This is a genomic window from Streptomyces sp. NPDC030814 (genome assembly GCF_055572155.1).
Genome location: NZ_JBVIDX010000002.1, coordinates 230,686 through 283,012 on the forward strand (window position 1 = coordinate 230,686; position 52,327 = coordinate 283,012).

50 protein-coding genes and 3 pseudogenes (1 of these 53 cut by a window edge) are annotated in these 52,327 nt (G+C 70.2%); 21 read left to right on the forward strand and 32 right to left on the reverse strand.

The annotated features are described in order from the left end of the window. Positions 1–657 carry the 5' portion of an ABC transporter substrate-binding protein gene (locus tag ACZ43N_RS04455; RefSeq protein WP_468094877.1) on the reverse strand. It extends 309 nt beyond the left edge of the window, so 657 of the gene's 966 nt are visible here — the first part of the coding sequence; it begins with the start codon at positions 655–657; its stop codon lies beyond the left edge, outside the window. A gap of 237 nt (positions 658–894) precedes the next feature. On the opposite strand from ACZ43N_RS04455, the gene ACZ43N_RS04460 reads away from it, so the two are divergent. Next, the gene (locus tag ACZ43N_RS04460; RefSeq protein WP_468094879.1) at positions 895–1,830 is read left to right on the forward strand and encodes an IclR family transcriptional regulator domain-containing protein; all 936 of its coding nucleotides are present in this window, start codon (positions 895–897) and stop codon (positions 1,828–1,830) included. On the opposite strand, the gene ACZ43N_RS04465 is transcribed toward ACZ43N_RS04460, so the two are convergent. The 3 genes from ACZ43N_RS04465 to ACZ43N_RS04475 are packed head-to-tail and all read right to left on the reverse strand — an operon-like array spanning position 1,781 to position 3,986. Beyond that, the gene (locus ACZ43N_RS04465) at positions 1,781–2,734 is read right to left on the reverse strand and encodes a PDR/VanB family oxidoreductase (protein WP_468094881.1); all 954 of its coding nucleotides are present in this window, start codon (positions 2,732–2,734) and stop codon (positions 1,781–1,783) included. The genes ACZ43N_RS04460 and ACZ43N_RS04465 overlap by 50 nt on opposite strands. Continuing rightward, the gene (locus ACZ43N_RS04470) at positions 2,731–2,919 is read right to left on the reverse strand and encodes a hypothetical protein (RefSeq protein ID WP_468094882.1); all 189 of its coding nucleotides are present in this window, start codon (positions 2,917–2,919) and stop codon (positions 2,731–2,733) included. Before ACZ43N_RS04470 ends, ACZ43N_RS04465 begins: the two co-directional genes overlap by 4 nt. After that, entirely contained in the window at positions 2,916–3,986 is a 1,071-nt protein-coding gene (locus tag ACZ43N_RS04475) for a Rieske 2Fe-2S domain-containing protein (RefSeq protein WP_468094884.1), read from the reverse strand. The genes ACZ43N_RS04470 and ACZ43N_RS04475 overlap by 4 nt, the downstream gene beginning before the upstream one ends. A gap of 429 nt (positions 3,987–4,415) precedes the next feature. Between ACZ43N_RS04475 and ACZ43N_RS04480 the strand changes: the two genes are divergently transcribed. After that, a complete protein-coding gene (locus ACZ43N_RS04480) occupies positions 4,416–4,733 on the forward strand; it encodes a hypothetical protein (protein ID WP_468094886.1) in 318 nt (105 codons plus the stop codon). A gap of 533 nt (positions 4,734–5,266) precedes the next feature. Here the strand turns inward: ACZ43N_RS04480 and mhpA are convergent. The 7 genes and pseudogenes from mhpA to ACZ43N_RS04515 all read right to left on the reverse strand — a co-directional run bounded on the left by mhpA (position 5,267) and on the right by ACZ43N_RS04515 (position 12,562). Further along, the gene (gene mhpA, locus ACZ43N_RS04485; protein ID WP_468094887.1) at positions 5,267–6,946 is read right to left on the reverse strand and encodes a bifunctional 3-(3-hydroxy-phenyl)propionate/3-hydroxycinnamic acid hydroxylase MhpA; all 1,680 of its coding nucleotides are present in this window, start codon (positions 6,944–6,946) and stop codon (positions 5,267–5,269) included. After that, a complete protein-coding gene (locus tag ACZ43N_RS04490) occupies positions 6,943–8,097 on the reverse strand; it encodes a VOC family protein (RefSeq protein ID WP_468094888.1) in 1,155 nt (384 codons plus the stop codon). Before ACZ43N_RS04490 ends, mhpA begins: the two co-directional genes overlap by 4 nt. A gap of 163 nt (positions 8,098–8,260) precedes the next feature. Continuing rightward, positions 8,261–8,593, reverse strand: coding sequence for an aromatic-ring hydroxylase C-terminal domain-containing protein (locus ACZ43N_RS04495; RefSeq protein ID WP_468095506.1), 333 nt, complete (start codon positions 8,591–8,593; stop codon positions 8,261–8,263). A 67-nt stretch (positions 8,594–8,660) separates the two neighbouring features. Next, a pseudogene (locus tag ACZ43N_RS04500) lies at positions 8,661–8,759 on the reverse strand (FAD-dependent monooxygenase); the annotation flags it as partial. A gap of 469 nt (positions 8,760–9,228) precedes the next feature. Next, positions 9,229–9,579, reverse strand: a complete 351-nt coding sequence (locus ACZ43N_RS04505) for a DoxX family protein (RefSeq protein ID WP_468094889.1) — start codon at positions 9,577–9,579, stop codon at positions 9,229–9,231. After that, a complete protein-coding gene (locus tag ACZ43N_RS04510) occupies positions 9,576–11,513 on the reverse strand; it encodes an acyl-CoA synthetase (protein ID WP_468094891.1) in 1,938 nt (645 codons plus the stop codon). The genes ACZ43N_RS04505 and ACZ43N_RS04510 overlap by 4 nt, the downstream gene beginning before the upstream one ends. 95 nt (positions 11,514–11,608) lie before the next feature. After that, on the reverse strand, positions 11,609–12,562 hold the full coding sequence (locus ACZ43N_RS04515) for a fumarylacetoacetate hydrolase family protein (RefSeq protein ID WP_468094893.1): 954 nt from the start codon (positions 12,560–12,562) through the stop codon (positions 11,609–11,611). 156 nt (positions 12,563–12,718) lie between these two features. Between ACZ43N_RS04515 and ACZ43N_RS04520 the strand changes: the two genes are divergently transcribed. Together ACZ43N_RS04520 and ACZ43N_RS04525 are read left to right on the forward strand one after the other, a co-directional pair. Beyond that, on the forward strand, positions 12,719–13,390 hold the full coding sequence (locus tag ACZ43N_RS04520) for a TetR/AcrR family transcriptional regulator (protein WP_468094895.1): 672 nt from the start codon (positions 12,719–12,721) through the stop codon (positions 13,388–13,390). A gap of 457 nt (positions 13,391–13,847) precedes the next feature. Continuing rightward, entirely contained in the window at positions 13,848–16,277 is a 2,430-nt protein-coding gene (locus ACZ43N_RS04525) for a SpoIIE family protein phosphatase (RefSeq protein ID WP_468094896.1), read from the forward strand. A gap of 374 nt (positions 16,278–16,651) precedes the next feature. On the opposite strand, the gene ACZ43N_RS04530 is transcribed toward ACZ43N_RS04525, so the two are convergent. Continuing rightward, positions 16,652–17,098, reverse strand: a complete 447-nt coding sequence (locus tag ACZ43N_RS04530; protein WP_468094897.1) for an ATP-binding protein — start codon at positions 17,096–17,098, stop codon at positions 16,652–16,654. Between the two features lie 174 nt (positions 17,099–17,272). On the opposite strand from ACZ43N_RS04530, the gene ACZ43N_RS04535 reads away from it, so the two are divergent. After that, positions 17,273–18,448, forward strand: a complete 1,176-nt coding sequence (locus ACZ43N_RS04535; RefSeq protein ID WP_468094898.1) for a LacI family DNA-binding transcriptional regulator — start codon at positions 17,273–17,275, stop codon at positions 18,446–18,448. A 494-nt stretch (positions 18,449–18,942) separates the two neighbouring features. Here the strand turns inward: ACZ43N_RS04535 and ACZ43N_RS04540 are convergent, their stop codons facing one another. Continuing rightward, positions 18,943–21,891: an esterase-like activity of phytase family protein gene (locus tag ACZ43N_RS04540; RefSeq protein WP_468094900.1), complete on the reverse strand. Its 2,949-nt coding sequence runs from the start codon at positions 21,889–21,891 to the stop codon at positions 18,943–18,945. Positions 21,892–22,463: 572 nt separating this feature from the next. Here ACZ43N_RS04540 and ACZ43N_RS04545 point away from each other — a divergent pair. The 14 genes from ACZ43N_RS04545 to ACZ43N_RS04610 all read left to right on the forward strand — a co-directional run bounded on the left by ACZ43N_RS04545 (position 22,464) and on the right by ACZ43N_RS04610 (position 37,578). Continuing rightward, complete coding sequence (locus ACZ43N_RS04545) at positions 22,464–25,217, forward strand: tetratricopeptide repeat protein (RefSeq protein ID WP_468094901.1); 2,754 nt, start codon at positions 22,464–22,466, stop codon at positions 25,215–25,217. A gap of 960 nt (positions 25,218–26,177) precedes the next feature. Next, entirely contained in the window at positions 26,178–26,615 is a 438-nt protein-coding gene (locus tag ACZ43N_RS04550) for a hypothetical protein (protein ID WP_468094903.1), read from the forward strand. A gap of 344 nt (positions 26,616–26,959) precedes the next feature. Next, positions 26,960–27,649 (forward strand): hypothetical protein, encoded by a 690-nt coding sequence (locus ACZ43N_RS04555; protein ID WP_468094905.1) that lies wholly within the window; start codon positions 26,960–26,962, stop codon positions 27,647–27,649. Further along, a complete protein-coding gene (locus tag ACZ43N_RS04560; RefSeq protein WP_468094906.1) occupies positions 27,646–27,783 on the forward strand; it encodes a hypothetical protein in 138 nt (45 codons plus the stop codon). The genes ACZ43N_RS04555 and ACZ43N_RS04560 overlap by 4 nt, the downstream gene beginning before the upstream one ends. Before the next feature lie 70 nt (positions 27,784–27,853). Then, a complete protein-coding gene (locus ACZ43N_RS04565) occupies positions 27,854–28,054 on the forward strand; it encodes a hypothetical protein (RefSeq protein ID WP_126397305.1) in 201 nt (66 codons plus the stop codon). A 17-nt stretch (positions 28,055–28,071) separates the two neighbouring features. Beyond that, on the forward strand, positions 28,072–28,620 hold the full coding sequence (locus ACZ43N_RS04570) for a hypothetical protein (RefSeq protein ID WP_468094907.1): 549 nt from the start codon (positions 28,072–28,074) through the stop codon (positions 28,618–28,620). A gap of 109 nt (positions 28,621–28,729) precedes the next feature. Beyond that, a complete protein-coding gene (locus ACZ43N_RS04575) occupies positions 28,730–30,094 on the forward strand; it encodes an amidohydrolase family protein (RefSeq protein WP_468094908.1) in 1,365 nt (454 codons plus the stop codon). Continuing rightward, complete coding sequence (locus ACZ43N_RS04580; RefSeq protein WP_468094910.1) at positions 30,084–31,136, forward strand: LacI family DNA-binding transcriptional regulator; 1,053 nt, start codon at positions 30,084–30,086, stop codon at positions 31,134–31,136. The genes ACZ43N_RS04575 and ACZ43N_RS04580 overlap by 11 nt, the downstream gene beginning before the upstream one ends. A 78-nt stretch (positions 31,137–31,214) precedes the next feature. Further along, positions 31,215–31,964 carry a glutamine amidotransferase gene (locus ACZ43N_RS04585; protein WP_468094912.1) on the forward strand — a complete coding sequence of 250 codons (750 nt, stop codon included), beginning with the start codon at positions 31,215–31,217 and terminating at the stop codon, positions 31,962–31,964. Further along, positions 31,964–32,695 carry a purine-nucleoside phosphorylase gene (gene deoD, locus ACZ43N_RS04590; RefSeq protein ID WP_468094913.1) on the forward strand — a complete coding sequence of 244 codons (732 nt, stop codon included), beginning with the start codon at positions 31,964–31,966 and terminating at the stop codon, positions 32,693–32,695. The genes ACZ43N_RS04585 and deoD overlap by 1 nt, the downstream gene beginning before the upstream one ends. Before the next feature lie 119 nt (positions 32,696–32,814). Continuing rightward, positions 32,815–33,909 carry a BMP family lipoprotein gene (locus tag ACZ43N_RS04595; RefSeq protein ID WP_468094914.1) on the forward strand — a complete coding sequence of 365 codons (1,095 nt, stop codon included), beginning with the start codon at positions 32,815–32,817 and terminating at the stop codon, positions 33,907–33,909. Positions 33,910–33,935: 26 nt separating this feature from the next. Beyond that, positions 33,936–35,522, forward strand: a complete 1,587-nt coding sequence (locus ACZ43N_RS04600) for an ABC transporter ATP-binding protein (RefSeq protein WP_468094915.1) — start codon at positions 33,936–33,938, stop codon at positions 35,520–35,522. Beyond that, entirely contained in the window at positions 35,519–36,646 is a 1,128-nt protein-coding gene (locus ACZ43N_RS04605) for an ABC transporter permease (RefSeq protein WP_468094916.1), read from the forward strand. Before ACZ43N_RS04600 ends, ACZ43N_RS04605 begins: the two co-directional genes overlap by 4 nt. Beyond that, the gene (locus ACZ43N_RS04610; protein WP_468094918.1) at positions 36,643–37,578 is read left to right on the forward strand and encodes an ABC transporter permease; all 936 of its coding nucleotides are present in this window, start codon (positions 36,643–36,645) and stop codon (positions 37,576–37,578) included. The genes ACZ43N_RS04605 and ACZ43N_RS04610 overlap by 4 nt, the downstream gene beginning before the upstream one ends. A gap of 384 nt (positions 37,579–37,962) precedes the next feature. Here the strand turns inward: ACZ43N_RS04610 and ACZ43N_RS04615 are convergent, their stop codons facing one another. From ACZ43N_RS04615 to ACZ43N_RS04665, 11 genes and pseudogenes are all read right to left on the reverse strand, one after another. Further along, positions 37,963–38,550 (reverse strand): 3'-5' exonuclease, encoded by a 588-nt coding sequence (locus ACZ43N_RS04615; protein WP_468094920.1) that lies wholly within the window; start codon positions 38,548–38,550, stop codon positions 37,963–37,965. A gap of 82 nt (positions 38,551–38,632) precedes the next feature. Beyond that, positions 38,633–38,878, reverse strand: coding sequence for a hypothetical protein (locus ACZ43N_RS04620; protein WP_468095544.1), 246 nt, complete (start codon positions 38,876–38,878; stop codon positions 38,633–38,635). A 56-nt stretch (positions 38,879–38,934) separates the two neighbouring features. Next, positions 38,935–39,081: pseudogene (locus ACZ43N_RS04625) on the reverse strand (hypothetical protein); the annotation flags it as partial. Positions 39,082–39,186: 105 nt separating this feature from the next. After that, positions 39,187–39,351: a hypothetical protein gene (locus tag ACZ43N_RS04630; protein ID WP_468095545.1), complete on the reverse strand. Its 165-nt coding sequence runs from the start codon at positions 39,349–39,351 to the stop codon at positions 39,187–39,189. A 196-nt stretch (positions 39,352–39,547) separates the two neighbouring features. Beyond that, positions 39,548–39,703 (reverse strand): annotated as a pseudogene (locus ACZ43N_RS04635) (IS701 family transposase); the annotation flags it as partial. Positions 39,704–39,863: 160 nt separating this feature from the next. Beyond that, positions 39,864–40,253: a VOC family protein gene (locus tag ACZ43N_RS04640; RefSeq protein WP_468094921.1), complete on the reverse strand. Its 390-nt coding sequence runs from the start codon at positions 40,251–40,253 to the stop codon at positions 39,864–39,866. 152 nt (positions 40,254–40,405) lie between these two features. Continuing rightward, complete coding sequence (locus ACZ43N_RS04645; protein WP_468094922.1) at positions 40,406–40,606, reverse strand: transposase; 201 nt, start codon at positions 40,604–40,606, stop codon at positions 40,406–40,408. Next, positions 40,603–40,791, reverse strand: coding sequence for a hypothetical protein (locus ACZ43N_RS04650; protein ID WP_468094924.1), 189 nt, complete (start codon positions 40,789–40,791; stop codon positions 40,603–40,605). The genes ACZ43N_RS04645 and ACZ43N_RS04650 overlap by 4 nt, the downstream gene beginning before the upstream one ends. A gap of 98 nt (positions 40,792–40,889) precedes the next feature. Further along, positions 40,890–41,903, reverse strand: a complete 1,014-nt coding sequence (locus ACZ43N_RS04655; RefSeq protein ID WP_468094925.1) for a DMT family transporter — start codon at positions 41,901–41,903, stop codon at positions 40,890–40,892. Between the two features lie 307 nt (positions 41,904–42,210). Then, the gene (locus tag ACZ43N_RS04660) at positions 42,211–43,071 is read right to left on the reverse strand and encodes a cytochrome c biogenesis CcdA family protein (RefSeq protein WP_468094927.1); all 861 of its coding nucleotides are present in this window, start codon (positions 43,069–43,071) and stop codon (positions 42,211–42,213) included. An 18-nt stretch (positions 43,072–43,089) separates the two neighbouring features. Then, on the reverse strand, positions 43,090–43,662 hold the full coding sequence (locus ACZ43N_RS04665) for a redoxin domain-containing protein (RefSeq protein WP_468094929.1): 573 nt from the start codon (positions 43,660–43,662) through the stop codon (positions 43,090–43,092). A gap of 268 nt (positions 43,663–43,930) precedes the next feature. Here ACZ43N_RS04665 and ACZ43N_RS04670 point away from each other — a divergent pair, with 268 nt between their 5' ends. Then, complete coding sequence (locus ACZ43N_RS04670; RefSeq protein ID WP_468094930.1) at positions 43,931–44,554, forward strand: DUF1326 domain-containing protein; 624 nt, start codon at positions 43,931–43,933, stop codon at positions 44,552–44,554. 74 nt (positions 44,555–44,628) lie between these two features. Beyond that, positions 44,629–44,814: a hypothetical protein gene (locus ACZ43N_RS04675; protein ID WP_468094931.1), complete on the forward strand. Its 186-nt coding sequence runs from the start codon at positions 44,629–44,631 to the stop codon at positions 44,812–44,814. A gap of 14 nt (positions 44,815–44,828) precedes the next feature. Here the strand turns inward: ACZ43N_RS04675 and ACZ43N_RS04680 are convergent, their stop codons facing one another. The 8 genes from ACZ43N_RS04680 to ACZ43N_RS04715 form a co-directional block, all read right to left on the reverse strand. Next, complete coding sequence (locus tag ACZ43N_RS04680) at positions 44,829–45,665, reverse strand: DUF2182 domain-containing protein (protein WP_468094932.1); 837 nt, start codon at positions 45,663–45,665, stop codon at positions 44,829–44,831. 227 nt (positions 45,666–45,892) lie between these two features. Beyond that, the gene (locus ACZ43N_RS04685) at positions 45,893–46,510 is read right to left on the reverse strand and encodes a dihydrofolate reductase family protein (RefSeq protein ID WP_468094934.1); all 618 of its coding nucleotides are present in this window, start codon (positions 46,508–46,510) and stop codon (positions 45,893–45,895) included. 57 nt (positions 46,511–46,567) lie between these two features. Further along, complete coding sequence (locus ACZ43N_RS04690; protein WP_468094935.1) at positions 46,568–47,506, reverse strand: sigma-70 family RNA polymerase sigma factor; 939 nt, start codon at positions 47,504–47,506, stop codon at positions 46,568–46,570. Between the two features lie 921 nt (positions 47,507–48,427). Further along, the gene (locus tag ACZ43N_RS04695) at positions 48,428–49,363 is read right to left on the reverse strand and encodes an ABC transporter permease (protein ID WP_468094937.1); all 936 of its coding nucleotides are present in this window, start codon (positions 49,361–49,363) and stop codon (positions 48,428–48,430) included. After that, on the reverse strand, positions 49,350–50,171 hold the full coding sequence (locus ACZ43N_RS04700) for an ABC transporter ATP-binding protein (protein WP_468094939.1): 822 nt from the start codon (positions 50,169–50,171) through the stop codon (positions 49,350–49,352). Before ACZ43N_RS04700 ends, ACZ43N_RS04695 begins: the two co-directional genes overlap by 14 nt. Positions 50,172–50,201: 30 nt before the next feature. Beyond that, a complete protein-coding gene (locus tag ACZ43N_RS04705) occupies positions 50,202–51,308 on the reverse strand; it encodes an ABC transporter substrate-binding protein (protein WP_468094941.1) in 1,107 nt (368 codons plus the stop codon). Between the two features lie 195 nt (positions 51,309–51,503). After that, positions 51,504–51,611, reverse strand: coding sequence for a putative leader peptide (locus ACZ43N_RS04710; RefSeq protein WP_468094942.1), 108 nt, complete (start codon positions 51,609–51,611; stop codon positions 51,504–51,506). A 134-nt stretch (positions 51,612–51,745) separates the two neighbouring features. After that, the gene (locus tag ACZ43N_RS04715; protein WP_468094944.1) at positions 51,746–52,204 is read right to left on the reverse strand and encodes an RrF2 family transcriptional regulator; all 459 of its coding nucleotides are present in this window, start codon (positions 52,202–52,204) and stop codon (positions 51,746–51,748) included. Positions 52,205–52,327: the final 123 nt, after the last annotated feature.

Genomic DNA, 52,327 nt, shown 5'->3' on the forward strand with positions numbered 1-52,327 from the left:
GACGAAGTTCGAGGCGAGCACCGTTCCGCCCTGCGACTTGATGGTGGCGAGGGCCGGCTCCACGACACAGGCCGCGGCCACCTGGCCGCCGGCGAGCGCCGCCGGCATCTGGTCGAAGGGCATCTCGACGTACTCCACCTTCGACGGGTCGCCGCCGTCCTTGCGGACCGACTCGTTGACCGAGGTGTCGCAGATGTTGCCGAAAGTGTTGACCGCGACCTTCCTGCCCGCCAGGTCCTTCGCGGACTTCAGCGGGCTGCCCTTCTTCACGGCGATCCCCGCGAAGTCGGCGCCCTGCTCTCCGGTGGACGCCACTCCGTTCGCCACGGCCGTGACCGGCATGTTCTTGGACCGGGCGACCAGCAGCGAGGTCATGTTGCTGAATCCGATGTCGACCTGTCCGGCGACCACGCTCGGCACGATCGCCGCGCCGCCCTGGGCGAGGGTGGGTTCCAGCTTGAGCCCGCGTGCGCTGTAGAAGCCCTTCTTCTGGCCCAGATACATCGGGGCCACATCGATGATGGGGATGACACCGATCTTGACCGTGGTGGTGCCGCCGGGCCCCGAGTCCCCGTCCCCGGACGAGTCGGACGAACCGCAGGCCGTCGCGGAGACACACAAGGTTCCGGCCGCGAGACCGATGAGCAGACGACGCATGACTCCCCCTGACGGGACCGCTCTTCGACGGACTGTGCGCACACCGCACAGAAGTGCTCAGCGGGAAGGTAGAACGTGGCTGTTCGTGGGTCAATGCCCTTGCCGCGCACGCCCGTTGACAGTTGCAGAAGTGTGCTCCTAGCGTGCGCAGAACGCACCGACGTGCGTGCCGAGCGCATTTTCCGTGCGTCGGAGCGGGGGTCCCGTGCGTGTTCGCACGTCCTCGTGGAGGCGACGATGCCAGATCCGGCCGAGCCCGGCGGAGTCCGCGCACCACATTTCGTCCGGTCCCTCGAACGAGGGCTCGCGGTCATCCGCGCCTTCGACGCCGAGCACCCCGCGCTGACCCTGAGCGAGGTCGCCCGCACCTGCGAGCTGACGCGGGCGGCGGCACGCCGCTTCCTGCTCACCCTCGCCGACCTCGGATACGTCCACACCGACGGACGGCTGTTCCGGCTGACCCCGCGCGTCCTCGAACTCGGCTACGCCTACCTGTCGGGCCTCACTCTGGCCGACCTCGCCGAACCGCATCTGAAGCGGCTGGCCGCGCAGATCGGGGAGCCGTCCTCGCTGTGCGTCCTCGACGGCGACCACATCGTGTACGTGGCCCGGGTCCCCACGAGCCGCATCATGACCGCGTCGATCACCGTGGGCACCCGATTCCCGGCCCATGTCACCTCGGCCGGCCGGGTGATGCTCGCGCATCTGCAGCAGGAGGAGGCGGACGCCCGGCTCGCCCGTGCCGACCTCAGGCCCCTCACCCGGCGCACCCTCGTCTCCGTCGACCGGCTGCGGGCCGAGCTGCGCCGGGTACGGCGCCAGGGATACGCCATCGTCGACCAGGAACTGGAGGAGGGGCTCAGGTCGGTCGCCGCCCCGGTCCGGGACCGGGACGGCGAGGTGGTGGCGGCGGTGAACATCCCCGCCCACGCGAGCCGCAACTCCGTCGAGTCGGTACGCCGTGACCTGCTTCCGCAGCTGCTGGCCACGGTCGCCCGGATCGAGGCCGACCTGGGCGTGGCCGGTACGACCGCGGGCCGCGCCGGAGCCACGGCCCCGGGCGGCCGTCCGGCCCCGGCCGGTCGCGCGGCCGGTCGCGGTGGCGCGGCCCGCGGAGGCGGTACTACAGGTCGAGCACGAGCCGCGGTCCCCGGCACCGGGACACACAGATGAGCATGGTCTCCCCGGCCTCGCGCTCCTCGTCGCTCAGCACCGAGTCACGGTGGTCGGGGGTGCCGTCCAGGACATCCGTCTCGCACGTCCCGCAGGTGCCCTCCGTGCACGAGTAGAGCACCTCGACCCCGGCGGCCCGCACGGTGTCGAGCACGGAGACCCCGACCGGCACGGTCACCGTCTTCCCCGACCGCTCCAGCACGACCTCGAACTCGCTGTCCGGGCCGGTCTCCTGCTCCTTCGGCTGGAACCGCTCCACCCGCAGCGCCCGCCCCGGACAGCGCTCCTCGACCGCGTCGAGCAGCGGGCCGGGACCGCAGCAGTAGACGAGGGTGTCCTCGGGCAGTTCGTCGAGCACCGAGCCCAGGTCGAGAAGTCCCGTCTCGTCCTGCGGAGCGACGGTCACCTTGTCCCCGTACGCGGCCAACTCGGCCTGGAACGCCATCGATACACGACTGCGCCCGCCGTACAGCAGCGACCACTCGGCGCCCGCCGCCTCGGCCGCGGCCAGCATCGGCAGGATCGGCGTGATGCCGATGCCGCCGGCCACGAACCGGTAGCGGGGAGCGGCCTCCAGGGCGAAGTTGTTGCGCGGCCCGCGCACCCGCACCTTGTCGCCCTGGCTCAACTCCGTGTGCACGAAGGCCGATCCGCCACGCCCGTCGGGCTCTCGGAGGACCCCGATCCGCCAGGTGGACCGGTCCGCCGGATCACCGCACAGTGAGTACTGGCGCTCCAGCTCAGGTCCGAGCAGCACATCGATGTGCGCTCCCGGCTCCCAGGCGGGGAGTTCCTCGCCCAGGGGGTGGCGCAGGGTGAGGGCGAGGACGCCATCGGCGGCGAACTCGCGTGCTTCCACGATGAGTTCGGCCTCGTAGGGCGACGAGGACGATGACGAGGTCATGAGCTGTTTCCTTGCGGCTCGTGTCCTTGGGGGTGGGCGAGCATCCACTCCCACATCTCGATCGGGTCCTGTGAGGTGTGCTCGCGTCCGCAGTGACAGGTGCCGTGCAGGAGGTCGGTGCCCGGCAGCCAGTCGATGCGGTAGATCTCACCCGTCCGGAAAGCGGCGGTGGGGGATGTGCTCACTGGACCTTCTCCACGGGCTTCGCGCCCTCCTCGACCAGCCGGGCGAGGATACGGCGGGCGGCCAGACCGCCGGTGTCGATGTTGATGCTCAGCTCCTGGTAGCCGGTGCGCTCGGTGCCGAGCGTCTTCTGCAGCAGGTTGAGCGCGTCGACGTCCTGCATCACGACGGTGTGGTTGTTGTTCCGCAGGAACTCGGTGACCTCCTCGTCCTCGGTCGCCCAGTCCCGCGAGACCATCCAGAAGTCGTACACCTTGCCGTCCGTCGACGGGGTGATCGCGTACGTGACCTCGGTGTGGAAGCCGCCCGGGTCGCTGCCGTCCGCCTCGGGGACCACACCGACCGGGGCGACCCGGCTGTGCAGCAGGTACAGGCAGGGGGCGAAGTACTCGATGTCCTGCCAGCGGGTGATGCGGCCGGTGATCCCGGTGGACTTGGCGTAGAAGGGCGGGCACTCGGCGTCGTCCATGTGCCGGCTCACCCGGACGATGCCGGCGCCCTCGTCGACCTCGGTGGTGATCGGCGTCTCCGCCACCTCCGGGGTGCCGATGTAGCCGCCGTGCAGATACGTCTCGTGGGACAGGTCGAGCAGGTTGTCGACGAGGAGCCCGTAGTCCGCGTCGATCGGCTCCATGCCGCGCACGGTCACCCAGCCGGGGGAGTCCAGGTGCTTGGCCCGGGGGATCGTCTGCGGGTCGGCGAGCGCCGGGTCACCTATCCACACCCAGATCAGCGAGTCCTGCTCGACCACCGGGTACGAGGCGATCCGCGCGGTCCGTGGCACGCGCTTCTGCCCCGGCACGTACACACAGGTGCCCGTGGTGTCATACGTGAAGCCGTGGTAACCGCACACGATCCGGTCGCCGTCGAGCCGGGTGGGGGCCTCGGACAGCGGGTACCGCCGGTGCACGCACCGGTCGTGCAGCGCGACGGGCGTGCCCTCCTCCTCCGTCCGGTAGAAGACGAGCGACTCACCGAGGATCGTCCGGCCGAGCAACTCCCGCCCGACTTCATGGGCATAGGCGGCCACGTACCACTGGTTCCTGGCGAAGGCGGTCATGTGAGGCATGGGGGTTCCCGTCCCTGTCGGCGGGGCGTCGTCGCCCCGCGTGCCGTGGTTGGAATCAGGGTCCTGACGGGTGTGGTTGCCGCGCAAGGCGGCTTCTGTCAGGCGGAAGTGTCTCTGCGAAAGAGCTGGTCAGGGCTTTGCCGTGCGTCTGGCTTATCGCCGGTAGGGGCTGCGGAGTGACGCCCCTGAGTGGATCACTTTCGAGGTGGCCGCTGATGGGTTTGGCGAGCACGTCCGATCGTGGCGCTGCCGTGATTGTTCGGCAGTAGTGTTCTTGTTGGTAAATCTGCCAATTTCTTGCCGGTTCTTGAGTGATACACCGGCAGAGCTTGCTTTCGGTACGACCTTCCCGTCCCCAACCGGCCGCGCGCGTTCGAGGAGCGATGGTGGTCCGTGATCCACACCCCCATTTGCGGACCAGACGGTAGCGTGGAGTGGATCATCCAACAGGTAGCGGACGTCACGGCCTTCGTCCACTCCTCCCGGGCACGCCCGCTCGGCGAGGAGCCGACCGAGCGGGCGCAGGGCATGGTCGCCGAGCCGTATGCGCGGGCCGGAGAGCTGCACCGTCTGAATCAGGAACTGCGCCGGGCCCACGCCCGCGAACAGCGGGTCGCCGTCACCCTGTCGCCTGTCGCATGGCTGCTCCGTGGCGCAGGCAGCAGCCGTGAGCTGTCGAGAAGACCCCACGGAGTCACAAGCGGTGACGACGGAGCGCCGTCGACAGGCGCATCGATGATGACGTGAGGCGGCCTGCGGTCAGTGCTGGGGATGCGGCTGAGAGCGGAACAGAGGCCGCCGCTCGGGGGTTGCGCCGGGAGCGCGGCGGCCGGCTTCGACTCGCAGCCTGACGGCGTGTGACCGATGGTGGCCAGGCCCATGGTGAGCAGGATCTGCCACCCCATGTTCGCCAAGGCGTCGAGGACTTCGGTGGCGGAGCTGTTTTGTGGCTCGGTGCCACGCGGGCGGGCGCCTGGAGATTCGGAGGGGGATGTCAGGGTGCCTGCTCCTCCCAGGAATAGTGTGGTCGGATCAGTTCACCTCCATCGTCACCCTGCCCCGGTCCTGTGTCGCGTGTCGGAGGCGCGGGGGCGTCATGAAAATTCCCTCACGTGTCGTTGAAGTTCAAACGAGTATCGGACCGGCGCTGGCCAGGTCGGACAAAGCACGAGGACCAGACGGTGAGAGCCTTCTGTTCGATGCCGGTCTGGACGGCGACATAGGCACCCTGGTATCCGTCGGGGACGGGGAGTTCCTCCGCGATGCGGGCTCAGCCACCGTCACGGTGGCTGCGTGGCCACGGTTGGGGTGACTTCGGCCGTACTGCCGCTGCTGCACAACACGGGTGACCAGGCCGCTGCCGCGGCTGCGAGGTCGTCCCCACACGGGGGGCCGGGGCGCCGGGGTCGGGCCGCGGTGGCGAGGACGACCCGGTCTGGGCGGAGCAGGACGGCGCCCGCGGTGCCCATCCAGCGGACCAGGGCGCTTGTGCCCGGATCGGCTTCGGCGCAATGGTCGGTGCCGCCCGTGCCGGGCTGTCGTCGGCCGGGGGCGTGGAGGTGGATGACGTGGGCGTCCAGCGCTCGTACCAACGCGTGCAGGGCCGGGCTGAGCGGCGCCGTGGCCAGGACCGCGAAGCCCTCGCCGAGCAGGTCGTCCAGCGGGCGCGGGGCGCCGTCGGCGTCGGGGAGCAGCGGTTGGGGGCACAGCGTCCCGGGTCGAGGGTGGCCCCGGCGGCGGGAGCCGGCCAGAGGGCCCGGTCTCAGCGGCGGGCTGACGGCGGACAGGACGAGATCCGAGGCGCCCGGCAGGCGGGAGAGGGCCGGCAGGACGGCGTTGCGGGCCAGTGCGGTGCCCGTTCCTCCGCCGGTCATGACAGCGCCGACGGCCACGGCGGTGCGGATCAACTGCCGTGCGTGCCGGTGGCGTTCGGCCTGGTAGGTGTCGAGCAGAGCCTCGCTCGCGCGGCCGGTGAGGACGCGGGCGAGCTTCCAGGCGAGGTTGTGGGCGTCACGCATCCCCGCGCCCATCCCCTGCCCGATGAAGGGCGGGGTGAGGTGGGCGGCGTCACCGAGCAGGAAGATGTGGCCGGTGCGCCAGCGGTCGGCGACCTGGGCGCGGAAGGTGTAGGTGGCGGTGCGCAGGACGTGCAGTTCCGTCTCGGGGATGCCGGGCGTCCAGGGGGCGATCAGGGCGAGCAGACGCGCGCGGTCTGTGAGTTCCTCCGGCTGCTCGCCGGTGCGCAGGCGGAACTCCCAGCGGTAGCGGTCCTCGCCGATGCGCATGTAGGTGGCCGCCCGTTGCGGGTCGCAGATCTGGTGGACGCCGTCCCAGGCGGACAGCGGCAGGCGGCAGCGGACGTCGACGACCAGCCACTGCTGGGCGGCGGCGAGGTCCTGCATCCGGGAGCCGATGGAGGCGCGGATGAGGCTGTTGGCGCCGTCGCAGCCCAGGACCGCGTCGGCCAGGATCGTGCGGGTGATGCCGGTGTCCTCGTCCCGGAAAGTCACCGGCACCGGAGCAGCGCCGTGCGGGGGCGAGCTCACGGCGGTGACCTCCATGCCTCCGCGCAGCGTGACCAGCGGGTGATTCCGGAGGTTGTCCCGCATCAGTTGTTCGAGTTCGGGCTGGTCGAACATGTTGGCTTCGGGAAAGCCGTAGCGGCCGGACGGGTTGTCGCGGCGGAACTCGGCCAGCACCCGGTGGGTGCCGTCCAGCAGCCGCATGCCGCGGGCGGGACGGGAGATCGTGCCGAACGTCTCGTGGATGCCGATGGCCTGGAGGATGCGGTGCACCTCGTCGTCCAGGTGGACGGCGCGCGGCAGCGGATACGGGGCGCGGTGGCGCTCCAGGACCAGGGCGGGCACGCCGTGGCGGGCGAGGAGGGTGGCGGCGGTCAACCCGGTGGGTCCGCCGCCGATGACCACGACGGGTACATGTTCCGTGGCGGCGGCGCTCACTTGCTCAGGGCTTTCATCAGGCCCAGCAGGCGGGCGCGGTCGATTTCGTTGTCCTCGCGCAGTGCGGAGACAGCTTGGAGGAGCGCCCCGGGCGAGGGGGTGGTGCCGAGGAAGTCGCGGGTGGCTGGCGGGCCCCACTGGGCGAGGCCGGAGGCGGACATGGCGGCCCAGCCGGGTTCGAGAGTGTTGTCGAAGACGTCGCCGTCGGTGAAGTGCTCCAGCATGAAGCGGTCGGGGTCGCGCCAGTAGTCGAAGATCTGGCTGCCCTGGATGTGCCGGCCGATGCCCCAGGAGTGGTGGTAGCCGCGCTCGCGCAGGTACGCGCCGCCCGTGGCGAGTGCGTCGAGGTCGGCGACCTGGTAGGCGGAGTGGACATAGCCCGTGTCGGGGCCGAGGTGCATGGCCAGGGTGTGGTGGTCAGCGGGTTCACTTCCGCGGTCGCAGCGGATGAAGGCCATGGTGGGGCCGCGGTCGCGTTGGCCGTCCAGGTAGAGGAAGTCGCTGACGATCAGGCCGAGGTGTTGCAGGTACCAGTCCAGGGCGCGTCGGAAGACCCGGGTGGAGAGCACCACGTGGCCCAGGCGCTGTACCTGGGAGGGCGTGCGGGGCGGGCGCTGGGTGGCGTTGATGCGTGCGGCCGCGGTGGTGGTGCCCGTGTTGAGGACGAGGGGTTGTTGCAGCGGTCGCGCGGGCTGCTCGGTGACGCCGTGTACGACGCGGACCGGGATGCCGGAGGGGTCCAGCAGGTCCACGGCGCGGCCGCCGCCGTACTCGGTGAGGGGCCGGACCGTGTGGCCGGTGGCGCGGGCGAGGCGGGCGAGGTCGGCGGCGTCGGCGGCCTGGAAGGCGGGGCCGATGAACCGGGAGGCGGGGCCGCGGCGGATCACCAGGCAGTGCGGTCCGGCCAGGGCGCCGCGTAGATAGAGGGTGTCGTCGGTTCGGGCGGCGGTGGTGAACCCGAAGTCGTGGGCGAAGGTCTCGGCGCGATCCAGGTCGGGCTTGGTGAACTCCAGCCAGGCCAGGTCGACCACCTTGATGACGGGCTGGGCGGCGCGGCCGGGGTGCTCCCCGCGCAGGGCGCCCTGCTCGCTGTGCAGACCTTGATGGGCGTCGGCGGTGGGGACGACGGGGGTGGGTGTCGGGTCGTTCACGGCGGATTCCTTCCTGTGGCCTCCAGGCCCTGTGGCGGGGTGGGGTGGGTGCCGCGGTGCCCCGGAGGCGAGGCGGGGGTGAGGGTCAGGGTGAGTGTTGGGGTCCGGCGCGCCGACCGCGGCGGTGATCGGCAGGCCGGGTGGCACGGCAGGTGAGCGGTTCCTACCGGGCGAGGAGGCAGTCCAGTGCGGTGGTGAGTGCGGCGACCGGGTCGGTGGCCGCGCCGTGGGCGCGCCAGCCGATGAAGCGGTCCGGGCGCACGAGGACGGCGCCTTGCGCTGTGTGGCCGCGGGCGGCGGTCCAGGTGGAGCGCAGGTCGCGGTAGTCGCCGTCGAGGTGGCCGATCCGGATGGCGTCCAGCGGCAGCCCGCTCTCGGCGGCGATCTTCTCGGCGGCCTCGCACCAAGCCTGGCCGTCCTCTCCGGCGATCAGCAGCAGGCGGCCGGGTCGGACCAGGCGGGCCAGGGCCACGCGATGGCCGTCGGGGTCCTCCAGCCAGCTGCTCGGCCGGGGTGGAGGCGGCGTAGATGGTCTCGGCCACGCCTGCGTCGCGCATGACCTCCATGGCGCGCTGGTTCAGGACGTGGGCCTTGGGCAGGACGGAGGTGCTCGGCCAGGCGGTGACCAGCAGGGACTCGATGCCCATGCGGCTGAGGAGCATGGAGGCGGTGCCCCGCACCGCCTCCGCCGACGACGAGGACGGGGACGTCGATGTCGTTCATGGGTACTCCATGGGGTGTCACGGCTCGGGGCCATGGGGTGTCACGGCTCGGGCCATGGGGTGGGGACGGCTCAGGAGCGGCGGGGAAGAGCGCCAAGGGCGTTTCCCCGGTCGATTGATCCGAGGCGGGGCGCCGGTCCCGTTCGCGGTTGAGCGAGCGGCGGCGAGTGCGGATGCGAAACGCTGGTCGGTTGCGAGAGGCGCCCGGTCGCTGCGGGCGGACGTCGGCAGCCCGGACAGCGCGGCAGGGATTGCCGGAAACAGTGGTGTCGATTCAGAGGCCGCACAGGGCCTCGACGGGCCAAGGCGGTGCTACGCCAGCCATCGCGGGGAGCCTCAGGGCGGCAGATGCCGACGGACGCCGACGCGGCTCATCGTGATGCTCCTCGGGTCCCAGGCGGCGGCGCTGCTAGCCGCCGGCCAGCACGACGAGATGGGCTCCGGCCAAGGCACCCACGACGACGGCCGGCAGGCAGCGGGCCGCCGGATCGCCGCTGCGCAGGTGGACGACGACGGCTCCGGCCATCAGCAGGACCAGGCCGACCGATGCTGCGGCACCGAGTGCGGTGATCCGCAGGCCGACCAGCAGACCGGCCGCTGCCGCCACCTCCAGGGCACCCAGCAGGCGGTAGTGGGTGGTGGTCATGCCGACGTGGGCCGCGGCCTGGCGCATCGCGGGGACTGCCGCGAGCTTGGCCGACCCGAGCAGGAGGAAGATCCCGGCCAGGAGGACGGCGAAGACGATGGCGGTGGTGCTCATGGGGCTTCTCTCTCGGGTGACTTGCTGGGGGCGTACTGCCAGTGCAGGGCGTACCGGTCGAGGGCCGCGGTGACCTTGCGCCGTACCGCCTCGTCGGCAGGGGCGGGCACCGTGACGCGGACGCCCCCGTCGTGCGGTCGGCACAGGATGCGTTCCGGGTCGCAGTCCGCGCCCTGGGCGGCCAGTTCGGCGTGGACCGCGCGGCGGGTGGCGTCCAGGCGAAGGCCGAGCTTGTAGGGCTTGCCGACAGCGGTGAGCGGGATGGCGTCGATCACGAGTACCTCCCGCGGGGCGGCGGCGCGTTCGGGGACCCGTTCGGTGGCCCAGGTGAGCAGCTCGGTGGGATCGGCCCGGGCGCCGGGGGCGAGGGTGACGTAGGCGACGGGCACCTCGCCGGCGTGCGGGTCGGGGCGGCCGACCGCCGCGGCGGCGGTGACCTCGGGGTGTGCGAGGAGGGCGTCCTCGATCGCGGCGGGGTCGATGTTGTGGCCGCCGCGGATGATCAGGTCTTTGGCGCGGCCGGCGAGGTGGACGAAGCCGTCGGCGTCGATGCGGGCCAGGTCGCCCGTGTCCAGCCAGCCGTCGCGGATCTTCCCGGCGCTCTCCAGGCGCGGCCCGTCGGTGGTGTGCTCGGCGACGTACCCGGCGAAGAGGACCGGGCCGCTGACGGCGAGCACCCCGGTGGCGCCGGGCGGCAGGTCGTGCCACTCGCCGGTGTCCGGGTCGATCCGCACCGCCTTGACCTGCTGGTAGGGCAGGCGCCGCCCGACGCTGCCGGGCCGGGTGTGACCGGGCAGGCCGAGGGCGGAGGCGCAGGTCGCCTCGGTCAGCCCGTAGCCCTCGCACAGCGGGATGCCGGTGTGCTCCTCGAAGGACTCCCGTACGGCGGGCGGCAGCGGGGAGGCGCCGACGGCGGCGAACCGCATGCTGGAGATGTCCGCGTCGACGGGGACCTGGGCGAGGACGGAGTACACGGTGGGCACGCCGGACATGGCGGCGATGCGGTAGTGCTCCACCAGCTTCCAGAACACGCCGTACAGCTCAGGATCGCGGTAGCCAAGCGGCCCGGCCCACACCACTCCCCGACCGCGCAGCAGCGGGCCGAGCAGGGTGACGATCAGGGCGTTGACGTGGAACAACGGCAGCGCCGCGAACATCACCGAGTCCTCGTCGAGAGGGATGCTCGCGGCCACCGTCCAGGCGTCGACGACCTCGTTGGCGTGCGTGTGCGCGGCGAGCTTGGGGGTGCCGGTGGTGCCGCCGGTGTGGAAGTAGGCGGCCAGGTCGTCGGCGGCTGGGGGCTCGATGTCCACCAGCCGGTCGGCGGGATGGGACGCGGCGAGCTCCGTGAGGTAGCCGACGCGTACGCCCTCGATGGGGTCCAGGGCGGGGGCGGGGCCGTCGGCCAGGGTGGGGGCCAGGGCCAGCAGTGCGTCCAGCCGCAAGGTGGCGGCGACCTGCCGGGCCGTGGCCCACACCTGCGGATCCAGCTGCGGGCCGGCGGCGATGAGCACCCGCGCGCCGCCGCGCCGCAGCAACTGCTCGACGTGCTCGGACGCCAGGCCCGGGTTCACCGGGGCGGCAATACCCGCAGCCTGCGCGGCCAGCAGGGCGCCGGGCAGCTCCGCGGTGTTCGGCGAGAGCAAACCCACGGCCGCGCGGCGGGTGACGCCGAGCGAGCGCAGCAGGTTGGCCGTGCGGTGCACCTGGTCGCGCAGCTGCGCGAAGGTCGCGGCGACGGGGCGCAGGAAGCGCGCGGCATCGGGCAGCACCGTCAGGGCCGGGCGGTCCGGCCACAGGCGGGCGGCGCGCATCAGGGTGTCGTAGGTGGTGGCGGGCAGGCCGCGCTCATGCAGCGGGACAGCCTCGATCGCGGACAGGTCCGCGATGCTGTCCGGGGCGGGCCACAGCAGGTCGGTGGGTGTGAGTGTCACCGGTGCGCCTTTGCAGGGTGAGGGGCGGGGGTCAGGCGGCCGGCCCGGTACGGGGAACCGGGCCGGCCGGTCCCGGGCGGGGGTCCCGGGAGCCTTCAGCGAGCGCGTACGACCGTGCGCTGCTCGCCGAGATCGAGTACGCCGTCGTCGGTCGCGATACGGGCTGTGACGACGTCGCCGTCCTCGAGGTAGTCGGGGTTCGCCTGCTGGCGGGCGAAGAACTTCTGCCAGCGCTTGTGCGGGGGCAGCAGGGCGGCGAGCGTGGTCAGGAGCCTGCCCGGGGACTTCAGGGCGGTGCCGCCGGGCGTTCCGGTGAGCAGGACGTCACCGGGCTGCAGGTTCTGGAAGCGGGCCAGGAGGCTGAGGGCACGCGCGGGTCGGACGATCATGTCCGTGGCGGTGCGGTCCTGCCGGGTGGCCCCGTTGACCTGCAGCGTGAGCCGCAGGTCCGGCAGGCGGGCCAGATCGTCGGCATCGACCAGGAGCAGTCGGGGGCCCAGCGGGGTGAAGGTGGGGTACGACTTGGACTCGTAGAACTGCGTCTTGGGCAGCTGCAGGTCCCGCGCGCTGACGTCGTCCGCGACGACCAGCGCGGCGACGAACTCCGCCAGGGTGGAGTCGGTGACCTCGGTGCCGACCGGCAGATCGGCGCCCATCACCAACCCGAGCTCCACCTCGTAGTCCAGGAAGCGCACGTGCGGTGGACGCACGACGTCCTGGTAGGGCCCGCTGACGGATCCGGACGCCTTGCGGAAGAACGCCGGCGGAACGGTGTCCGGGTCGAATCCGGAATCCACCGCGTGGGACCGGTAGTTGACCATCTGCGCCACGACCCGGCAGGGGGTGGTGACGGGCGACAGCAGCTCGGCCTCTCCGACGAAAGGCCCGGCGTCGGGGTCGGCTGCGGCGCGGGCGGCCGCCTGCTGCACGGCGGAACGGTCGGCGAGCAGGCCGGCGGTGGTGTCCGCGTCGGTGTCGACGCGGTGCAGCCGTCCTGTGCCGCTCTCCACCCACCAGCCGTCTGTGGTACGGACGACCTGGATACTCATCGGCTCTCCTGAGTCCTGGACAGGCGCCGACCGGACCGCTCCCGCGAGCAGCTCCAGTCAGCAGTGATGAGAGAATCAGTCCAGATGACAATCGTGTCAATGACTATCAGTGGTGATGAAATAATCAGAACTGATTTCAATGGGTAAGGTGGATGGATGAGTATCGACCGACAGGGCAAGGCCAACAGCCGGACGCCCAGCCGCGCACCCAACCGTCTGGACCGGCGCAAGGCGCGTACCCGGGCCGCGCTGATCGCCGCCGCTCAGCAGTTCCTCGCCGAACAGGGGCGGACCGACGTGAGCATCCAGGAGATCACCGAGGCGGCGGACGTCGGATTCGGCTCCTTCTACAACCACTTCACCAGCAAGGACGAGCTGTTCGACGCCGCCGTCGCCCTCACCCTGGAGGAACACGGCATCCTCATGGACTCCCTCGTGGGAGACCTCAAGGACCCCGCGGAGATCTTCGCCGCCAGCGTCCGTCTGACCGGCCGGCTGCAGCGCACCCACACGCAGATCGCCAGGATCCTCGTCCGCACCGGTATGCCCTACCTGACCTCCGACAGCGGCCTGGCCCCGCGGGCGATGCGAGACCTGCAGGCCGCCGCCGACAACGGACGGCTGGACATCGACGACCCGCACACCGCCGTGGCCATGGTCGGCGGCGCCCTGCTCGGAGTGCTCCACCTGCTGGAGACCCGCCCGGACCTCGACGCCGAGCAGGTTTCCGATCAACTGGCCACCCGTCTGCTGCGCATGTTCGGCATGACGCACGCCGAAGCACAGGAGATCGCCGGCCGGCCCCTGCCATCGCTGCCCGCGACCTGACGTGGGCGTCGGGGCCCGGACCGGCGGTGGGCCTGCCATGGGCGGCGAGGGCGGTCGTGTGCAGGCAAGCGCGCCGATGCCGGGAGCCGCTCGCGCCGAAGACGGGCCGACGCGCCGTCCGGGCACAGGTGCGAGCCATTGCAGGTGGCGGCGGAGCTCGGACTGCAGGAAGTCGGGCAGGTGGACGGTGCGTCTGCCCGCCCGGGTCTTGGGGTCGCCGGTGACGCGCTCGCCGTTGGTCGCCCGCAGCGACCCCCGTCTCCGCCAGGCAAACGCGGCCGGAAGGCGGTCGGCGGTCCACAGACCCCGGTCGGGACCATGGTTCAACCGCCCTCAGCTGCGACTTTCCTTCCCTGGCGCGCGATCACGAGCGAAGAACGGTAGAAGTGTTGTAAGGGGCCGACAGAAGTGGTGCCGGGGGCCACATGGAGAGGTGTCCCGAGGGGCAGAACGGGCGATGATCATGCGCGATGCCACCCCGCTAGACAACGGCTCCGGCACTGTTCCGAATCCGGCTGACTCCGCCACGGCCGTCGTCGACGCCCAGGGGATCGTGACGGGCTGGAGTGCGGGGGCCGAGCGCCTGCTCGGCTACCCGCGTCAGGCGGCCATTGGGCGCTCCGTCATCCGTCTGCTCGGCGTGGACGCGGACATGGTGAGAGGTCTTCGCGCGGCCCTCAGTGAGCGGAGCACGACGACCCTGCTCCGGCACCGGGACGGTCGGCACGTGGAGGTGCAGCTGCGCGCGTATCCGTGGTTCGACGGCGAGGGCCACGCTCAGCAGCTCGTCGTAGCGACGCCACCGGAGCAGCCACTGCCCGACCTGGCTACGGCGGAGGGCGCGTTCGCGCAGTGCCATCTGCCAGTGATGGTGTACGACCTCGAGCTGCGAGCCGTACGGGCGAGCGCCGGCGCCGAACGGGAGCTCGGCCTGGGCGAGGAGCAGATGCGCGGCCGACGTGTCACCGACATCCTGCCGCCCCACATCTGCCATGCGGTCGAGGACGGCATGCGCCAGGTGTTCATGACAGGCGAGGCCGAGCAGTTCCATGTGCGTGGCAGAGCCCGGCCGGAAGCCCGAGAGGGGGTCTGGTCCATCACCGTGTCCCCGCTCAGGAGTCCGGCAGGGCAGGTACGGCTCCTGGAGCTGTCCGCCCTCGACGTCACTGAGCAACACCTGGCCCGGGAGCGGCTCGCGTTGCTGAACGACGTCAGCGCACAGGTGGGCAGCACCCTGGATGTGATGCGTACGGCCCAGGAGATGGCCGACGTGGCGGTGGGCCGGCTTGCCGACTTCGTCACCGTCGACCTGCTGGACTCCCTGTTCCGCGGAGTCGAGCCGACGCCTTCCGCGGCAGGCACGGTGGCCCTGCGCCGAGCGGCGCAACAGTCCCTCCTGCCCGGCGTGCCCGAGGCATTGGCCCGGCCCGGAGACGTGGACGAGTACCCCGACTACACACCCCCCGTCCGCTGCCTGGCGACCGGCAGACCCTCGGTGCACCGCACCGTGGACGAAAACTACGAGGACTGGCAGCAGGCCGATCCCCGACGGGCGGAAGTCGTCCGGGCGTTCGGAATCCACTCGGTCATGGTCATTCCCTTGCGCGCCCGCGGCATCACCCTCGGCGTCGCGGTCCTCGCCCGGCACCGGCGCGAGGAGACCTTCACCCACGACGACGTGCTCCTGGCGGAGGAGATCGGTGCGCGGGCCGCCGTGGCCGTCGACAACGCCCGCCGCTACACCCTCGAACGCGAGACGGCGCTGGCCCTGCAGCGCAGCCTCCTTCCCCGCCGGCTCGCCGCCCAGGAAGCGGTCGAGGTGGCTCATCGCTATCTTCCGGCCCGCACGCGGGCGGGACTGGGTGGCGACTGGTTCGATGTGATCCCCCTGTCGGGCGCCAGGGTCGCCCTCGTCGTGGGCGACGTGGTGGGCCACGGGCTGCGGGCATCCGCCACCATGGGTCGCCTGCGGACTGCGGTGCGCACCCTGGCCGATGTCGACGTTCCCGCCGACGAACTCCTCACTCAGCTCGACGACCTGGTCATCCACGTGGCGGCCGAGGAGGAGACCGCTGCGGGCCGCGACCCCGACCTCGACCTCCCTATCGGTCCCGTCGCCACATGCCTGTACGTGGTCTACGATCCGGTCTCGCGCCGTTGTACGGCCGCCACCGCGGGCCACCCGCCGCCCGCCGTCGTCATGCCGGCCGGCAAGGTGGACTTCGCCGACGTTCCTCCCGGCCCTCCACTGGGCGTGGGCGGTCTGCCCTTCGAGACCGTCGAGTGGGAACTGCCTCCGGGCAGCCTCCTCGCGCTGTACACGGACGGCCTCGTCCAGGGCGAGGAGCATGATCTGGGCAGCGGCCTCGCGCTGCTGCGCCGGTGCCTCGAGGAGCCCTCCGGATCGCTGGAGGCCACCTGCGAAGACCTGATCCAGACGCTGCTGCCCGCACAGCCCCAGGACGACGTCGCCCTGCTCGTCGCCCGCACCCGGGCCCTTGACACGAGCCGCGTCGCCACCTGGGACGTGCCGTCCGACCCCACCGCGGTGGCCGGCGCCCGTGCGGATGTGCTGGCCCGGCTGGCCGCATGGCACTTGGACGATGTTGCGTTCACCGCCGAACTGGTGGCCAGCGAACTCGTCACGAACGCGATCCGCTACGGGCAACCGCCCATCCGGTTCCGCCTGATCAACGCGGTCACGCTTATCTGCGAGGTGTCCGACAACAGCAGCACCGCCCCGCACCTGCGACGGGCCCGCACCTTCGACGAGGGCGGCCGGGGCCTGTTGCTCGTCGCCCAGTTCGCGCAACGCTGGGGGACGCGCCATCGTGCCGAGGGCAAGACCATCTGGGCGGAGATCGAGCTTCCCGACCGACGGGCATGACGGCGCCTCCGCCGCCCTGGCGCGGCACTTGGCTGCGAGTCTGGCCCCGCCGACTGGTCGGCAAAGTAGTGGACGCTCGCTCGCCCCCGCGCCACTCGAATGCGGAATTCGCACTGGGCATCAGCGCCTCAAGAGTGGTTACCGCGCGCCGATGATGTGGGACGGACCCGACTGGAGAGGGCCCATGGGTGCCCGAAAACGCCGCGAGGTCATTTTGCGGATCGGGCCTGGTGCAACATGGCGAGGTCGCGCTGCGTGTGCTCTGCGCAGCGATGCAAGGGTCTCGTTCGCCGGCGAGGTGCAGCTGAGGACGGTGGCGCGCACCGATCCGCATCTCCCGCGAAGGAGCAGTTACCAGCCCGTCAGGTCTTCGTTCACACCGCTGCGGGGACGGCGAGGTCGGCCCATACGGTGTGGCCGTCATTCAGCACCTCGTGCCCCCACTCCGCCGCCAGCGCGTCGACCAGGTGGAGCCCTCGACCATGGCACTCCTCGGCATCGGCGAATGGGCTGTGAGGAGCGGGGCCGTCCCACCCTCGCCCGCTGTCGACGACCTCGACCCGAAGGCTCGTCGTGCGGTCCGGAAGGGGCATCAGGCGCAGTGAGTGCCGAACGGGACCGCCCCCGTGCGTGATCGCATTGGTGACGAGCTCGGAGACGATCAAGGCGACATCGCTGATCAGAGTCTTCAGGTTCCAGTTCCGGAGTTGCTCAGCGACGTGTCGCCGGGCCATGGCGGGGGCCGCTGTCGCGGTCGCCAGCAGCCATACGCTCTCGGACGGGGCAGCTTCCGGAGATGCAACACAGGTCAGGGATGTCATGGCGTTCTCGCAAGCATGGTTCGTGCGTTCGTGCGGCTGTGACGCTGGGTGATGACGTGTGTCTGGCGATCCGACCTGGGTCGGTCCGGTTCGCCTTCCGGGGGCATCGCCTTTCGACTTCGATTTCGACGCTAGATTTCCAAAACGTTTTGCACAACACCCAAAGCGTTTTGGATGGAATTCACGAAGATCCGGACGGAAGAGTCCACGCGGGCGCTTTCATTGTGCGGAGCGTCGGCGGATGATTACGCTCACTTGTGTGAGCAAGGGGCCACCGGCTCCGCCGGACAGGGTGGGCGGTGCAGCACCATGACCCCACAGAATGCCGCGCCGAGGCGGGCCGACGGACGCCGGCCCGCGTCCATCCAGGACGTGGCGGCTGCGGCCGGTGTCAGTCCGACGACGGTCTCGCATGTGCTCAGCGGCAACCGGCCGGTCAACGAGCAGACAGCCACCCGGGTCCGGAGTGTGGTCAGCCGCCTCGGGTATGTGCCGGCCTCTTTGGCGCGCGGCCTGCAGGCAGGTTCCACTTCGGTGATCGGCCTCCTGATCCCCGACATCAGCAACACGTTCTTCGCCGAGCTCGCCAAGGGCGTCGAGGACGCCGCGCACCATCTCGGTTACGGCGTCATTCTGTGCAACACGGAGTTCGACAGTGACAGGGAGGACCGCTACCTGGGTCTGATCCGCAGCCGTTTCGTCGACGGCGTGGTCTATGCGGCCGGCTCGCCCCCGTCACGACAGCGGCTGGACGCCCTGGTGGGTCAATTTCCCATTGCCCTTGCAGACGAGGAGGTCGAAGGGCTCGAAGCCACCCTCATCACGACGGCCGATCACGAGGGTGGGGGACGCCTGGTCGGAGAGCATCTGAGGACACTCGGGCATCGTCGTGCGCTGATGCTGACCGGCCCCAGTGACCTCCGGAGCAGCAGCGCGCGCGGCTCCGGGTTCGTGGATGCATTCGAAGGCGAGGTGGTCGAACGAGTCGGCGACTTCAAGGAAGAATCCGGATACCGCCTGATAACAGAAGCTCTCGCGACCGGCCGCCTCGAACAGACAGCTGTCTTCGCCGGTAATGACCTGATGGCCATCGGGGCCCTCGCCGCACTCCGCGAGGCAGGCGTGTCCGTGCCGCAGGACGTGTCGCTGGCGGGTTTCGACGACATCAGGGCAGCCTCGTTGGTCTTCCCACCCCTGACGACTGTCCATCAGCCCGCGTACGACGTGGGACACACCGCGACCGCACAACTTCTCAAGTACGTCGCACGGCACCAGGTACCGCCCTCGTCCAGGCACACTCTGCCGGTCGAACTGAAGGTCAGGGAAAGTACGGCGCCGCCCGCCTCCTGACGCGTCTGCCGGCTCTTTCCGCGATGAGCCGCACCGGGCACGGGCCCCACCGCGAGGCGCGGCAGGGTGGCCGAGCGGTCGGGATCCAGTCGGCCGAGGACGCGCAGTCGCAGGGCGGGTCGCGCGGCCAGTTGGCGAAGTTGGCCGTGTGGGCAGGTCCGGGTGACCGTTCACCGGACGAGTCCACCATCCGCTGCCGCCCTGCCGCCCTGCCGCCCTGCCGCCCTGCCGCCCTGCCGCCCTGCCGCCCTGCCGCCCTGCCGCCCTGCCGCCCTGCCGCCCTGCCGCCCTGCCGTCCCCGGCCATCGACGTCGCGCTCGTTCCCACCGGCCCCCGCGAACTGCTGCTCACGGTGCTCCGAGGCGCGGTCCTTCTACGGCCTCGCCGGGACCTCGGCCACGTCTTGCACCGGCCCGCCTGGCACCGCCATCACCGGCACCAGCCCGCCAGGGCCCACCGCCGATGAAGCCATCCACGGGAACTCCCTCAGGCGGTCAGGGGAGTTCAGTGACGCGGTCGGTCCCCGGAGGGGTGACCGGGCTACTGGCCGTGAGGTACGCGGTCAGGGCCGCGATGTCGTCACCGCCACCGACGGTGTTCTTGCCCTGGGCGAAGGTGGTGAAGCCGTCGCCGCCCGCCGCGAGGAAGGTGTTGGCGGCCACCCGGTACGTGGTGTCCGGGTTCAGGGTCTCGCCGTTGAGCTTGATCGACGCCGGGTCGATACGGTCGCCGACCGGGCCGCTGCGGGAGTAGGAGTAGGTCAGGCCCTTGGAGACACCCAGGACGAGCGTGGGCGCTCGGGTGCCGGAGTCGTTGAACTGCTCTTCAAGGATCTTCTCGATCTGCGCTCCGGTCAGGTCCACGGTCACCAGGGACCCGGCGAAGGGCTGCACGGCGAACGCCTCGGCGTAGGTGATCTCACCGGGTGCCTCGCCGCCCGTCGAGGTGGCGTACACCAGGTCCGCCCTGACCCCGCCCGGGTTCATCAGCCCGATCTGGGCCCCGCCCTTGTCCATCGCCGAGGTCGCCGCGAGCTGGGCGTCGGCGACCAGGTTCGCCAGGTCGGACTCGGCGTCGCGGGTCTCGGAGCGGGTGATGTCGGCGGTGACGCTGCCGACGACCCGGTTGGCCAGGGGCGCGGAGAGGGCCTTCCACTTGGCGATGACCTCGGTCTGGTCGGCGTCCTTGGTGCCGGTGCGGGTGACGAGGTGGTTCATCGCTGCGACCTGGTCGCGTACGACGTCGCCGGTACGGCGGTCGACGGTCAGCCGGGTCTCGGTGACCACCCGGCCGAAGGAGGAGGCCGAGGTGACCATGCGCGGCTTGCCCGCCGGGTCGGGCAGTGAGCAGATGTACGGCTGGTGGGTGTGGCCGGTGACCACGGCGTCGATCGCCGGGTCCAGGTTCTTCGCGATGTCGACGATCGGCCCGGAGATTCCGTCGCACTGGCCGTAGCTGCCGGCCTGGATGCCGCCCTCGTGCAGCAGGACCACGATGGCCTCGACGCCCTGCTCGCGCAGCTTCCCAGCCGCCGCGTTGGCGGTCCGGACCTCGTCGAGGAAGCGCACGGACTTGATCCCCGACTGGCCGGTGGCCTCAGGGGTGCCCTCCAGGGTCATGCCGACGAAGCCGACCTGGACTCCGTCGACCTTCTTGATCCAGGTGGGGGCGAGGAGCGGTTCACCGGTGGTGCGGTCGATGACGTTGGCGGCGAGCCAGGGGAACGCGGCACCGTCGTACGGCTCGTCCTTGATGTAGCAGCCGTCCGCCGGGTGGCAGCCGCCGTACTGCATGCGCAGCAGTTCCTCGGTGCCCTCGTCGAACTCGTGGTTGCCGACACTGGTGACGTCCAGGTGCAGCTTCTCCATGGACTCGACGGTCGGTTCGTCGTGGAACAGTCCGGAGAGGAAGGGGCTGGCGCCGATGACATCGCCGGCGGCGACGGTCAGCGAGGCCTCGGTGCCCTCGCGGAGCTGGTTCAGCCTGGTCGCGAGGTATTCGACGCCACCGACCGTGGTGGACTTCGGGTCCAGCTTGGAGCCGAGGCTGGCGTCCCGCCCGGTGGGCGGTTCCAGGTTGCCGTGGAAGTCGTTGAAGGACAGCAGCTGGACGTCGACCGTCCGAGCGGGCTTCGGCGCGGTGGGGAAGTTGCGGGTGTACGACGTCCAGAGCTTGATGTCCTTGCCGTCCGTGCGGCCGTTGCCGTCGAGGTCACCGGCCGGGCCGGCGCCGGGAAGGGCCGCCAGGTCCTTGCCGTTCACGGCGTTGTCGCCGTTGATGTCCGGGGTGTGGGCGGCGAGCAGCCCGGGGCGGACGGAGAGCAGGTGGAACTTGGTGACGCTGCCGTTGAAGCCGAAGTTGTCGTCGGCGACGAGGACGAGGGAACGGGAGCCGTCGGGCAGGGTCGGGCCCCAGGTGATGCCCTCGACGTTGTCGGCGTCGGTGCCGGTGGTGGTGAAGTCGTACAGCAGCTTCTTCGGCATCGGCTTTTCCGAGCCGGACAGCTTCTCCTTGCCGCCGACGTCGGTGGCACCGATGGTGCTCGTCCAGTAGAGGCGGATGGAGAAGCCGACTCCGGAGGCGAAGGACCGCTCGACGGTGATGTAGTCGGTCTCGTTGATCGCGAGGATCTCGGAGACTCCCCGGTCCGCGGAGTAGGTGCCGACGGGGGCGGGCAGCGGGGCGGTGGGCGCGTCGGAGATCGGGTCGACCTCATAGACGTGCTCGGCTTCGGCGGCTCCGGTTTCGCGGTCCATCACCAGCAGCCGGGACGGGCTCTTGGCCGTCAGCCCTGCCGCGGGGCCGTCCTGGACGAGGGCGTTCTCCGTGACGGTGACGGCCTTGCTGCCGTCCGGGGAGAGGGTCAGGCCTTCCAGGGCCTGGTTGTTGCGGACGCCCGAGATGAGCGTTCCGGAGGCGGACTTCACCGGCGCGTACGCCTTGGGCAGCGGCAGTTCACGTTCGTAGCCGCCAGAGGTGCTCGCCTCGCGGACGAAGGCGGGCTGCCCGGACGAGGAGGCACCCTCGCTCGTCCACAGCAGGCTCTTGCCGCCCGGTGTCCAGCGGATCGCTTCGGGGTCGACCTGCTTGGCCGCGAAGGGGTCACCGGTGGTGTCGTCCAGCACCGTGAGGCCGTCGAGGTCGGGCTCGTCGTGCGCGAACCCGGTACCGGCCAGCGGCAGTCGAAGGGTGTAGAAGCGGGCCTTGCCGTTCTCCGAGCGGTCGTCGCTGAGGGCGACGTACGCGTCGGACTTCCTGTCGTAGTCGATGCCGGACAGCCCCCCGAAGGGCATGCCGAACTCGCTCGTCCCGGCGGGCACGGTCAGGGTGTCCAGCAACCGTATGCCGTGCTGCTCGACGGCATCGGTACCACCGGGCTCCGCGGCGAACCCGCCGGCGACGGCCACTCCGCCGAGGAGCAGGGCTGCGGTGAGACCGGCCACGAGCGTGCGTCTGCCACGCGTTCGAAGTCTGTGTCGCATGGTGGTCCTTCCAGGCTTTCCGAGAGGTGGTCGGGCAGGGCGTGAAGGGCCGACAGACAAGGGTGGGCCCAGCCCTCGGCCGTTGACCGGGGCGGACTGTGTCGGCTGGGGTGTGGGTGGGCCGCTCAGTGGCCCGTTGGAACAGCGTCAGAGCGAGGCGTGGTGTGCGCCGACGGCCGCGGGCGGGCGTACCGGTCCTCGGGCGCTCGTCCTGGGGTCGGGGCGGACGCTCGCTCATCCATGGCGCACAAGCTAGGTATCCAAAACCCTTTGCACAACCGTCGATCTCACGGACGTCGATCCGCTCGGCGGCAATTCCTCATGCCTGCTTGCCCCGCAGGCGTTGAGCAGCGAACTCGTCCAGGCGCCGCGCGTACTTGCGTCGGGCTCGTACCATGCTTGCGGACGTTCGCAGGTGTGGGGACATCCCGAGTGACGTTGCCCGCCCGGTCGCGCTTGGTCGGCCCGCGTCACAGGCGAGGTTGCCCGGAGGCGGAGTCCTTGCGTGGAGTCGGCTGAAAGGGGCGCCGTAGGTGGGCGAGCACGGAACCGGTGATCCTCGGCTCGTCTTCGCGGCGGAACTGACCCGACTGCGTCGCAGGCTGCCGGACGTGCCGGACGATGCCTTGGCCCGGCGGGCCAGCGCGGTGGTGCTGCCGTCCGGACGCCGGGTCACCGTCGACGCACGTCGGCTCGGCGAATGGACCAGCGGGCGGTCGGTGCCCCGCCAGTTCGAGGCCGTGATGGCCCTGGTGCGCGCCGTCGAGCAGGCGACCGGTGGCGTTGCGGCCGACCGGACGGCGGTGGCGCGCTGGCAGGGCCTGTGGCGCGCCGCGCGGGAGCACCGCAGCGACCGCCTCGCCACCGGATTGCGGGAGCGCATCACCGCACGGCCGCAGGGTGTGCAGGCGCCGATCGTCATCGGGCGTCCGCCGAGCGATGCCGCCGCGCTGCGCCGGCGTCAAGAGTTCGCCGAGCGCATCGACGATGGCCTGGCGGACGATTCCGTACGGCGGATCTTGCTCACCGGTGCGGGCGGCGTCGGCAAGTCGCAGCTGGCCGCGGCGGCGTTCCACCGTGCCAAGCGGCGAAGCGAGCTTCTGCTCTGGGTGGCCGCCGACAACCGTGCTTCCGTGCTGGACGGTTATGCCCGCGCCTGGCGAGCGCTCTCGCGGGCGAGCGTCACCGGCGAGGGCGCCACGCCCGGCACCGACCCCGGCAGCGACGACGAGACGCAGGCCGACCTGTTCCTCGCCTGGCTGCGGTCGACCGCGACGTCCTGGCTCGTGGTCCTCGACGACGTCGACGACCTCGGCGAAGTGGCCGGGCTGTGGCCGGAGGGCGACGCCGGCCGGGCCGTGGTCACCACCCGTCGGCGGGACGCCGTACTGCTTCGTCCGGGCGTCCGCGTGATCCCCGTCGGTGTGTTCACCGCTGAGGAGGCCACCGGGTACCTGGCCGACCGGCTGTCACTGGATCCGGACACCGCCGCCGGACCGGCCGGGCTCCCGGCGCACCGCCCGGAGGACCTGGTCGCCCTCACCTCGGTGCTCGGGCACTTTCCGCTCGCCCTCTCCCAGGCGGCGGCCTTCCTCATCGACACCGGCATGGACCTGCCCTCGTACCTGAACCTCCTGACCGACGAGCGGGAGAACCTCGCCGGTCTGTTCCCGTCGTCGTCCCCCGCCGACGAGCACGGCGGTACGGTGACCAGCACCCTCCAACTCGCCCTGGCGCGAGCGGAGTCACTGGCTCCGCCCGGAGCCGCTCGGGCCCTGCTCGAATTGATCTCGATGCTGGCGCCCGACGGCATTCCGGAGGAGGTCCTGCTCAGCTCAACAGCCCGCGCATGGCTCGACGGTGACCGCTGCCGCGAGCGAGGCGAACCCCCCGAGCAGGGCGCACTGATTGAGCCGGGCGCGCTCCCCGCACGCAGCAACCTGCTCGCCTTGCGTGCCCTGCACCGGTTGAGCCTCGTCACCGTCACCCACCAGGAACCGTCCGGCACTGCCGTCGTCGAGGTGCACTCGCTGGTCCAGCGGGTGGTCCGCGACGGCGTACGGCCGGACCGCCGCGCGGCGATCGCCACGGCGGCTGCCGATGCCCTGGAAGAGGTGTGGTCCGCGCCGGACTGCGCCCCCGAAAGCACGGCCGTGCTGTACCGCTGCGCCGAAGCACTGCTGGCCCACGCCGGCGACCACCTCTGGTACGACGCCGGAATGCACCCGTTGCTCCGCAGGCTGGGGACGCACCTGGCCGGCCTGGGCCGTCACGACGCGGCACGGACCATGGCGACGCAGCTCGCAGACCGGGCCCGGCGGCAACTCCCCGCCGACCATCGGGATCTGCTCACGGTGCGCGCGCAAGTGGCACAGGCCGAAGGCGACTTGGGGAACACGACGGAGGCCGTACGGCTGCTGGCGGACCTCCGGCGCGAGGCCGAGAACAGTCTGGGTCCGGCCGATCCGGACACGCTGTCCATACGGCTGCACGAGGCACGCTGGCGGATGGAGACGGGGCTGATCGTCGCCGCCCTGGCCGACTTCGACGCCCTGGCCGCCGAGGCTCGGGCGGTGCTCGCCCCGCACGATCCGTTGGTGACGGCCGCCGAGGAGCATGTCGCCCTGTGCCGCGGCCTGTCCGGGGACGCTGTCGGCGCCCGCGACGCCTATGCCGCACTCGCCCGGGACCTGGAGCGCAGCCTCGGGCCACGGCACCCGTCGACGCTGCGAGTCCTGTCCGACCTCAGCCGGTGGATCGGGGAGACGGGCGACGTGCGGACGGCCGTCGCCACCTACCAAAAGGCGGTCGACGGACTGGTCAGCGTTCTCGGCCGGCTGCACCACGACACCCTCATCGCCCGGCACAACCTCGCCTACTGGCACGGGATCGCCGGAGACCACGACCTGGCAGTCGAGCAGTTCGTCACGGCGGCCGACGACGCGGAAGCCGGGCTGGGCACAGAGCACCCCACCACCCTGACCTGCCAGACCAACCTGGCCTTCTGGCGCGGCGTCGCCGGAGACACCCTCGCGGCAGTGGAACAACTCGGGCGGCTTCACCAGACGGTGGAGCGGGTGTTCGGCGCCGACCACCCGCGGTCCCTGCGCATCCGCCAGCAGCGGGCCGAACTGCTGTACAGCGGTGGGGACCACACCACCGCCGTGACCCAACTCACCGCCGTGCTAGCCGACATGGTCCGGGTCCAGGGCACCCACCACCCACGTACCCGCGAGACCGAGCGACTGCTGGCCGACTGGTCCCAGGAACCAACCGCCGCTCCCTAGAACCTCCCCCGACCGGGCGGACTTCGGCAGCCCGCCGGCGACGGACGGACAGGAGCGGCCACGTCGATCGGCCCGTCAGGCCTACGAGGATGGGGAAGAGCCACAGCGGTGTGAACGTGACCAGCTCGGATTCCGGGGGACAGCGGACGTCCCGCCTGGCACGGCCTGCCGGAGCCGCCGGGCCGCCGTCTCCCGCCGAAGTCGGCGGCACGCGGGTCGGCCCAGGTCGGACGCCGGACAGCAGATCCCCGCTCCGGCCCGGTCCGGGAATCCGGGAGTCCCTGGCCGGACGGTGAGGCGCCGACGATCGGCGGATTCGGAGCGGCGCGGCTTCGGGCATGGTGCCCTTGGCTTCGGCCACGAGCGGGCGCAGTACGCAGTCGCGGACCCGGAAGGCGAGGAGGCAGATGTCGGTAGCCAGATCCCTGGAAGGGGCCATCATGCTGGGCCGGTTGCGAGGGCGCGCCCCGGTCGCGGCGACCAGCGCGGCCGACGTCGCGTGGTGCGGAAGAATCCTCGCCGCCGACGCGCGTACCTGGCAGGTCGCTCAGGGCCTGTTGCCCTGGGAGCTGACACCTCTGCGTCCGCTGTCGGCCAAGGAGCGGGCGGCCTCCGCACCACCGTCCACGACGTGCTGTCGGACGCGACCGAACTCGCCGACCGGATCACTGACCTCGGGGCGCGGGCGCCCCGTAGCGCCATGTCGTGGGGCGGGCGGCGCCTTGAGCATCAGGCAAGCGAAAGGGACGGATCGACATGGTGACGGACAGCAGGACGTGGGCGCCGACACGGAGAGCGGCCGCTTCTTTTCGGACGGCTGGGATGCGTGAGGCACCTACAGAGTCAGGGCGGAGGAGGCATCGTTGGACTGTGCCCCTCGTCGTAGGAGCTCTCGCCGTAGCGGGCTGCTCGACGGCCGGACCCGGTGGCTCTTCGAGCCAGGAGGGTTCGTCGAAGGCCGTGTCCACTCAGCAGGCGAGCGCGTGTTCGCTGATGGACACGGAAGAGCTACCGGGGATCTTCGGTCGCTATGGCAAGTACGAGGCCTTCGTGGGCACGCGTCCCGACCCCGTCGACGGCAAGCGCCCATGGGGGTGCACGTGGGGCAACCCGACCTCCTATGCGAGCGTCCAGGAAGTCAGTCGAGAGGACTACCGCAACCGCCTGGGGGCACCGGGCGTGCAGTTGATCCCTCAAGGCATGGCAAAAGGAGAGTCGTTCGGAGTCTGGCCCGCTGACGACGAACCCATGATGTTCGCTTTCACGGTGGGTGCCCGGCACTTCCTCTTTGACGTGGTCCCTTCCCGCGACGGCGACTACCCGCAGTTCGTGCAGGACGAAATCGGTCAGGACCTGCTCCGACTCCTCATCCCGGCCATGGAAGACGCCCTTACGTGATCTCGTTCCTCCTCTGTCGAGGTCGGCCCGAAGGGGAAAGGTGAATTCGGCTGCAGTGATCACAGACCGCTTCACACGGTTCTCCCCTCCTCCTGCCGGTCTCAGTCCGGCGGGGGAGGCGTGTAATGGAAGAGATTCCGAGATGATGGCACCGCGAACCACCGGCCACGGTTGCACTCGTCGAGCGCGTCATTGCGTCCGTCGCGGCCGACCCGCACCTGCGAGGAGCCCGTATGACAGCCCCTTCGGATCAGCTGCGTCCTGCTCTCCTGCCCGCCCGTGAGCGTTCCCGCGCGGTACTGGTCGGCTCCAGCTTCGGACTGGGCTCTTCCGAGGCGGCGGACGTGACCCGCCGTTTGGCAACGGAGGCGCTCACCGGTGAGGGATCCGGTGGTGGCGCGTTCCGCCGGGAAGACACCACGCTGCTCCTGGACCCGGAGCGCCCAGCCGATGTCCTCGGTGCCGTCCGGCACGCCGCAGAAGCGGCATCAGACGTGCTGCTGTTCCAGTTCGCCGGGAAGGGCTTCTACCACGAGGAACGTCTGTTCCTCGGCGTCGGGGGCACCGACCCGTACCGTCTGGAAGACACCGGTGTCAGCCTGGAAGCGGTTGCCGACATCATGAGTGCCAGTCAGGCGGCCCGCCTCGTCGGCATCCTTGAGTGCGGCTACCCGGACGTAGCTGCGTCGGCGTTGGCCACGACGGCCCCCGGCGTGTCCGTGCTGGCCGGACCGTTGAGTTTCGGGTTCAGCGATGATCCCTTCACCGAGACCCTTGTGCGCGGGCTGGTGAAGGGAGTTCAAGGGGGGCCCGAGGTATTGGACCTGCTCACCCTCAAGAACGCGATGGAGGGTGCCTATGCCGAGACCCGCTATTGCGTGGAGAACGAATACATCGGAGCACCGTCTCGTGTGGTGCTGCGCGGCGGCGAGGACGTTGCCCTGGGCGTCAATCCGGCCTTCGGAGCCCCGGAGGGCAACGGCGCGCTGCCCCCGCATCCGGATGCCGTCGACGACTGGTGGCTGGGAGAGTGAAAGACCTGTTGGCGGCAGCGACCCCCGACCCGGCCCCGGTCGGGGCGGCCCGCCGCAGCTACCAGCCGGGCGGCAGCCTGCGGGTGCACGGCGTCTGCCGGGAGCCGGTCATCAGCGCCACTGGTCTCCACTGACGCCGATCCAGCCACCGTCGCCCAGCCTTTGGGCGAATCACCTGACGCCACGGCGATGAGAGTCGAGAGGTTGACGGTAGGTCAAAAAGCCTTGCTGGTCGGGGCGCCGCTGCTGATCGTCCGCCGCTCTGCCGAGGTGCCGGCTCTTCCCGCCGTCGAGGTCACCGAGGTGGCGGCGGACGGGTCGGGTGAGGCCCCCCGTAAAGGACGCTTCCGCCCCTGGCAAGGCGGCCTCCGCTGCCTCGGCCAGTACGAGGACGGTACGACGTGAGCTCAGGAGGATTGACCATGCGGGGTGCCGGACGGTGGCTGGCGCGGGGCGCGGCCGCGGTCGGAGGGGTGGTGAGCCTGGCCCTCGCCGGGTGGCTGGTCTGGCTGGTGTCCGGACCGCAGCTGTCCGCGGTGCTCGGCTTCGGGCCCGTGGACGGTGTCGTGTTGATCACCGAGTGCCATGACTCCCACGATGTGGACGGGAACGTGTCCGGCACGGACTGTACGGGCTCGTACGCCTCGCGCGGAGCGGATGAGCCGGCCCGCGGGATCCTGCTGCAGTCGGCCGCCGAGAAATACCCGTCCGGTACGGCCGTGGAGGTCCGGACTGCGAGGGGACGGGCGTACGAACTGTCGGGCTCCGCCGTCCTGGATTTCGGTACCGTCGCCGGGCTCCTGCTCGTCCCGTTCCTCACGCTGTCGGCCTGGCTGCTCGCCTGCGCGCGGCACGCCAGGCTCGAGAACGCGGAGGGATACCTGTTCGCGGGGCTGGGCGGGCTCATCGCCGTCCTGGTGCTGAGTCTCGTGACCGCATTCCTGGTCGGCCTCTTCACCGCCCTCTTCTGACCCATGACCGGCCTGACGCGTCGTCGGCGCGCGGACCACCCCGACTTGCATCCGATATGCCTGGAAGATGATGGTTGTGCAAAACGTTTTGCATCCCTAGCTTGAGGCCATGAGCGAGAAAGCGGCCGCTGCGTCGGGTGGCCTTGTGGTGTCCGGGTGCGATGTGCTGCGCATTCCGGCGGAGGGCGAGTGCGAGATCCTCCGGTCGCACGACATCGTCGTGGCGGACGGCCGTATCCAGGAGGTACGGCCGACCGGCAGCGTGCATCCGAGCGACGCCGCCGAGGTGATCGACGGGCGGGGTCTGCTCGCGGTCCCGGGCCTGGTCAACGCACACACGCACAGTCCGATGGTGCTGATGCGGGGCGCCGCTGAGGACGTGACGGTCGAGGGCTGGTTCAACGAGCGGGTCTGGCCGATGGAGTCCAACCTCACCCCCGACGACGTGCGGACCGGGGCGCTGCTGGCCTGCGCGGAGATGATCCGCTCAGGAGTCACGACCTTCGCCGACCACTACTTCTTCCCCGAGCGGATCGCGGAGGCGGTCTCCGAGACGGGCCTGCGGGCCGACATCGCGCCCACCTACTTCAGCAGCCACGGTCAGGAGGCCCTGGAAGCCACCGTGCGGTTCGCAGAGACCCGGCACGGCACGGCCGGGGGCCGGGTCACCGTCTCGCTCGGGCCGCACGCCCCGTACACCGTCGACGACACGGACCTGAGGGCCCTCGCCGGACACGCCCGGCGACTCGGACTGCGCCTGCACATCCACGCCGCCGAACACCTGGAGCAGACCGAGTCCAGCCTCGCGCGGCGCGGCGCCACACCCATCCGGGTGCTGCACGAGACCGGGGTCCTGGAGGCGGGCGCCCTCATCGCCCACGGCTGCGGCATCGTCGAACAGGACCTGCCGCTGTTGGCCGAGCATGCCGAACGGACCGCCGTGGCCTGCTGTCCCAAGGTGTACCTCAAGCACGCGCTGTCCCCGCTCACCCCGGTCCGGGACCTGCTCGACGCCGGAGTCACGGTCGCGGTCGGCACGGACGGGGCCGCCGGACACAACACGCTGGACGTGTGGGAGGCGCTGCGGCTGGTCGCCCTGACCCAGAAGCAGGCGGTGCGGGACGCCACCTGGATGACGGTCTCCGACACCCTGCGCCTGGCGACGCGCGGCGGGGCCCGGGCTCTCGGGCTGCAGGACCGGATCGGGGCGCTGGAGCCGGGCATGCGCGCCGACATCGTCCTGGTCGACCTGTCGGGGCTGCACTGCCGTCCCCTGCACGACCCGCGGGCGGCACTCGTCTACAGCGCCCGCGCCAGCGACGTACGCACGGTCGTGGTCGACGGCCGGGTGCTGATGCGTGACGGACGCCTGCTGACCGTGGACGAGCCCGCACTGCTGGCGGAGGCCGATTCCCGGGTGGCTCGGATCCTCGACACCTCCCACGGAAGGGTGGTGCAGCACTATGACCCGTGAGTCGTACGGCCAGCACAGAGCCGACGATCGGCCGGCGGTGCGCAGGCCCGCCTCCATCAAGGATGTGGCCGCCGCCGCGGGGGTCAGCCCCACCACCGTCTCCCATGTCCTCAGCGGCAACCGGCCGGTCAACGAACAGACCGCCGCCCGTGTCCGCAGCGTCGTCAACCGGCTCGGCTACGTCCCGGCCTCGCTGGCCCGCAGCCTCCAGGCCGGCTCCACCTCCGTCATCGGCCTGCTCATCCCCGACATCAGCAACGCCTTCTTCGCCGAACTTGCCAAGGGCGCCGAGGACGCCGCCCACGACCTGGGGTACGGGCTGATCCTGTGCAACACCGAGTTCGACGCCGACCGCGAGGACCGCTACCTCGGCATGATCCGCAGCCGGTTCGTCGACGGCATGGTGTACGCCTCGGGATCCTCGCCCTCGCGCCGGCGGCTGGAGGCCCTGATGGGCCGGTTCCCCATCGCGCTCGCCGATGAGGAGGTCGACGGCCTAGAACGTGCGCTCATCGCCACCGCCGACCATGAGGCGGGCGGGCGGCTGGTCGGCGAGCATCTGCGGGAGCTCGGCCACCGCCGGGTGCTGATGCTGACCGGTCCGCGCGGGCTGCGGAGCGGCGTCGCACGCGCCGCCGGCTTCGTGCGGGCCTTTGGCGGTCACGTCGTCGAACGCGTCGGCGACTTCAAGGAGGCTTCCGGCTACCGCCTGGTCGCCAAACTGGTCGAGGAGGGCGGCCTGGACAGCACGGCCGTCTTCGCGGCCAACGACCTGATGGCCTTCGGTGCCCTCGCCGCCCTCACCGAGGCCGGACTTTCGGTCCCCGGGGACATCTCCGTGGTCGGTTTCGACGACATCCGGGCCGCCTCCCAGATCAACCCGCCCCTGACCACCGTCCATCAGCCGGCCTACGACGTGGGCCGCACCGCCACCGCGCAGCTCCTCCAGTACGTCTCCCGGGGCGAGGTCCCGCCCGCCTCCCGGCACACCCTCCCCGTCACCCTCAAGGTGCGCGGCAGCACGGCGCCCGCCGCCCGCTGATCCCTCCCGCCTGTCCCGCAGGACGCGGTGTCGCACCACCCCTGTGCCCAAATCCCCCTTCTGAAAGGTGATTTCACCATGCCCAGAGTCCTCGTGGTCGGCGAGTCCTGGTTCACGTACACGGTCCATCAGAAAGGCTTCGACGCCTTCCACACCGCGGAGTACACCGAGGGCGGCGACGTCTTCCTCGAGGCGCTGCGCTCGCGCGGACACGAGGTGACGTACGTCCCCGCGCACGAGATAGCCACCCGGGTCCCGGACTCCGTGGGCGGCTTCGACGAGTACGACGTCGTGGTCATCAGTGACGTCGGCGCCAACAGCTTCCAGCTGCCGCCGCAGACCTTCGGCCACTCCATCCCCTGTCCCGACCGTTCCGAGCTGGTCCGGGCCTTCGTGGAACGGGGCGGCGGGGTGCTGATGATCGGCGGTTATCTGACCTTCAGCGGCATCGACGCCCGCGCACGCTGGGGGCGTACACCACTGGCCGACGCGCTGCCGGTGGCGATGGTCGACCGGGACGACCGGGTGGAGCTCCCGGCCGGGGCCGTGGCCGAAGTGGTGGCCGATCACGCTGTCGTACGAGGGCTGGAGCGGCTGTGGCCCTCGCTGCTCGGACTCAACGAGGTCACCGTACGGCCGGAGGCGTCCTTGCTGGCCGAGTGCGCCGGGCATCCGCTGCTCGTCGTCGGCGGGCACGGCGCGGGCCGGTCGGCGGCGTTCACCTCCGATGTCGCGCCCCACTGGGCCCCGCCCCCGTTCCTGGAATGGGAGGGCTATGCCGAGCTGTGGGACCGGCTGGTGCGCTGGCTCGCCGGAGCGGAGCTGTGATGCCCGCTCACGGCACACCGCATATCGCCGCCGCGCCCGGCGACTTCGCCCCCCTCGTGCTGATGCCGGGTGACCCACGCCGTGCGCGCCGGATCGCCGAGACGTTCCTGGAGGGCGCCCGGCTCGTCACCGAGGTGCGCGGGATCCTCGGCTACACCGGCACCCACCGGGGCGAGCCCATGTCGGTCCTCGCCTCCGGCATGGGTGTCCCGTCGATGTCGATCTACGCGACCGAACTGCTGCGCCACTACGGAGTACGCAGGATCGCCCGGGTCGGTACGGCGGGGGCGATCCCGGCGACGGTGGCGCTGCGGGACGTGGTGATCGCCTCCGCCGCGCACACCGACTCGCAGGTCGGCCGGTTGCCGGACAGCGGCGTCACACTCTCCCTGGCCCCGTCCCATCGGCTGCTGGGCGCCGCCGTTCGGGTCGCGGAACAGGAGCAGCCGGACGGCGGGGGAGCCGTGCGCGTCGGACCGGTGTTCAGCACCGACCACTTCTACCTGGACAGGCCCGCCGTCTTCGACACACTGGAGCGCAGGGGAACCCTCGCTGTCGAGATGGAGGCCGCGGGGCTTTACGCCGTCGCCGCTGCCGAGGGCGGGGAGGCACTCGCCGTTCTGACCGCGACCGACCACCTCCGCACCGGTGAGCAGCTCACCGCCGCCGAACGGGAGACGTGCTTCGCACGGGCCGTGCGCATAGCGGCCGACGCCCTGCTCGCCGACTGAATTTCTTGCTTCAGAAATCAAACGGAAACCGGACCTCGTAGCCAAAACGTTTTGCACTTCTTAGTGTTCAATGCACTCACTCACCCCGAACCGGCCCACACATGATCAGGAGAAAGCAGATGAGAAATAGAAAGAGCGCCGCCGCGGCGCTGGCGGCGGGAATGCTCGTACTTGTCGCCTGCGGAGGGTCGGACGGGGATTCCGGGTCGACGGGAGCCTCCGGCAAGCCCCGAGTCAAACTGGTCATCAACGGCGGGCTGGGCGACAAGTCGTTCTTCGACTCCGCCCACGAGGGTCTGAAGCGCGCCGCGAAGGACCTCGGCTACGAGCTCAAGGTGGTGGAACTGGGCTCGGACCGCACCAAGTGGGAGCCCGGTTTCGAGGACGCGGCCGCAGCCGACGACTACGACATCCTCGCCGCCGGCACCTTCGACGTCACCGACTACATCGGCGACCTCGCCCCGCAGTACCCGGACAAGAAGTTCTGGGTCTTCGACGCGCCCGTCGACTACAGCGGCAAGAACGGCACCTGCTCCAACAAGTGCGAGAACGTGTACTCCGTGACCTTCAAGCAGAACGAGGGCGGATATCTCGCGGGATTCCTCGCCGAGAAGCTCATCGCCGCCAAATCCCTGAAGGGAGCCGAATCCCTCAAGAAGGCCGGTGTCATGGGTGGTGTGAAAATCCCCCTCATCGAGGACTTCGTCGTCGGATTCAGGTCCGGATTCAAGGCGGCCGGCGGCAAGAGCTCCGACGTCCTCGTGCAGTACGTCGGCGGCGACAAGCCCTTCGGTGACCCGGCCAAGGGCAAGGAGATCTCCAACGCCATGTACGGCCAGGGCGCCGCGCTGGTGTGGCCGGTCGCCGGGCTTTCCGGGCTCGGCACCTTCGAGTCCGCGGCCGCGGCGAAGCGCTACGCCTTCGGAGTCGACTCCGACCAGTACCAGACCCTCAGCGACCCGGCGCAGAAGAACACCGTCGTCACTTCCATCCTCAAGAACGTCGGCAACGCCCTGTACAAGGCGGCGCAGGACGACCAGAAGGGTTCCCTGAAGTACGGCGCCGTCGAGACCGTCGGCCTCGCCGAGGACGCCGTCGGTTACGTCAACGACGACCACTTCAAGGAGCTGGTGCCGGAGAAGATCCGTACCGAGCTGGAGGCGGCCGCCGACAAGGTGAAGTCCGGCTCCGTCAAGGTCCCCAGCGCCCTCTAGCCGCCTGAACCGAAACGGTCCCGACGATGAACGAGTCATGGCACGCCGCAGGTCCGGCGGTCGCCGCCCGAGCGGTGACGAAGACCTACGGCAACGGGGTGCGCGCGGTCCGCGGCGTGGACCTGACGGTCCCACCCGGTGAGATCCGGGCGGTGGTCGGTGAGAACGGCGCGGGCAAGTCCACGCTGATGAAGATGTTCTACGGCCTGGAGCAGCCCTCGTCCGGCGAGATCCTGATCGGTGGACGGCCGCGCACCCTGCGCGGCCCGGCCTCGGCGATCGCGCTCGGCGTGGGCATGGTGCACCAGAACCTGATGCTGGTGCCCTCCTTCACCGTCGCCCAGAACGTCGTCCTCGGCGTCGAGCCCGGCCGCCGCGGCCTGGTCGACGCGAGGGCGGCGGTCGAGACCACCGCCCGGCTCGCCGAGGAGGCCGGACTCGCCGTCGACCCCAAGGCGCGCATCGACGAGGTGTCCGTCGGAATGCGCCAGCGCACCGAGATCCTCAAGGCCCTGCACCGCCGGGCGAAGGTGCTGATCCTGGACGAGCCGACCGCCGTACTCACCCCACAGGAGACCGAGGACCTCTTCGCCGCCGTACGACGGCTGCGCGACGGCGGGATGACGGTGCTGTTCATCTCGCACAAGCTGCGCGAGGTACGGGAGATCAGCGACCAGGTCAGCGTGATGCGCGCCGGCTCCCTGGTGGGAACCGTGCCCACCGCCGACGCCACCGAGCGCTCCCTGGCCGCCATGATGGTCGGCCGCGACCTGTCCCTGGACGTCGACCGGGTCCCGGCCCGCCGGGGCGAAGTCACCCTACGTGTACGGAGGCTGGGATACGAGGCGCCCACGGGCCAGTCGCTGCACCGCCTCTCCTTCGACGTCGCGGCCGGGGAGATCGTCGGCGTGGCAGGCATCGAGGGCAACGGCCAGAGTGAACTCGCCGAGATCCTGGCCGGGTTGCGCAGCCCCACCTCCGGCACGATCCACGTCGGCGGCACCGACACCGCGGGCCTCGGCGTCGCCGGTCACCGCATGGCAGGCGTGGGGTACGTCCCGGAGGACCGGCTGCACAACGGCGCCGCCCTGGACGAGTCGATCGCCGACAATCTCGTCGTCGACCGCCACGACCGCCCCCCGCTCGCCCGCCGCGGCGTCCTGCATCCCAAGGCCGTGCGCGCCCACGCCGAGCGGCTCATCGACCAGTACGCGATCCGCACCCCCGACCCGTCCGTCCCCATGCGCGCGCTGTCCGGCGGCAACATGCAGAAGGTGATCGTCGCCCGCGAACTCGCCGCCGCACCACGGCTGTTGATCGCCTCCCAGGTCACCCGCGGGGTCGACATCGGAGCCATGCGCTTCATGTACGAGCGTCTCGTCGCCGCGCGGGACAACGGCGCCGCCGTCCTGCTGATCTCCGCCGACCTGACCGAACTGCTCGCGCTCTCGGACCGGTTGCTGGTCCTCAAGGACGGCCTGCTCGTCGGCCGGTTCGACGACACCACCGGCCTGACCGAGAAGCACGTCGGCCTCTACATGCTCGGCGTCGAACACCACGACGACAAGCACCTGACGGCAGGTCTCGTCGCCGGTGAGGAGCCCACCCCATGACCAGCACCCTCGTCGAGACCGAGGACCGCCGGGAGTACCGGGCGACCCGGCGCCGCGGCCTGGCCGTCGACCTCAGCATGACCCTGGCCACCGTTCTGGCCGCCCTCGCCGTCGGCTTCCTCGTCATCCTCGCCACCGGCAAGGATCCGGTCGCGGCGTACGAGGCCCTGCTCACCGGGCCGCTGGAGCGCTCCTTCCGGGTCGGCCGCTGGCTGGAGGACGCCACCACACTCACCCTGCTCGGCCTGTCGGTCGCCATCCCCTTCCGGGCCCGGCAGATCAGCCTGGGCGCCGAAAGCCAGCTGTACGCCGGTGCCTTGGCGGCCGCCGTCGTCGCGATCTTCCTCCCGCTGCCGCCGGTCGCCGCCGTCGTCGTCCCGCTCGTCGCCGCGGCCGCGGCGGGAGCGGGCATGGGCTTCGTACCCGGATCCATGAAGGCGCACCTCGGCGCCAACGAGATCGTGGCGACACTCATGCTCAACGCCATCGTCGTCCGCGTCTACGACTACCTGGTCAACGGCCCGCTGAAGGAGCCCGGCAGCAGCGCCGTGCACTCGGAGAGGGTCCAGCAGGACTCCGTGCTCACCCCGCTGACCGACTGGTTCGGCATCCCGCTCGGCCGGTCCAACGTCGGCCTCGTCCTGATGCTGCTCACCGCCGCCGCGCTGTGGCTGCTCATCACGCGCAGCCCGCTCGGCTACCGCATCCGGATGACCGGCGCCAACTCCGACTTCGCCGAGTACGGCGGCATCCGGGTGCCCCGCGCCATCGAATGGAGCTTCGTCATCGGCGGCGCCGTCGCGGGCCTCGCCGGAGCCCATCTCGTCCAGGGCGTCTACGGCCGTCTCGAACCCGGCCTCGCCGGAAGCCTCGCCTTCGAGGGGATCGTGGTGGCCCTGCTGGCCAGGAACAACCCGCTGGTCGTCGTGATCGCCGGACTCTTCTACTCCTACCTGCGCGCCGGGGGAGACATCATGGAACAACAGACCGACGTCGGCACCGAGATCGTCGTCGTCATCCAGGCGGTCATCGTGCTCCTGGTCACCGCACAGGCCCTGCCGGACCTGCTCAAGCGGCGGATCGCCCGTAGGCAGGCGGCACAGAAGCAGGTGGGCGGCCGATGAGTTCCGTATTCGACGTCGTCGTGAGCAGTGCCTTCCTGGCGGCCGTGCTGCGGGTCGCCACACCGTACCTGCTCGCCGCCTTCGGCGGACTGGTCGCCGAACGCGCCGGCATCAGCAACATCGCCCTGGAGGGCCAGATGCTGGCCGCCGCCTGCACGGGCGCGCTGGTCGCCGGCTACAGCGGCTCCGTGGCCCTGGGAGCCCTGAGTGGGATCACCGTGGCCACGCTCCTCGGCCTGCTGCTCGCCGCGCTGCGCCTGGAGCTCGGAGCCGACGCGATCATCGCGGGCATCGGCCTCAACCTCCTCGCCTCCGGTGCCACCGCCTACGCCGTCTACACCCTCCTGGACGACAAGGGCGGTACGTCCGGCCTCGACAGCGGCACCCTGCCGACCGTCCCCCTGCCCGGTATCGAGAGCATCCCGGTGCTCGGGGCCGTGCTCAGCGGCCAGAACCTGATCACCTGGCTGGCCTTCCTGGCCGCCCCGTTCGTCGCCTGGCTGTTCTACCGCACGACCTTCGGCTTCCACCTGCGCGCGGTCGGGGAGATGCCGGACGCCGCCGCGTCGGTCGGTATCCCGGTACGACGCGTCCAGTACGCCGGACTCGCCCTCAGCGGCGCGCTCGCCGGACTCGCCGGGGTCTTCCTCAGCATGGGCTATGTGTCCTTCTTCGTACGGGACATGACGGCCGGCCGCGGCTTCATCGCCCTGGCGGCGGTCTTTCTCGGCGGCCTGCGCCCCTGGGGCGTCTTCCTCGCCGCCCTCGGCTTCGGCGCGGCGGAGGCCCTGGCCGTACAGCTCGGCACGCTCGACGTGCCGCCCCAACTGGTATCGACGATCCCGTACGCCATGACGCTCGTCGCACTCGCGCTGTACGCATGGCGCCGCAAACGCCGGGGCGTGGGGCAGGCGGCTCCGGCCTCGCTCTGACACGCATCCCGGCACACGTCGTAGGAAACCGGCGATCTGGTGGCTCGGGTGCGCGGTTCGTGGGAGCCGTTGAGGCTGTGCCTGTGCCTGTGCCTGTGCTTGTGCCTGTGTCGTTTCCGTGGAACGGCGCCGTGGTGGTTGCCGTCTCGCCTGACTCGCGGCTGTGTCGCCCTCGTGGGCCAGAGCCCTGAGGGGTGGGCGACGCGGCGATCATTGCGGCGCCGGGCGATGGGCGAGCCTGCTTGCGCCGGGCGCCCCTGGATGTTCGCGCGGAAGACCGTGAGCGCCTCGTCCGCCTTCCCTGCCCTTCGAGCAGTTCGGCGACGTTGTGGGCCGTGCGCCGTCACCACGCGGCCAGGTGGGGGCGAGCACCCCAAGGCCTGGCTAGGCGACTGTGGTCGTGACCGGCCATGCCCCGCGGTCCAGCAGATCGAGGACGAGTGCCGCGATGTTCCATGCATCGTCCTCGCCGCGGTGATGGCGTCCCTCGAGCGGCAGTCCGGCTATCTGCAGAGCGTGGTCCATGCCGGGTTTCTTCCGCAGCCCGTACGACGCGGCGAATACGGCCTTGGCGTTGGTGTGGGTGCGTTCCGTCGGATAGCCGAACGGGTAGGCCACCCCGTCGGCCTGACTCTGGCGAGCGAACTGCCGACGGTCGTACTCGCCCCAGCTCGCCCAGGGGCGCTCCCCGGCCCCGTACTCCTCGACGAGGATCCGGCATGCCTCGGCGAAGGTGATGCCCCGTTCCACCTCGGCCTGCGTCAGCCCGGTCAGTTCAGTGCAGAAGTCGCTCACCGCCGACCGGACAGGGCGGACCAGGACGCGGTGCCGGGACACGCGGCGCCGTGCCGACACGTCCACGACGGTGAGACCGATCTCGATGATCTCGTTCACGGATCCGGGCGGCGGCTGTCCGTCCCAGCAGGTGGCTTCCACATCAATGACGTTCAGCAGGGAGGATTCGTGGCGCATGGGGCCGAGGGTAGGGATGGGCGCCCGACTACGGCACCTCGATTTCTGCATGGCACGATCAGTGATGTCGCCGGACGTCCGTTCATGCAGGCAGGTCAGGACGGCTGTCATGGCCCGGCTCGCGGCCGGCGCGCTCGATCGCCTCGTCGATCAGGGCGCCGTAGGCCGTGATGGTCGTGGTCCGGTGGTGGGCCGTGTCGGCGACGGTCCGTGTGAACAGCTCACCCCATATCTCCCACCGTCCCTCCGCCGCGGCGACCACCGCCTCGTCGTGTGCGGCGCGGCGGTGTTCGAGCCAGCCCTCGATGTCGCGCAGGAGTCCTGGCATGAGGCCGGCGGCCAACAGGTCGCACTCGGCGAGCAGGCGCGCGGTCGGCCGTTGGCGTCGGGGAACGGATGGATCGTCAGCAGCCGCACCATGCTGAGCGCCGCCGCGTCCAGGGGCGGCGAGGTGGTCCTGGTGCCCCACTCGTACCAGCGCCGGACGTGGTCGCGCAGTTCCTTGCCGGCCTCACGGCCATGACGAAACACCGCCCGTCCGACCAGGTCACCCTGGAGGTGGAACGCCGAAAGCCCCCGGTGCCGGGCATGTTGGGGTCCGCGGCAACGAGCAGCCTGTGCAGTTCGGCGAGCGCGTCAGGGGTGAAGCAGGGGGCGGCGGCCAGACCGTTCGGCGCGTTCCGTACGGACCGAGTGCACAGCCAACAGATCCGCAGCGGCGCGGCCCTCGGCGGCCTTGGCGATCAGCGCGGTCACCTGCCCCTCCTCCTCCTGGGCGAGGTGGCAGTGGTGCATCTTCATGCGGAAACGGGGACGGTGGAACAGGCCGGGGGCGCCGAGGTGCCGCCGCGCGGTCTCGGCGAGGGGTGGCAGGGCGGTCAGCGCCGTAGCGCGGGCCGCCGAGGGACCACCTCGGCGTCGAGCGGTGGCACGACGGGGGTGATCCGTCGTGCCACCGGTCCAGAGGGGTGCAAGACAACGGCGTCCCATTTGGCGACAGCAGGTGCTGCAAGCCGTACGGGTTCGCGTCTCCGACGTGCTCGGCGAGCGTCCAGCAGTTCTTGCGTGGCAGGTCGGACAGCAACCCGAGCACGAATGCCCCTGGCGGGCGCCGTGGTTCCACCCGGACGAACCGTTCCGCGATGCGGCCCATCAGGACCTCGAACGTCTCCTGCCAGCGGCCGGGATCTATGCTGTGGCCCGCGGCCGCCGTCTGATCTTCTGTCTTCACACACCGATGATCGACGGCGGCCGTACCTGTTCACAGACCAGGCCCCGACCAGCAAGTGTCCTGTGCCATCGAAGTTTGACCATCAGCCGAGGTAGTTCGCGCGCCCCTCGTCGTCGAGCTCGAAGGGGCCCTCAGGGATGATGCAGAACTCATTGCCCTCGGGGTCCGCCATCACCAGGAACCCGCCGTCGGCGTACTGCTCCAGCCTGCGCCCGCCGAGCGTCTCGATCCGTTGCTGCTCGGCGGCGGGATCGGGAGAGGTGACGTCGAAGTGCACCCGGTTCTTACCCGACTTGGGTTCGGCAGTCCGCTGAAAGCCCAGACCCAGGCCGCTCTCCCGCCGAAGCCAGACGTATGGGCCCATACGGCCCACGACCGGCCTGCCGAGCAGTTCGGACCAGAAGGCAGCGAGCCGCTCGGGGTCTGTGGCATCGACGATGAGGGCATTGATCTGCATGGATGAGTCCGCCATGCCCCGATCCTCTCAGGGCTCAGCAGCAGCTGTGACCAGCGGAAATCAAACTTCGATGACGCAAGCTGCCCGGTAGCAAAATCTTCGGCGGCATCGCCCGGTATCGCCGGACCGGCCACAGCGGGACGAACTACGCCCACGAAGCCTAGGGTTCATCCATTCGGCGATGCGGCGACGTTGCAGGTCAGCGCAGTGATCACGGGCTGGACGTGGGCTTTCGCCAAGCCGCGGTGGCGGGAGCGGCCCAGGCCGTGGGCGCGGACGTGCTGCGAGAGGGTGGCTTCGACATCGGCCACACACAACCCCCCGAGGCGGGCAAGTGTGGATCGCGACCAGCTAAGCAGCCGGCTCACTCGTAGTAGTCGTCGTACTGGGCCGAGTACTCCTCGACCCGGAAGCCCTCGAAGTCGCCCACCTCTTCGGACTCAAGCAGCCGCTGACAGGCCGCCTCCGCTTCCGGTGTACGAAGGAGCGAGAGATATGCCTTTGTCTCGGTGAGTCCCCGTCCGCACAGCAGCTGGACATCGATCGAGCACACGGCGTCCATACTCGCGGTCTTCGAGCTCCAGATGAGGAGTACGCGGGCGGGCAGGGGGCCCGGCGGCCCACTGCCCGCCTCCGCATGGCGCGTCGGCGTCAGTCCTTTGTCTGCCTGGCCGGATGCGACGTGTTCCGGCCGTGGTCGTCCCTGGGGTCGGGGGTCCGTCGGGTCGCCGCTCGGCCGGCCCCTTCGCCCGCCGTGAGGAACAGCACGGCGAACAACAGCAGGCCCGTGCCGGTGAGGATGACCGCGTTGAGCCGCTCACCCAAGACCAGGACGCCGATGACCGCCGCGGTGAGCGGCTCGACCAGGGCGACCACGGAGGCCGTGGTCGCCCGTACGGCTCCGAGGCCGACGAAGAACAACGTGTACGCCAGCGCCGTCGGCACCGCACCCAAGTAGAGGATCAGGCCCAGGGTCCAGGCCGCACGCTCCACATCGGGCAGCATGCCCTCCAGCAGAGCCATCGGCAGAAGGCAGACTGTGCCCACCGCGAAGCCGGTCACCGTCGTCTCGAACCTGCCACCGGCGTTCTTCCGGCCGGAGAAGCGGCCCAGCAGAGTCACGCCCGCGTAGCCGGCTGCGGAGAGCAGCGCATACCCGATGCCCAGGAGGGGCGCAGGGCCGGTACTCCCGTCCGCGCCGCCCATCAGTAGCACCAGGCCGATGACTCCGCTCACTACGGCGGCGGTTCCGGCGGCGCCGGTGCGCTCGCCCAGGGTGAGCAGGGCTCCGACGGCGACCAGTACGGGCCCCGAGCCCAGGGTCACCACGGTGGCCACGGTCAGTCCGGCCTCTTGCACGGAGGCGAAGTAGGCCGTCTGATACACGGCCAGCCCGAATCCTGTGACCAGGGCTCGCCGTGGGTTCGCCGCGTACGCTGCGCGCAGCGGGAGCGCCGTCTCCGGCCGCCGGGACCGCCGGACCAGATGAGCGGTCAGGAGAAGCCCGAGTCCGGTCAGGAAGCGCCAGAAGGAAGCCGAGACGGGGCCGATCCCGCCGACGTCGTACAGTTCGGCGGCCACAGCACCGCCAGTGCCCCACGCTGTGGCCGCGATCGCGACGTAGAGAACACCCTGCCGAACAGGCAGGGCAGAAGAGGACTGCAACTGAGATCTCCTCGAATGATTGCCAGCACGATCTCTTCCGTGGGCAACCCACACAGCCATCCCGGCATCTCGGGATGGCTCTGGACGACTGCCCGCCTTAAGCGGCGGGCGGCGGAGGCGTCAAGAACAGCTGCATGTGATCACGTTACCCGGCAAGGGGGACAGGCGTCCCGGCATAGGCTTTGAAGTGACGCAGGGTGACGCCGAATCAGCCACCGGGTGTTGGCCTCGTCGAACTGGGGATGGCGCCTTCCTGGGGCTGCCCGGTCGGCCGGGAGTCTTGTGTCGGCGCTCGGGTGTCCGTCGACTATTCGGCGGGACGGGAGTCCGGGCGTCCGCGGTAGCGGCGGAGGGCCAGAGCCGCCAGGAGGAGCAGTCCGAAGATCACTGTCAGTGCCGGCACGCCGATGTGGTCCAGTGAATCGGCGATCCACCGCTGGACCGTGCCCCCGGCGTCGACCACAGGGTCGGTGACCTGGCCGCCGCGCACGAGCCGGATCTCGTACCAGCCGTAGTACGCGACGTAGGTCCCGACGAGGAACAGCAGGCCGCCGCCGAGTCGGGAGGCGACAGCACCCAGTCGGCGGATGCCGCCTGCGCGGGCGGTTCGGGTGAGTGCCACGGAGAGGGCGGCCGCGCCGACGATCACGCCCATTCCGGCTGCGTAGGCCGCGAACAGCACGACGCCCTCGAGCGTCGATCCGCTGCGGAACACGGAGACCACGATCGCCAGGAAAGGCGCGATGGTGCAGCCGAGGGAGGCGATGGCGTACGCGCCGCCGAACAGGGCCATGGAGGGCGCCGAGCGGGCGACGGCCGGGGCACGGCGGAGTTTGGGCAGCAGCGCGGGAAGTTCACGACCGGCAAGGAGCCAAGCGCCGATGAGGGCAAGGAGCAGGCCGAAGACGATGGTGAACCAGGGCAGATGCTGCTGCACCTGGCCGGCGACCGGGGCGATGGCGAGTCCGAAGACGGCGAAGACAGCGGTGAATCCGGCGGTCATGGCGGTGGTTGCGACCAGGGCGCGACCGACGGCCGCGGCCCGGGTGGGCGAGTCGTCGCCGAGCACCAGCACGGAGAGGTAGGCGGGGAGAAGGGCGAACCCGCAGGGGTTGACGGCCGCGAGCATGCCGGCGGACAGGGCGAGGGCGAGCGGGAGATCAGTCATCGTCGTGTGTGGCTGTTCTCAGCCGACGAGCTCGCCGACCTTGTCGGCCAGTCCCTTTCCGGCGGGCAGGTCTCCGGTGAAGACGGTCTTGCCGTCCTTGTCGAGCAGGACGTAGGTGCTCTGCTCGGCGATCTCGAACTTCCTCCAGATCTCACCGGATTCGTCGGACAGGTTCGGGAAGCCGTCGACCTTCGCGGAGGCGACGAAGTCCTTCATGGCCGTGGGTTTGTCCAGACCTGCCACTCCGACGACGTTGGCCTTGCCCGCGAAGTCCCCGGCGACTTTCGCTGTTTCCGGTGCCTGGGCTCGGCACTTGGGGCACCACGGAGCCCAGAACCACAGCACGGTGGGCTTGCCCGCCAGCGTCGCGCCGTCGAAGGGTCGACCGTCAACCGTCGTACCGGTGAATCGCAGGGAGCCGGGCGTCATCGTCGTATCGGCGTCCGATGTCCTGCTCGGCTTGCCGGCTGCTCCGCTGTCGCTGGGGGCGCCTTTTCCGCCTGCTGCCGGCTCGTCCGTCTCTGTTCCGCACCCGGCCAGGGTGAGCGCCGTGACGGTGAGCAGGAGTGTTGCGAGTACGCGGGCACGCATGAAGGTCTCCTGAAGAGGAACGGGGCTCTCACGGTAGAGCGGGGAACGGCTGCTTGAGCCTGGTCAGCGCCTTACGAATGTGTGACGCCGTGCCGCTGCGCGGCCTCGTCCTTGAGCCGTCCTCACGCGAGGACGGTGGCGGAGGGCGCTTCAGTTCGCCTTGATCATTCCGATGCGAGGGAAGTGACGTTTACATGCCTATTTGACAGGATTAACGTGAAAGTACACGCAATGCCGGCCACCATTCTTCTCGGAGAAGGGAGCAGTCATGTCGTGGACGATATCCGGCACCTATGTCGCCGGTTGCTCGTGCGCCGTGCTGTGCAGCTGCCCGTACGACGGCCAGCCCAGGGACACCCAGGGCGGCACCGAGTGCCTGGGCACCGCCGTCTTCCACGTGGCGGACGGGAACCTGGACGACGTGGACCTGTCCGGTGTGGACTTCGCCTTCTACAACCACTTTCCTTCCCACCTGACCTCCGGCAACTGGAAGGTGGGACTGGTTGTGGACACCGCGGCCAGCGACGAGCAGGCCGATGCCCTGGAGCGCATCCTGTCCGGCCGGGAGGGCGGACCGTTCGGTCAGCTCTCGCAGTTCTACGGCGAGTACTTGGGAACGGAGCGGTCGAACGTCTCCCTCACGGACGGGGAGAGGGCCGGCCTCACCGTCGAGGGCCGGACGGAACTGTCGTACGAGCCGCTCACCGGCCCCGACGGCAGTCCGACGAAGATCAGGAATGCCATGTTCGGGTTCGCGCCCGAGTTCGAGGTCGGCAGGACGAGCGGGCGTTCCGATGCGTTCGGGCTGAGTTACGAGGCGTCGTACGGCGAGACGGCCGAGTACGTCTTCAGCAGCGAGGAGGCCGAAGGGGCCAGCACGGGACGGGCCTGAGCAGGGCCGCACATGAGCGCCAGTGAGGCTCCCCGGCTGCTGGCGACGGTGTTCTCCGCGCCCTCGTTGTCGCGATGCGTGCCCATCGCCGTCCTGGTGGGTACGCTGCTTCCGCCAACCAGGGCGCCGTCATCGTGTCCGGGGACGCCACGGCGGCGACCTGGTGGCGGGTGATCTTCAACTTCTTGGCGCCGTTCTGCGTGTCCAGCGCGGGCTTCTTCAGCTGCCGCCGGGCGGCCTGGCGGGCGCGGACCAGGTGAAGGGTCCAGATGGATCACATGCCGTCCATCGATGGCACCGAGTCCTGCAACCCCGGCAGCAGCCAGTCCTGGAACGGCGCGAGGGCGGCGAGGACGAGGAACGCGATGCCCACGATGCGGGAGAGCAGCGGGCCCCAGGACCACAGCTTCTCCACGAAGATCACCAGGGCCAGCCCCGCCATCGCCGCCACATTCATCACACCGAGGGGGATCAGGACGACCATCAGCCCGGCGCAGCAGCCGACGCAGTAGGCGCCGTGATGGACGCCCACCCTCAGGTCGCGGGCCGGTCGCCGGAAGCCGGCGTAGTGCATCAGATGGCTCATGGGGTCACGGCAGTGCCGCAGGCACACGTACTTGAGGGGGCCGAGCTGGTACAGGCCCGCGAGCAGGAACGCGGTGAAGCCGATCCAGCGTCCGGCGGTCGGGTGATCGGCCACCAGGTCGCCGGTGAGCGCCAGGGCCGCGTAGGCGAGCGCCCCGAAGGCGGTCCACACCATCAGGTACCCGCCGACGAACCCGACGGTGCGCGCCGCCCGGGTCCAGCCGGAGGACTGCCGGCCGATCCCGCGCACCCACGTGATGGCCACCGGCGCCATCGACGGCAGCATCATGGCCGCCATCATCGTCACCCACAGCAGCAGGAACAGGGGCAGCGCCATCCCCATGGTGCCGGGCTCCACCCCCATGTCCCGCGCCTGGCCGATGGTGAGCGCCCACGCGGGCGCCGCGATCAGGACGACGAGGAGCCAGGCGGTCGCGAGATCCCGCTTCGGCAGCAGCCCACCGCTGCCTCCCGTCGGCGCGGGAGACCGGCCGGGTGCGAAGACGCGGGATCGGGTGGTGCGCATCGGCGTGTCCTCCTGCGGATACTCCCAGGAGACCATGCCTCCACCCGCCGTGCGACCTCTGCCGGGCATCCTCGTCGGCAGTCCGTTGTCCCCATGCGGGGTCTGCGGATTCAAGCAGACCGTGACGAAGGCGCCCGGCCGACCTGCGGGTCACCCGGCTCCGAGGCGCTGTGCAGCAAAGACCACGGTCAAGAAGGCTGTGGCAGGTATCCGGCAGGGGCACGCCTCTACGATGACAGCGAGCCCGCCCCGGTGGATTCCCCCGTACCACCGGGGCGCGGTTCTACGCGGCGGGCTGTCCTCCCGTACCGGGCGAGGACGGCGGCACCGGACCGTTCGGCAGCCAGGCACTCCCAGTGCGCAGGCGGGCTGTCGGCGGGGAAGAGCCGATCGCCGACGCCGAGGATCGTGGGGAGGGTCAGGAGCCGGTACTCATCGATCAGGTCATTGGTCATCAGCGTCTGCACCACGCTCAGGCTGCCGGTGATGATGACATCGTGTCGCTCATGCCTGACGGTCTCGGCGAGGTCGCCTTCGATGACCCGCGAGTTTCCCCACGCCGATGTGTCGGTCAGGGTGCGGGAGGCGACCAGCTTCGGCACCGCGTTCATCCGCGAGGAGAACGGGTCGTCGCGTCCCGGCCAGAGCCGCGAGAACAGCTGCCAGGTCCTACGCCCCAGCAGCAAGACCCCGTCGTCCAGTGTGCTGCCGAGCCGGAACTTGTCCCCGGCAACCGTCTCGGGTCCGTGCCGGAATGCCCAGCCGCCCCTCGACGTGCCCCCGGATCCGTCCGGGTCGGACACGATTCCGTCCAGGGTGATGAACTCAATGACGATGACGCTCACGATGGATGCCCTTTCGGTCGATGCTCACCCGGTACGTACCGGCGGCATCGGCCGGACTCATCGCGCGTGACGGAATTCGTCGGAAGAGATCTGCTGGGGCAGGCGAAATGCCTTGAGGACGCCGGGATCGGCGAACACCACGTTGCGCGCGATCCGGCCGTCGGTGACCGTGAACACCTGGAGGGTGTGCAGTCGATGCCCGCCACCGGGCTCTGGAGCGTACGCGGCGAGCGCGGGTTGCCCGTTGGCGGTCAGGCGTCGCATGCCCCAGCCCGTCCCCCGCATCTGGAATACGCGGTCCATGAACCGGCCGTAGTCGCGGCTGCCCTGGTACCACAGCGGCACCGGCGGCATCTCCAGGACCGCGTCGTCGGTGAGGAGCCGTACGAGTGCGGGCACGTCGGCGTCCTCGAACGCTCGCACGTACTGCTGGATCACCGCGCGTACCTCGGGATCGTCCGGTTCGGTGACCTCATTCAGGTCGCCCACGTCCGCGAGGGCGACGCGGGCGCGTTGGAGGGCGCTGTTGATGGCAGGGACGGTGGTGCCGAGTTGCGCGGCGACCTCGGCGGCGCTGAACTCCAGTACTTCGCGGAGCACGAGCACGGCCCGCTGACGCGGCGGCAGGGCCTGCATCGCCGCAACCAACGCGAGCCGCAGGCCGGCGCGCCCCTCCATGTCGAACTGCGCGTCGGGGAACGGCTGTAGCCAGGGGATGTCGAACGCCGGCGAGAGGGGCGATCCGGGATCGCGGCTCGGCGCACCCAACCCGGACGGCAACGGCCGCCGCGCACGGCCCTCCAGCGCGGTCAGGCATGCATTGGTCGCGATCCGGTACAGCCAGGTCCGGACCGACGCGCGCGTGCGGTCGTACCGGTCTCGGGCTTTCCAGGCCCGCAGCATCGTTTCCTGCGCCAGGTCCTCGGCGTCGTGGAACGAGCCCAGCATTCGGTAGCAGTACGCCACCAACTCACCCCGGTAAGGCTCGAAGTCCACCAGCTCATCATGCCGTAAGCGGCGTCCTCGTCCTCAATGGTGCGCCACCGGCGATCGTTCAGTGGCGCAGAACCTCCGGTCGCCGCTCCTCGGCCACGGGCTTCGAGCTGCTCAACCCCCTGACGTCCGTGGGGCGTCTACATCCGTCCGGCGGGCGGCCGTCATTCAGAAGTGAGGACCTGATACCCCTCAGCGGTCACAGAGCCCCGCCAGAGTGGTCCACTGGTGATCCGCATTCGGTCAACTCAGGTCCCTCACATGTCGGTTTCAGAGGTCGCTGCCTCTGACTGCCTCTGATTCGACCCCGGTCGAACCGGGGTCGAATCAGAGTGTTTTCCTCTGGCTGTCGGCGGGGCGGCCCTCGCCCCGCGTGCCGTGGTGGGACTCCGGGTCCTGACGGCTGTGGCCGCCGCGCAAGGCGGCTTCTGTCAGGCGGAAGTGTTCGTATGAAGGGCATGGTCAGAGCTTTGTCATGAGACTTGCTCATCACTGGCGGGGACTGCCGAGTAGCGCCGCTGGGTGGATGACTTCCCCAAGGGCTGTCCCGTGATCCGCGGTGGATCAGCGCACGGCGTCGGATGCTGGGGGCACCTCCCACGCCGTTCAGGCAGTGGGGGAGCATCGCAAGGCGGAGGGGCGTCCGCATACTGGATGTATGCGGGCGTTCCGACAACGCGGCGGGTGCCGTGGCCGGCGTCGCGCGCCCGCCGGGGATTACGGGACAGCCCTTAGGTGGCCGCGGATGTGTCAGTGGTGTGCCTACCGCCCGCCGTGCCCTCGAACCGGGACTGGTATGTGCATCGGATCTTGCCAACGACACCCGGACCTGACGCGACCGCGTGGAACCAGCAGGAGGGCTGAGACCTCCAGAGCAATGACTGCTCATGCCCAGCGGACCGGTACTGCTTGCGATCCGTTCGTTCAGCGGGTGACCAGCAGGCCCCGGCCGCGCAGCACCCGCCGCTCCAGCGGGCTGAAGATCAGCAGGTCGATGGCGATGCCGACGAGCAGGATCAGGAAGATGGCCAGGAACACCTGCGAGATGCTGGCGTTGTTGCGCCCGTTCTCCAGCAACTGACCGAGTCCGACGCCCAGATCGGGTGAGGAGGCGATGATCTCGGCCGCCATCAGCGATCGCCAGGAGAATGCCCAGCCCTGCTTCAGTCCGGCGAGATAGCCGGGGAGCGCGCCCGGCATCACGATGTGCCAGGCCTCGCGCAGGCCGGTCGCGCCCAGGGTGCGTCCCGCGCGCAGGAACAGTGGGGGGATCTGGTCGATGCCGGCGACGAGGCCGTTGGCGATGGAGGGGACCGCGCCGAGCAGGATCACGGCGTACATCATCGAGTTGTTCAGGCCCAGCCAGAGCACGGCGGGCGGCACCCAGGCCACGGAGGGCAGCGACTGCAGACCGGACAGGATGGGGCCGATGGCGGCCCGGACGACTTTCACCCGGGCGACCAGGAGGCCGAGCGGGGTACCGATGGCGAGTGCCATCAGGAAGCCGAGCAGGCCACGCGAGACGGAGGTCCAGATGTAGTCGAGCAGCGTGCCCTGCCGCCAGGCGTCGGTCACCTCGTCCCACACCGCGGACGGCGAGGGCAGCTTGTAGTCGGGCGCGACCTCGGCCCACACCAGCAGCTGCCAGACCACCAGCACCAGTGCGACGGCGCTGAGGGGCGGCAGTGCTTTGCGGATCAGGGTCTCGCGCAGCGGTGTACGGCCGGCCTGTGCCGACTCCAGCGCGTCGAGCCCGGCCTCCAGCCCCGCCAGATCTTGCGTGTCCTGCACGCCCCGGGGCTCCCCGGCTGCCGATGAGCCGTCCTTCTTGGCGTCGGTGCCGGTGTCAGTGCTGGCCATGGCGGCGGATCTCCCTGCGTAGTTCTTCGGTGATCTCGACGGACAGCTCGGCGACCGCACTGTCCTCGATGCGGCGCGGCTGCGGGATGCCGACGGTCCATTCCCGGGCGATCCGTCCCGGCCGTGAGGACAGCAGCACCACCCTCTGCGCCAGCTTCACCGCCTCGCGCACGTTGTGCGTGACGAACAGCACCGACAGTCCCGTCTCCTGCCAGATGCGGGTCAGCTCGTCGTGCAGGACGTCACGCGTGATGGCGTCCAGCGCGGCGAACGGTTCGTCCATCAGCAGCAGCCGGCTGTCCTGGGCGAGCGCCCGGGCCAGGGCGACGCGCTGGCGCATACCGCCCGACAGTTCGTGCACCCGCTTGCCGTGCGCGCCCTGCAGCCGTACGAGTTCCAGCAGCCGTTCCGCCTCGGCGCGGCGCTCCGCCTTGGCGACCCCGCGCAGCTTCAGCGCGAGTTCGATGTTCTTGCCCGCGGTCAGCCAGGGGAACAGGGCGTGCTCCTGGAACATCAGGGCGGGCCGGCCCTCCGTGGCGATCGAGCCGGCGGACGGCCGGTCCAGTTCCGCGACCAGGTTGAGCAGGGTGGACTTGCCGCAGCCGGAGGCACCCAGGAGGGTGACGAACTCGCCCGGTGCGACATCGAGCGTGATGTCGTCCAGCACGAGCTGCTGCCCGCCGGGCGTGCCCGGCGCGGGGAAGGACTTCGAGACGTGCTCGATACGGGCGGCGTGCGTCACCGCCGTGGCGTCCTGGACCGCATTGGCGACCGTGGTGGCCAAGGTCGTCACCTCCTGGGTACTCATCGGGGCGGTTGTCGCTTCTCAGCTGTTCCGCTACTTGGCGCCGAGACCGGCGTCGTCGACCTCGTCCTTGCCCTCGGCCTTGAGGACCTTGTTGAGCGCTGCGAGGTCGTAGATGCCCTTCAGGTCGGGCTTCTCCAGCAGACCGGCCTTCACCGCGTGCTCCGCCTCGGTGCCGAGGGTCGAGGCCAGCGGGTCGTCGAGGAAGGTGATGGACTTCCAGGCCGGGTCGATGACCTCGGCGGGCAGGGCCTTGCCCGACTCTTCCTTCAGTGCCGCGTTGGCTGACGCCTTGGCCTTGTCCGGGTTGGCGTTGATCCACTCGTTGGTCTTCACCGAGCCGCGCAGCACGGCCTCGACGACGTCCGGGTGATCCTTGAGGAAGCTCTGCGACACGATGATGTTCGTGATCACGAACTTCTTGTCGGGCCACAGGTCGGCCTCGTCGAGGATCACCTTCGCGCCCTCGGCGACCAGCTTGGACGCGGTCGGCTCCGGCACCCAGGCGCCGTCGATGGCCCCGGACTTGTAGGCGTCCGGGGTGATCTTGTTGTCCGTGCGGACGACGGAGACATCGCCCTTGCCGCTCTGCGCGTCGACCTTCCAGCCCTGCTCGGCGATCCAGTTGAGGAACGCGACGTCCTGGGTGTTGCCGAGCTGCGGGGTGGCGATCTTCTTGCCCTTGACGTCGTCCAGGGACTTGATCTTCTTCGGGTTGACGACGAGCTTGACGCCACCGGAGGCAGAACCGCTGATGATGCGCAGGTTCTTGCCGCCCGACTTGGTGTAGCCGTTGATGGCGGGGGAGGGGCCGATCCAGCCGATGTCGATGGAGCCGCCGTTGAGCGCCTCGATCTCGGAGGGGCCGGCGTTGAAGGTCGAGGCCTTGATCTTGGTGCCGCCGAGCTCCTTCTGGAACAGGCCTTCCTGGATGCCTACCAGGGCAGTGGCGTGGGTGAGGTTGGGGAAGTAGCCGATCTTCACCTCGTCGGCGGAGAGCTTCTTGGCGTCCGCCGCGACCTCGGTCTGCTTGTCGTCGTCGGTGGCGTCGGATCCGTAGCCGCAGGCGGTGAGCAGGAGGGGGAGCGCTGCTACGACGGCGATGGTGCGCAGGGTGGTGAGCGGTCTTGCGGCAGACACGGAGGTGTCCTCTCGGGGAATGGTTTGATCAGGGAGGTGCCGAAAGCGCGAGGCGCAAAGCTCATGGGCATGCGCCTGGGCTTCGTTCGTCGGCCCTCGGCGGCGGGAATGCCGTCGCGGGTCCGGAAGCGGAGCTGTGCCGGGATGGGCGGGCGCGGGTGACGCTGCCGACCGAAGGATCTTCTGTCGACGGCCTCAGGCGGGCCGACAGATGGCGCTGGCCGTGCGGCCGAGATCGATGTGGCGGCGCGAGGTCAGCAGGGGGAGCGACAGGTCTGCGCGGTTGCGCGTTCGCACGGCCACCCCCCACGGATCCCTAGTTTTCCTACCTGGCTGATAGGGATCGTGGCAGAAGGTGGCGTTCAGCCCAAGAGGGTGTTCATATGATGGACGCGACTATCTCACTCGTTGGGATATACGATCGGCGGCCCAGCGTGTCAGGGGTTTACCCAGGCTTTCGGGGCGTCGGTCAATGCGGCTACGTGGGCGGGCAGTTGGGCTGATGCGACGTCGGCGAGCGATACGCCCTCGAGGATCTCGCGCACGTTGGACCGCAACGCGATCCACAGGGGGAGCAGTGACTCGGCAGGGCCGGTGTAGGACAGCTCGGGCGGGCGGACGCCGCGCACCGAGACCAGGGGGCCCTCCACGACGCGGATGACGTCGGCGATGCTGATCGACTCGGCGGGCTTGGCCAGCCGGTAGCCGCCGTTGCCGCCGCGCTGGCTGAGCACGAGACCGCCCCGGCGCATGTCGTTCAGGATGCTTTCGAGGAACTTGTGCGGGATGTCCTGGGCGTCGGCGATGGCCTCGGCCTTCAGTGGCCCGTCATCGCGTGACGCGGCGAGCTGCAGTGCGGCACGTACCGCGTAGTCCGCTCTGGCTGAGATCCGCATGCGTCCATTATCCCGTAAGGCTTCGGCCGGTATCCCCTACCGGCGTGGGGGGGGGGGGGGGGGGGGGGGGGGGGGGGGAGGAAATAGGCGAAGGGGGGAGAGGTAGTAGGGAGGGAGAAGGGG

Coding starts and splice junctions, on each gene's coding strand:
- ACZ43N_RS04620 (WP_468095544.1), bottom strand. CDS start 38,878: ATGCCAGGACTCCTGCGCGACATCGAGGGCTGGCTCGAACACCGCCGC.
- ACZ43N_RS04515 (WP_468094893.1), bottom strand. CDS start 12,562: ATGAGTATCCAGGTCGTCCGTACCACAGACGGCTGGTGGGTGGAGAGC.
- ACZ43N_RS04715 (WP_468094944.1), bottom strand. CDS start 52,204: ATGCGGATCTCAGCCAGAGCGGACTACGCGGTACGTGCCGCACTGCAG.
- ACZ43N_RS04595 (WP_468094914.1), top strand. CDS start 32,815: ATGAGAAATAGAAAGAGCGCCGCCGCGGCGCTGGCGGCGGGAATGCTC.
- ACZ43N_RS04600 (WP_468094915.1), top strand. CDS start 33,936: ATGAACGAGTCATGGCACGCCGCAGGTCCGGCGGTCGCCGCCCGAGCG.
- ACZ43N_RS04530 (WP_468094897.1), bottom strand. CDS start 17,098: ATGACATCCCTGACCTGTGTTGCATCTCCGGAAGCTGCCCCGTCCGAG.
- ACZ43N_RS04580 (WP_468094910.1), top strand. CDS start 30,084: ATGACCCGTGAGTCGTACGGCCAGCACAGAGCCGACGATCGGCCGGCG.
- ACZ43N_RS04615 (WP_468094920.1), bottom strand. CDS start 38,550: ATGCGCCACGAATCCTCCCTGCTGAACGTCATTGATGTGGAAGCCACC.
- ACZ43N_RS04660 (WP_468094927.1), bottom strand. CDS start 43,071: ATGACTGATCTCCCGCTCGCCCTCGCCCTGTCCGCCGGCATGCTCGCG.
- ACZ43N_RS04575 (WP_468094908.1), top strand. CDS start 28,730: ATGAGCGAGAAAGCGGCCGCTGCGTCGGGTGGCCTTGTGGTGTCCGGG.
- deoD (WP_468094913.1), top strand. CDS start 31,964: ATGCCCGCTCACGGCACACCGCATATCGCCGCCGCGCCCGGCGACTTC.
- ACZ43N_RS04610 (WP_468094918.1), top strand. CDS start 36,643: ATGAGTTCCGTATTCGACGTCGTCGTGAGCAGTGCCTTCCTGGCGGCC.
- ACZ43N_RS04665 (WP_468094929.1), bottom strand. CDS start 43,662: ATGCGTGCCCGCGTACTCGCAACACTCCTGCTCACCGTCACGGCGCTC.
- ACZ43N_RS04520 (WP_468094895.1), top strand. CDS start 12,719: ATGAGTATCGACCGACAGGGCAAGGCCAACAGCCGGACGCCCAGCCGC.
- ACZ43N_RS04700 (WP_468094939.1), bottom strand. CDS start 50,171: ATGAGTACCCAGGAGGTGACGACCTTGGCCACCACGGTCGCCAATGCG.
- ACZ43N_RS04505 (WP_468094889.1), bottom strand. CDS start 9,579: ATGAGCACCACCGCCATCGTCTTCGCCGTCCTCCTGGCCGGGATCTTC.
- ACZ43N_RS04570 (WP_468094907.1), top strand. CDS start 28,072: ATGCGGGGTGCCGGACGGTGGCTGGCGCGGGGCGCGGCCGCGGTCGGA.
- ACZ43N_RS04465 (WP_468094881.1), bottom strand. CDS start 2,734: ATGACCTCGTCATCGTCCTCGTCGCCCTACGAGGCCGAACTCATCGTG.
- ACZ43N_RS04525 (WP_468094896.1), top strand. CDS start 13,848: ATGATCATGCGCGATGCCACCCCGCTAGACAACGGCTCCGGCACTGTT.
- ACZ43N_RS04460 (WP_468094879.1), top strand. CDS start 895: ATGCCAGATCCGGCCGAGCCCGGCGGAGTCCGCGCACCACATTTCGTC.
- ACZ43N_RS04630 (WP_468095545.1), bottom strand. CDS start 39,351: ATGAAGATGCACCACTGCCACCTCGCCCAGGAGGAGGAGGGGCAGGTG.
- ACZ43N_RS04680 (WP_468094932.1), bottom strand. CDS start 45,665: ATGCGCACCACCCGATCCCGCGTCTTCGCACCCGGCCGGTCTCCCGCG.
- ACZ43N_RS04585 (WP_468094912.1), top strand. CDS start 31,215: ATGCCCAGAGTCCTCGTGGTCGGCGAGTCCTGGTTCACGTACACGGTC.
- ACZ43N_RS04675 (WP_468094931.1), top strand. CDS start 44,629: ATGCGTGCCCATCGCCGTCCTGGTGGGTACGCTGCTTCCGCCAACCAG.
- ACZ43N_RS04605 (WP_468094916.1), top strand. CDS start 35,519: ATGACCAGCACCCTCGTCGAGACCGAGGACCGCCGGGAGTACCGGGCG.
- ACZ43N_RS04695 (WP_468094937.1), bottom strand. CDS start 49,363: ATGGCCAGCACTGACACCGGCACCGACGCCAAGAAGGACGGCTCATCG.
- ACZ43N_RS04475 (WP_468094884.1), bottom strand. CDS start 3,986: ATGCCTCACATGACCGCCTTCGCCAGGAACCAGTGGTACGTGGCCGCC.
- ACZ43N_RS04535 (WP_468094898.1), top strand. CDS start 17,273: ATGGAATTCACGAAGATCCGGACGGAAGAGTCCACGCGGGCGCTTTCA.
- ACZ43N_RS04670 (WP_468094930.1), top strand. CDS start 43,931: ATGTCGTGGACGATATCCGGCACCTATGTCGCCGGTTGCTCGTGCGCC.
- ACZ43N_RS04640 (WP_468094921.1), bottom strand. CDS start 40,253: ATGGCGGACTCATCCATGCAGATCAATGCCCTCATCGTCGATGCCACA.